The sequence below is a fragment of the Pantoea sp. Mb-10 genome, from assembly GCF_021272205.1.
In the GTDB taxonomy this organism is placed as follows: Bacteria; Pseudomonadota; Gammaproteobacteria; order Enterobacterales; family Enterobacteriaceae; genus Pantoea.
In genome coordinates, this window is the sequence record NZ_JAJSDX010000007.1 from 1 (window position 1) to 57,671 (window position 57,671).

51 protein-coding genes, 1 tRNA gene and 1 other RNA gene (1 of these 53 running past the window's edge) are annotated in these 57,671 nt (G+C 54.9%); 29 read left to right on the plus strand and 24 right to left on the minus strand.

Annotation, left to right across the window (positions count from 1 at the left end; genetic code table 11):
• Nucleotides 1–357 precede the first annotated feature (357 nt).
• Nucleotides 358–4,302 carry a trifunctional transcriptional regulator/proline dehydrogenase/L-glutamate gamma-semialdehyde dehydrogenase gene (gene putA, locus LU196_RS14895; protein WP_232759768.1) on the minus strand — a complete coding sequence of 1,315 codons (3,945 nt, stop codon included), beginning with the start codon at nucleotides 4,300–4,302 and terminating at the stop codon, nucleotides 358–360.
• Between the two features lie 430 nt (nucleotides 4,303–4,732).
• On the opposite strand from putA, the gene putP reads away from it, so the two are divergent.
• The 12 genes from putP to LU196_RS14955 all read left to right on the plus strand — a co-directional run bounded on the left by putP (nucleotide 4,733) and on the right by LU196_RS14955 (nucleotide 17,969).
• Entirely contained in the window at nucleotides 4,733–6,217 is a 1,485-nt protein-coding gene (gene putP, locus LU196_RS14900) for a sodium/proline symporter PutP (RefSeq protein ID WP_232759769.1), read from the plus strand.
• 228 nt (nucleotides 6,218–6,445) lie between these two features.
• On the plus strand, nucleotides 6,446–7,279 hold the full coding sequence (gene efeU, locus LU196_RS14905; RefSeq protein WP_232759770.1) for an iron uptake transporter permease EfeU: 834 nt from the start codon (nucleotides 6,446–6,448) through the stop codon (nucleotides 7,277–7,279).
• 25 nt (nucleotides 7,280–7,304) lie between these two features.
• Entirely contained in the window at nucleotides 7,305–8,423 is a 1,119-nt protein-coding gene (gene efeO / locus LU196_RS14910; protein WP_232759771.1) for an iron uptake system protein EfeO, read from the plus strand.
• A gap of 2 nt (nucleotides 8,424–8,425) precedes the next feature.
• Nucleotides 8,426–9,706 (plus strand): iron uptake transporter deferrochelatase/peroxidase subunit, encoded by a 1,281-nt coding sequence (efeB, locus tag LU196_RS14915; protein ID WP_232759772.1) that lies wholly within the window; start codon nucleotides 8,426–8,428, stop codon nucleotides 9,704–9,706.
• 564 nt (nucleotides 9,707–10,270) lie between these two features.
• Entirely contained in the window at nucleotides 10,271–11,059 is a 789-nt protein-coding gene (gene phoH / locus LU196_RS14920; RefSeq protein ID WP_232759773.1) for a phosphate starvation-inducible protein PhoH, read from the plus strand.
• 660 nt (nucleotides 11,060–11,719) lie between these two features.
• Nucleotides 11,720–12,253: a fimbrial protein gene (locus tag LU196_RS14925; protein ID WP_232759774.1), complete on the plus strand. Its 534-nt coding sequence runs from the start codon at nucleotides 11,720–11,722 to the stop codon at nucleotides 12,251–12,253.
• A 98-nt stretch (nucleotides 12,254–12,351) separates the two neighbouring features.
• The gene (locus LU196_RS14930; RefSeq protein ID WP_232759775.1) at nucleotides 12,352–14,880 is read left to right on the plus strand and encodes a fimbria/pilus outer membrane usher protein; all 2,529 of its coding nucleotides are present in this window, start codon (nucleotides 12,352–12,354) and stop codon (nucleotides 14,878–14,880) included.
• An 11-nt stretch (nucleotides 14,881–14,891) separates the two neighbouring features.
• Nucleotides 14,892–15,656 (plus strand): fimbria/pilus periplasmic chaperone, encoded by a 765-nt coding sequence (locus tag LU196_RS14935; RefSeq protein WP_370641009.1) that lies wholly within the window; start codon nucleotides 14,892–14,894, stop codon nucleotides 15,654–15,656.
• Nucleotides 15,653–16,129, plus strand: coding sequence for a fimbrial protein (locus LU196_RS14940; protein WP_232759776.1), 477 nt, complete (start codon nucleotides 15,653–15,655; stop codon nucleotides 16,127–16,129). Before LU196_RS14935 ends, LU196_RS14940 begins: the two co-directional genes overlap by 4 nt.
• Complete coding sequence (locus LU196_RS14945) at nucleotides 16,126–16,602, plus strand: fimbrial protein (RefSeq protein ID WP_232759777.1); 477 nt, start codon at nucleotides 16,126–16,128, stop codon at nucleotides 16,600–16,602. Before LU196_RS14940 ends, LU196_RS14945 begins: the two co-directional genes overlap by 4 nt.
• Nucleotides 16,603–16,611: 9 nt before the next feature.
• On the plus strand, nucleotides 16,612–17,127 hold the full coding sequence (locus LU196_RS14950) for a fimbrial protein (RefSeq protein ID WP_232759778.1): 516 nt from the start codon (nucleotides 16,612–16,614) through the stop codon (nucleotides 17,125–17,127).
• An 11-nt stretch (nucleotides 17,128–17,138) separates the two neighbouring features.
• Entirely contained in the window at nucleotides 17,139–17,969 is an 831-nt protein-coding gene (locus LU196_RS14955) for a hypothetical protein (RefSeq protein ID WP_232759779.1), read from the plus strand.
• Between the two features lie 286 nt (nucleotides 17,970–18,255).
• Here LU196_RS14955 and LU196_RS14960 read toward each other — a convergent pair.
• Together LU196_RS14960 and LU196_RS14965 are read right to left on the minus strand one after the other, a co-directional pair.
• A non-coding RNA gene (locus tag LU196_RS14960) (RtT sRNA) lies at nucleotides 18,256–18,385 on the minus strand.
• A 46-nt stretch (nucleotides 18,386–18,431) separates the two neighbouring features.
• Nucleotides 18,432–18,519, minus strand: a tRNA-Ser gene (locus tag LU196_RS14965).
• A gap of 245 nt (nucleotides 18,520–18,764) precedes the next feature.
• On the opposite strand from LU196_RS14965, the gene phoA reads away from it, so the two are divergent.
• On the plus strand, nucleotides 18,765–20,171 hold the full coding sequence (phoA, locus tag LU196_RS14970) for an alkaline phosphatase (RefSeq protein WP_232759780.1): 1,407 nt from the start codon (nucleotides 18,765–18,767) through the stop codon (nucleotides 20,169–20,171).
• 79 nt (nucleotides 20,172–20,250) lie between these two features.
• On the opposite strand, the gene gap is transcribed toward phoA, so the two are convergent.
• From gap to pth, 4 genes are all read right to left on the minus strand, one after another.
• A complete protein-coding gene (gap, locus tag LU196_RS14975; RefSeq protein WP_232760084.1) occupies nucleotides 20,251–21,261 on the minus strand; it encodes a type I glyceraldehyde-3-phosphate dehydrogenase in 1,011 nt (336 codons plus the stop codon).
• A gap of 78 nt (nucleotides 21,262–21,339) precedes the next feature.
• A complete protein-coding gene (locus tag LU196_RS14980) occupies nucleotides 21,340–22,320 on the minus strand; it encodes a GlxA family transcriptional regulator (RefSeq protein ID WP_232759781.1) in 981 nt (326 codons plus the stop codon).
• Between the two features lie 297 nt (nucleotides 22,321–22,617).
• Entirely contained in the window at nucleotides 22,618–23,709 is a 1,092-nt protein-coding gene (gene ychF, locus LU196_RS14985; RefSeq protein WP_232759782.1) for a redox-regulated ATPase YchF, read from the minus strand.
• 108 nt (nucleotides 23,710–23,817) lie between these two features.
• On the minus strand, nucleotides 23,818–24,405 hold the full coding sequence (pth, locus tag LU196_RS14990; RefSeq protein WP_232778286.1) for an aminoacyl-tRNA hydrolase: 588 nt from the start codon (nucleotides 24,403–24,405) through the stop codon (nucleotides 23,818–23,820).
• A gap of 257 nt (nucleotides 24,406–24,662) precedes the next feature.
• Between pth and ychH the strand changes: the two genes are divergently transcribed.
• Complete coding sequence (gene ychH, locus LU196_RS14995; protein ID WP_232759784.1) at nucleotides 24,663–24,941, plus strand: stress-induced protein YchH; 279 nt, start codon at nucleotides 24,663–24,665, stop codon at nucleotides 24,939–24,941.
• A gap of 2 nt (nucleotides 24,942–24,943) precedes the next feature.
• Here the strand turns inward: ychH and LU196_RS15000 are convergent, their stop codons facing one another.
• The 4 genes from LU196_RS15000 to lolB all read right to left on the minus strand — a co-directional run bounded on the left by LU196_RS15000 (nucleotide 24,944) and on the right by lolB (nucleotide 28,889).
• Complete coding sequence (locus LU196_RS15000) at nucleotides 24,944–26,113, minus strand: GGDEF domain-containing protein (RefSeq protein ID WP_232759785.1); 1,170 nt, start codon at nucleotides 26,111–26,113, stop codon at nucleotides 24,944–24,946.
• Between the two features lie 216 nt (nucleotides 26,114–26,329).
• Complete coding sequence (prs, locus tag LU196_RS15005) at nucleotides 26,330–27,277, minus strand: ribose-phosphate diphosphokinase (RefSeq protein ID WP_006118899.1); 948 nt, start codon at nucleotides 27,275–27,277, stop codon at nucleotides 26,330–26,332.
• A 134-nt stretch (nucleotides 27,278–27,411) separates the two neighbouring features.
• Nucleotides 27,412–28,269 (minus strand): 4-(cytidine 5'-diphospho)-2-C-methyl-D-erythritol kinase, encoded by an 858-nt coding sequence (gene ispE, locus LU196_RS15010; RefSeq protein WP_232759786.1) that lies wholly within the window; start codon nucleotides 28,267–28,269, stop codon nucleotides 27,412–27,414.
• Entirely contained in the window at nucleotides 28,266–28,889 is a 624-nt protein-coding gene (gene lolB, locus LU196_RS15015) for a lipoprotein insertase outer membrane protein LolB (RefSeq protein ID WP_232760085.1), read from the minus strand. The genes ispE and lolB overlap by 4 nt, the downstream gene beginning before the upstream one ends.
• A gap of 216 nt (nucleotides 28,890–29,105) precedes the next feature.
• Here lolB and hemA point away from each other — a divergent pair, with 216 nt between their 5' ends.
• The 6 genes from hemA to kdsA are packed head-to-tail and all read left to right on the plus strand — an operon-like array spanning nucleotide 29,106 to nucleotide 34,409.
• Nucleotides 29,106–30,362: a glutamyl-tRNA reductase gene (gene hemA, locus LU196_RS15020; protein WP_232760086.1), complete on the plus strand. Its 1,257-nt coding sequence runs from the start codon at nucleotides 29,106–29,108 to the stop codon at nucleotides 30,360–30,362.
• Between the two features lie 41 nt (nucleotides 30,363–30,403).
• Nucleotides 30,404–31,486 carry a peptide chain release factor 1 gene (prfA, locus tag LU196_RS15025; RefSeq protein WP_232759787.1) on the plus strand — a complete coding sequence of 361 codons (1,083 nt, stop codon included), beginning with the start codon at nucleotides 30,404–30,406 and terminating at the stop codon, nucleotides 31,484–31,486.
• Entirely contained in the window at nucleotides 31,486–32,316 is an 831-nt protein-coding gene (gene prmC / locus LU196_RS15030; protein WP_232759788.1) for a peptide chain release factor N(5)-glutamine methyltransferase, read from the plus strand. The genes prfA and prmC overlap by 1 nt, the downstream gene beginning before the upstream one ends.
• Before the next feature lie 9 nt (nucleotides 32,317–32,325).
• Nucleotides 32,326–32,724 (plus strand): SirB2 family protein, encoded by a 399-nt coding sequence (locus tag LU196_RS15035; protein ID WP_232759789.1) that lies wholly within the window; start codon nucleotides 32,326–32,328, stop codon nucleotides 32,722–32,724.
• Nucleotides 32,721–33,530 carry an invasion regulator SirB1 gene (gene sirB1 / locus LU196_RS15040; protein WP_232759790.1) on the plus strand — a complete coding sequence of 270 codons (810 nt, stop codon included), beginning with the start codon at nucleotides 32,721–32,723 and terminating at the stop codon, nucleotides 33,528–33,530. Before LU196_RS15035 ends, sirB1 begins: the two co-directional genes overlap by 4 nt.
• A 24-nt stretch (nucleotides 33,531–33,554) precedes the next feature.
• Nucleotides 33,555–34,409: a 3-deoxy-8-phosphooctulonate synthase gene (gene kdsA / locus LU196_RS15045; protein WP_232759791.1), complete on the plus strand. Its 855-nt coding sequence runs from the start codon at nucleotides 33,555–33,557 to the stop codon at nucleotides 34,407–34,409.
• A 60-nt stretch (nucleotides 34,410–34,469) separates the two neighbouring features.
• Here kdsA and chaA read toward each other — a convergent pair whose 3' ends face one another.
• Entirely contained in the window at nucleotides 34,470–35,555 is a 1,086-nt protein-coding gene (chaA, locus tag LU196_RS15050; RefSeq protein ID WP_232759792.1) for a sodium-potassium/proton antiporter ChaA, read from the minus strand.
• A 357-nt stretch (nucleotides 35,556–35,912) separates the two neighbouring features.
• Between chaA and chaB the strand changes: the two genes are divergently transcribed.
• Nucleotides 35,913–36,143, plus strand: a complete 231-nt coding sequence (chaB, locus tag LU196_RS15055) for a putative cation transport regulator ChaB (protein WP_232759793.1) — start codon at nucleotides 35,913–35,915, stop codon at nucleotides 36,141–36,143.
• Between the two features lie 232 nt (nucleotides 36,144–36,375).
• Nucleotides 36,376–37,053 (plus strand): gamma-glutamylcyclotransferase, encoded by a 678-nt coding sequence (locus tag LU196_RS15060; protein WP_232759794.1) that lies wholly within the window; start codon nucleotides 36,376–36,378, stop codon nucleotides 37,051–37,053.
• 4 nt (nucleotides 37,054–37,057) lie between these two features.
• On the opposite strand, the gene LU196_RS15065 is transcribed toward LU196_RS15060, so the two are convergent.
• The 8 genes from LU196_RS15065 to LU196_RS15100 form a co-directional block, all read right to left on the minus strand.
• Complete coding sequence (locus LU196_RS15065; protein ID WP_232759795.1) at nucleotides 37,058–38,470, minus strand: serine/threonine-protein kinase; 1,413 nt, start codon at nucleotides 38,468–38,470, stop codon at nucleotides 37,058–37,060.
• Between the two features lie 65 nt (nucleotides 38,471–38,535).
• The gene (locus LU196_RS15070; RefSeq protein ID WP_232759796.1) at nucleotides 38,536–39,483 is read right to left on the minus strand and encodes a hypothetical protein; all 948 of its coding nucleotides are present in this window, start codon (nucleotides 39,481–39,483) and stop codon (nucleotides 38,536–38,538) included.
• A 14-nt stretch (nucleotides 39,484–39,497) separates the two neighbouring features.
• Nucleotides 39,498–40,274: a PP2C family serine/threonine-protein phosphatase gene (locus LU196_RS15075; RefSeq protein ID WP_232759797.1), complete on the minus strand. Its 777-nt coding sequence runs from the start codon at nucleotides 40,272–40,274 to the stop codon at nucleotides 39,498–39,500.
• On the minus strand, nucleotides 40,271–41,386 hold the full coding sequence (tagH, locus tag LU196_RS15080) for a type VI secretion system-associated FHA domain protein TagH (RefSeq protein ID WP_232759798.1): 1,116 nt from the start codon (nucleotides 41,384–41,386) through the stop codon (nucleotides 40,271–40,273). Before tagH ends, LU196_RS15075 begins: the two co-directional genes overlap by 4 nt.
• Nucleotides 41,387–41,419: 33 nt before the next feature.
• A complete protein-coding gene (gene tagF, locus LU196_RS15085) occupies nucleotides 41,420–42,118 on the minus strand; it encodes a type VI secretion system-associated protein TagF (RefSeq protein WP_232759799.1) in 699 nt (232 codons plus the stop codon).
• 12 nt (nucleotides 42,119–42,130) lie between these two features.
• Entirely contained in the window at nucleotides 42,131–44,245 is a 2,115-nt protein-coding gene (gene tssM, locus LU196_RS15090) for a type VI secretion system membrane subunit TssM (protein WP_232759800.1), read from the minus strand.
• Nucleotides 44,245–45,456 (minus strand): type IVB secretion system protein IcmH/DotU, encoded by a 1,212-nt coding sequence (gene icmH / locus LU196_RS15095; RefSeq protein WP_232759801.1) that lies wholly within the window; start codon nucleotides 45,454–45,456, stop codon nucleotides 44,245–44,247. Before icmH ends, tssM begins: the two co-directional genes overlap by 1 nt.
• Nucleotides 45,457–45,539: 83 nt before the next feature.
• Nucleotides 45,540–46,031 (minus strand): SH3 domain-containing protein, encoded by a 492-nt coding sequence (locus LU196_RS15100; protein ID WP_232759802.1) that lies wholly within the window; start codon nucleotides 46,029–46,031, stop codon nucleotides 45,540–45,542.
• A 648-nt stretch (nucleotides 46,032–46,679) separates the two neighbouring features.
• Here LU196_RS15100 and flhB point away from each other — a divergent pair.
• From flhB to LU196_RS15115, 3 genes are read left to right on the plus strand one after another with little or no spacing between them, the layout of a single operon-like run.
• Complete coding sequence (gene flhB, locus LU196_RS15105) at nucleotides 46,680–47,831, plus strand: flagellar biosynthesis protein FlhB (protein ID WP_232759803.1); 1,152 nt, start codon at nucleotides 46,680–46,682, stop codon at nucleotides 47,829–47,831.
• Nucleotides 47,824–49,911 carry a flagellar biosynthesis protein FlhA gene (gene flhA / locus LU196_RS15110; protein WP_232759804.1) on the plus strand — a complete coding sequence of 696 codons (2,088 nt, stop codon included), beginning with the start codon at nucleotides 47,824–47,826 and terminating at the stop codon, nucleotides 49,909–49,911. The genes flhB and flhA overlap by 8 nt, the downstream gene beginning before the upstream one ends.
• Nucleotides 49,911–50,318, plus strand: a complete 408-nt coding sequence (locus LU196_RS15115; protein WP_232759805.1) for a flagellar protein FlhE — start codon at nucleotides 49,911–49,913, stop codon at nucleotides 50,316–50,318. The genes flhA and LU196_RS15115 overlap by 1 nt, the downstream gene beginning before the upstream one ends.
• Nucleotides 50,319–50,372: 54 nt before the next feature.
• Here the strand turns inward: LU196_RS15115 and argS are convergent, their stop codons facing one another.
• Together argS and LU196_RS20365 are read right to left on the minus strand one after the other, a co-directional pair.
• Entirely contained in the window at nucleotides 50,373–52,103 is a 1,731-nt protein-coding gene (gene argS / locus LU196_RS15120; protein WP_232759806.1) for an arginine--tRNA ligase, read from the minus strand.
• 168 nt (nucleotides 52,104–52,271) lie between these two features.
• Nucleotides 52,272–52,394 carry a hypothetical protein gene (locus LU196_RS20365; RefSeq protein ID WP_009089698.1) on the minus strand — a complete coding sequence of 41 codons (123 nt, stop codon included), beginning with the start codon at nucleotides 52,392–52,394 and terminating at the stop codon, nucleotides 52,272–52,274.
• A 312-nt stretch (nucleotides 52,395–52,706) separates the two neighbouring features.
• Between LU196_RS20365 and LU196_RS15125 the strand changes: the two genes are divergently transcribed.
• Nucleotides 52,707–53,267: a VOC family protein gene (locus tag LU196_RS15125; protein WP_232759807.1), complete on the plus strand. Its 561-nt coding sequence runs from the start codon at nucleotides 52,707–52,709 to the stop codon at nucleotides 53,265–53,267.
• Here LU196_RS15125 and LU196_RS15130 read toward each other — a convergent pair.
• Nucleotides 53,264–54,403: a MalY/PatB family protein gene (locus LU196_RS15130; RefSeq protein ID WP_232759808.1), complete on the minus strand. Its 1,140-nt coding sequence runs from the start codon at nucleotides 54,401–54,403 to the stop codon at nucleotides 53,264–53,266. The genes LU196_RS15125 and LU196_RS15130 overlap by 4 nt on opposite strands.
• Before the next feature lie 85 nt (nucleotides 54,404–54,488).
• On the opposite strand from LU196_RS15130, the gene cutC reads away from it, so the two are divergent.
• The 3 genes from cutC (at nucleotide 54,489) to LU196_RS15145 (ending at nucleotide 56,938) form a co-directional block, all read left to right on the plus strand.
• Entirely contained in the window at nucleotides 54,489–55,241 is a 753-nt protein-coding gene (gene cutC, locus LU196_RS15135; protein ID WP_232759809.1) for a copper homeostasis protein CutC, read from the plus strand.
• Nucleotides 55,242–55,408: 167 nt separating this feature from the next.
• Entirely contained in the window at nucleotides 55,409–56,257 is an 849-nt protein-coding gene (locus LU196_RS15140; protein WP_232759810.1) for a hypothetical protein, read from the plus strand.
• A 60-nt stretch (nucleotides 56,258–56,317) separates the two neighbouring features.
• Entirely contained in the window at nucleotides 56,318–56,938 is a 621-nt protein-coding gene (locus tag LU196_RS15145; protein WP_232759811.1) for a LysE family translocator, read from the plus strand.
• Between the two features lie 121 nt (nucleotides 56,939–57,059).
• Here LU196_RS15145 and cmoB read toward each other — a convergent pair whose 3' ends face one another.
• Nucleotides 57,060–57,671, minus strand: the 3' portion of a protein-coding gene (gene cmoB / locus LU196_RS15150) for a tRNA 5-methoxyuridine(34)/uridine 5-oxyacetic acid(34) synthase CmoB (protein WP_232759812.1). 357 nt of this gene lie beyond the right edge of the window; 612 of the gene's 969 nt are visible here — the last part of the coding sequence; the start codon falls outside the window, past its right edge — the gene reads right to left on this strand; its stop codon occupies nucleotides 57,060–57,062.

Consider the following 57,671-nt stretch of genomic DNA (forward strand, 5'->3'; position numbering starts at 1 on the left):
GCTGGCGCAGGGCGCGGATTGCAAAGGGCCGCGCCCATCGGCCCTTTGCCCGTACGCCGCAGCGGGGCGGATGAAACTGCCGTGCGGTTAGCGGGCGGAACCCGCTCAGGGTTCAGTAAAGACCGGCATAGCGGGCGGAACCCGCTCATAGCCATACCGGCTGAGCGGCCGGACCCCGCTCAGGGTCAGCCCAGCGCAGCGGCCAACGCGCGAGCCCGCGCAATTAAAAACCGGCATAGCGGGCCGGAACCCGCTCTCCATTTACCGGCTGAGCGGCCGGAACCCGCTCAAGATTCACCGGCTTTGCGGGCCGGAACCCGCAAAAAAAGGGGGGCTTTTCAGCCCCCCACTTAACGTTTATCCGATGGTCATCAGACTTGCATTTCCGCCAGCGGCGGCCGTATTCACACTCAGTGAACGCTCAATCAGCAATCGCTCCAGCAGCAAATTGGTTTCGCCGCGGGCGAAGCCCTGCACGGAAACAATCGCACCGTCGCGGGCGGCAATATGCTCACACAGGCTGCGTAGCTGATCGGCATCACCGTGGTAAATCACGGCGTCGAAGCTCGCCGCCAGCGGATCCTTCACCAGCAGGATCCGCGCTTGAACGTCAGCGGGCAGGGTGGTGTGCAGGCGACGGTGCAATTCATCATCTGCCCACACTGCCTGGCTGCCAACGCTGGTTACAGCGGCAAGCTGCACAAGTGCATCTTGCTCATTATCGCTGATGCACAGCACGTGTTCGCGCGGCAGCAGGGTGAAGGTGTTGCGCTCACCCGTTGGGCCAGGCAGCAAGCGAACGGTGCCCGCTTGTGACATCTCCTCAAAGCGCTGGCAGACCGACTGCAGCGCCGGTGTTGCCTGCGCCCACTGTTGCAACGCCTGATGAGGCACCAGCAGAGCGGCGCGTGCCGCCGCATCCACCGGACGCTCGGCATCCTGGCGGTCAAAGGTAAGGCGTAGCGCCCCCTCCGGCCGATGCGCCAGCAGACGGTAAAGGTAAAGCGGTCCGCCCGCTTTGGGGCCGGTGCCAGACAGGCCTTCCCCGCCGAACGGCTGCACCCCAACCACGGCGCCGACCATATTACGGTTAACGTAGAGATTACCGACCTTGGCCCCGGCGGTAACTTGATGGATGGTTTCATCAATGCGCGTATGGACACCCAGCGTCAGGCCATAGCCCGAGGCGTTAATCTGCTCAATGATCTGTGGCAAACTGTTGCGCGCAAAGCGCACCACGTGCAGCACCGGACCAAAGATCTCTTTATCGAGATCGCTCACCTGATCCAATTCAATCAGCGTCGGTTTGATGAAGGTGCCGCTGCTCCACTCTTTACTGTCTTGTGGGTGTTCCTGTACCGCCTGATACACGGTAAAGCCTTTGTTGCGCATGGCCTGAATGTGGCGTTCGATATTGCTCTTTGCTTCTGCATCAATGACCGGACCGATGTCTGTCGACAGGCGCTCAGGATTACCCATTCGACATTCAGCCATGGCGCCGCGCAGCATTTTGAGCGTATGGTCAGCCACATCTTCCTGAATGCACAGCAAGCGCAGCGCTGAGCAGCGTTGCCCCGCGCTGTCGAACGCGGAGGCAACGATATCGATCACCACCTGTTCAGTCAGCGCCGACGAGTCAACGATCATCGCGTTCATGCCGCCGGTTTCCGCAATCAGCGGGGTGGGGCGTCCTTGGGGATCGAGACGTCCTGCCAGATTGCGCTGCAAAAGTGTCGCCACGGCGGTTGAACCGGTGAACATCACGCCGCGCACGCGCTCATCACCCGTGAGCTGCGCGCCAACCGTTTCCCCTTGGCCTGGCAGCAGCTGAAGCACGCCAGCAGGGACGCCCGCATCCAGCAAAATGCGTACCGCTTGAGCGGCGATCAGCGGCGTCTGCTCTGCGGGTTTTGCCAACACGCTGTTACCCGCAGCCAGGGCGGCCGCGATCTGGCCGGTGAAGATGGCCAGCGGGAAGTTCCATGGGCTAATGCACACCACTGGGCCAAGCGGACGGTGGGTTTCGTTATCGAAATCGTCACGCACCATGCCCGCGTAGTAGTAGAGGAAGTCCACGGCTTCACGCACTTCGGCGATGGCGTTGTTGTAGGTTTTACCGGCTTCGCGCACCAGCAGGCCTATCAGCTGCTGCATCTGACCTTCCATGGCGTCGGCGGCGCGCTCAAGGATCGCCGCACGCTCTTCAGGTGGGGTCGCAAACCAGATGGCACCGGCATTCACCGCCGCGTCCAGGGCGGCAGAGACCTCGCCTGCGGTGGCTTCACGCACGTGTCCCACTACGTCAGCGGGTGCAGCGGGGTTCACTACGGGTTGGCTGCTGCCTTGTTCACGCTCGCCTTCAATAATCGGCTCAGCAACCCATGGCTGGCTGGCGCTATTGAGCAGCGCACTGGAGAGGGAAGCCAGGCGATGTTCGTTCGCCAGATCGAGCCCGGCTGAGTTGACGCGCTTGTCACCGTAAAGATCGCGCGGCAGAGGAATTTTCGGATGCGGCAGGCCAACCGCGCCTTCGCTCACGCCCATACGCTCAACGGCGACCACCGGATCGGCAACCAGCTCATCGATCGGCAAACTGGTATCGGCGATGCGATTGACAAATGACGTATTGGCACCGTTCTCCAGCAGGCGGCGCACCAGGTAGGCCAGCAGGGTTTCATGGGTGCCGACCGGCGCATAGATACGGCAAGGGCGATTGAGTTTGCCGTCTGCCACTTTCCCTACCACCTGCTCATACAGCGGCTCTCCCATGCCGTGCAGGCACTGGAACTCATACTGTCCTGGATAATAATTGTTGCCCGCCATCTGATAAATCGCCGCCAGCGTGTGGGCATTGTGGGTGGCAAACTGCGGATAAATCAGATTAGGCACCGCCAGCAGTTTACGCGCGCAGGCGAGGTATGAGATATCGGTATAGACTTTGCGGGTGTAGACCGGATACCCCTCCAGACCTTCCATTTGAGCACGTTTGATTTCGCTGTCCCAATAGGCGCCTTTCACCAGGCGAATCATCAGGCGGCGACGGCTACGCTGCGCGAGTTCAACCAGCGAATCGATCACCAACGGGCAGCGTTTTTGATAGGCCTGAATCACAAAACCGATACCGTTCCAGCCCTCTAATTCAGGCTCGAAGCAGAGTTTTTCCAGCAGATCGAGCGAGAGCTCAAGGCGGTCGGCCTCCTCGGCATCAATATTAATGCCGATGTCGTAGCTGCGCGCCAGCAGAGTCAGTGATTTCAGAATAGGATAAAGTTCTTCCATGACGCGCTCATACTGAGCACGGCTGTAGCGCGGGTGCAGCGCCGACAGCTTGATAGAGATCCCCGGCCCTTCATAGATACCGCGCCCGTTGGAGGCTTTACCGATGGCGTGAATCGCTTGCTGATACGAGACAAGATAAGCTTTGGCATCGCTGGCGGTGAGTGCGGCTTCTCCCAGCATGTCATACGAATAACGGAAACCTTTCTCTTCCAGCTTGCGCGCATTTGCCAACGCCTCGGCAATGGTTTCGCCCGTCACGAACTGCTCGCCCATCAGGCGCATGGCCATGTCCACGCCTTTGCGGATCAGCGGCTCACCGCTTTTGCCAATGATGCGATTCAGCGAGCGCGACAGGTTGGCTTCGTTATGGGTGGACACCAAACGTCCAGTGAACAGCAAGCCCCACGTGGCGGCATTCACGAATAAGGATGGGCTGCGCCCCAGGTGAGATTGCCAGTTGCCGTTGCTGATTTTATCGCGGATCAGTGCATCACGCGTGGGCTTGTCGGGAATACGCAGCAGTGCCTCTGCCAAACACATCAGTGCGACCCCTTCCTGAGAAGAGAGTGAGAACTCCTGCAGCAGGCTTTGCACCATGCCAGCGCGTCCGGTTGCACCTTTTTGGTGCCGCAGCTTCTCCGCCAGGGTATAAGCCAGCTGGTGGGTTTTCTCCGCCAGCGGTGCGGGCAAACGCGCCTGCTCCAGCATCATCGCCACGGCGTCCGGTTCGGGCCGACGCCATGCGGCGGTGATGGCGGCGCGGGTTACCGACTGCGGCAGAATATGTTCGGCGAACTCAAGGAAGGGCTGAAGCGTCTCTTCAGGCAGGGTGTCGGGTTGACCCGCATCCGCCGCTGACAACGGCACTTCCGGCACGAATTCTCCCGCTTCCAGCTGGGAAAGATAGTTAAAAATCGCCTGCTTGATCAGCCAGTGCGGCGTGCGGTCAATGTGCTGCGCAGCCAGTTTGATGCGCTCGCGGGTGACCTCATCCAGCTTCACCCCCATGGTAGTCGTTCCCATGTTTTCCTCGTTCTCAGCGTGTTTCCATGTTCAATGTGGCTGCACTATTACGTATGTTGCAACTTTGTGCAACCTTGTTAAATGTGACGCTGGTAGCACCTTTGATGACCCGTGTGGGACAAGACGGCACGAAAATTGCTGCAAGAAACTCGCCAATGTTGCAACCCGCGCTAAACAAGACTTGTCTTGGATTGATGGAGTGCAACTCAAGCTGTGATCGGGCGCAACCTGTTGACACGTAAATTGCGAACGCAGGTGAAACCCATGTAACAGATGTGTTAAATGCATTGTGCGCTTCGCACCTTTGGGGCAGGATACCGCGCCTTAAAGACATCGCTTTCTCTGGATGCGGTAATAAAACGCTGTGTCATAACGTTCCAATGGCCAGCCAAAGATTTCTCTGGGGAATCACAGAATAAGTGGAGAGACTATGAGTGTAAGTACACCGATGGTGGTGACCTTTTGTATCTATATCCTTGGGATGGTACTCATCGGCTTTATCGCCTACCGTTCAACCAAAAACTTCGACGACTATATCCTTGGTGGACGCAGTTTAGGCAGCGTAGTGACCGCGCTTTCAGCGGGCGCCTCTGATATGAGCGGCTGGCTGCTGATGGGCTTGCCGGGCGCGATTTTCTTGTCAGGGATTTCAGAAAGCTGGATTGCCATTGGCCTGACCATTGGCGCGTGGCTTAACTGGAAGATTGTGGCGGGTCGCCTGCGCGTGCAAACCGAACATCACGACAACGCATTGACCTTACCTGATTTCTTCTCCAGTCGCTTTGAAGATAAAAGTAAGCTGCTTCGCGTCATCTCTGCCGTGGTTATCCTGATCTTTTTCACCATCTATTGCGCGTCTGGCGTGGTAGCCGGTGCGCGCCTCTTTGAGAGCACCTTTGGGATGGATTATCAAACTGCCCTGTGGGCCGGTGCGGCGGCAACCATTCTTTATACGTTGGTCGGTGGCTTCCTGGCGGTCAGCTGGACCGATACCGTTCAGGCAACGCTGATGATTTTTGCCCTGATCCTGACGCCAATTATCGTGATTGTCGCCGTGGGTGGATTGGACGATTCGCTGGCGGTGATTAGGGCGAAAAGCCTCGAAAATCTCGACATGCTTAAAGGCCTCAACCTTGTAGCGGTACTGTCGTTGCTGGGCTGGGGGCTAGGCTACTTCGGTCAGCCTCACATTCTGGCGCGCTTTATGGCGGCGGAATCGCACCATTCCATTCGCACCGCGCGTCGCATCGGTATGACCTGGATGATCCTGTGCCTCGGTGGCGCAGTGGCGGTGGGCTTCTTTGGCATCGCCTATTTTGAAAATCATCCGGCTGAGGCCGCGGGCGTGAGCCAAAACGGAGAGCGCATCTTTATTGAACTGGCGCGTATCCTGTTTAACCCGTGGGTAGCCGGTATTCTGCTTTCGGCGATTTTAGCCGCGGTGATGTCGACCCTGAGCTGTCAGCTGCTGGTGTGCTCCAGCGCATTAACCGAAGACCTCTATAAGGGCTTCCTGCGCAAAAATGCCAGCCAGAAAGAGCTGGTATGGGTAGGGCGCCTGATGGTACTGCTGATTGCACTGATTGCCATTGCGCTGGCCGCTAATCCGGAGAACCGCGTTCTGGGTCTGGTGAGTTACGCGTGGGCAGGCTTTGGCGCGGCGTTCGGTCCGGTTGTGCTGTTTGGTGTGTGCTGGAAACGCATGACGCGTAACGGCGCGCTGGCGGGCATGATTGTCGGTGCCATGACGGTGCTGCTGTGGAAGCACTACGGCTACGTCGCGCTGTATGAGATCATCCCTGGCTTTATCTTTGCGAGCATTGCCATTGTGGTGTCCAGCCTGACGGGCAAAGCCCCTTCTGCCGAAGCGCAGCAACGCTTTGCGGCGGCTGAAGCGGAATACCTCGGTAAATAATCCTCCTTTCAGGCGCACGCATGTGCGCCTTTTTTATGCCCTCCGCTGCCACATTAGCGTCATTTCATCGCCTCGCTTTTCGGCCGTTTTATCAGCATCGCCCTCTCTCAGGTGAATTAATTTCGCAGGGTGACTTGTATTTTTTCATCCGATAATGATAATCGATATCGTTTCACTTTACGTGTTTTTACATTGACCTTACAGACCCTAACATTCACGAGGTGGGTGATGTTCGTTCCCTTTCTCATCATGCTGCGCGAAGGACTCGAAGCCGCGCTGATCGTCAGCCTGATTGCCAGCTATCTCAAGCGTACTCACCGCAGCCAGTGGTTCCCCGCGATGTGGGGCGGGGTGTTTAGCGCTGTCGTGCTCTGTCTGGCATTGGGTGTGGTCATTAACGCCACTACCGGTGAGTTTCCGCAAAAACAGCAGGAGCTGTTTGAAGGCATAGTGGCTACCGTTGCCGTGGTGATTCTGACATCCATGGTGTTTTGGATGAGAAAGGTGTCGCGCAGTATTAAAGCCACCCTGGAACGCTCCGTGGATCAGGCGTTAGAGAAACGCGGCGGCAGCGGTCTGGCGCTGGTTGTCATGGTTTTCCTCGCCGTCGCGCGCGAAGGCCTGGAGTCGGTATTTTTCCTGCTTGCCGCTTTTACGCAGGACGTCGGTTACGCGCCTCCCGTCGGCGCGATCCTTGGGCTACTTAGCGCCGTACTGCTGGGCATGCTGCTCTATTACGGCGGCATCCGGTTGGATTTAGCGCGTTTTTTCCGCTGGACCAGCCTGTTTATTTTGTTCGTTGCTGCGGGTCTGGCCGCCGGCGCAGTGCGGGCCTTCCATGAGGCTGGGCTGTGGAATCACTTTCAGCAGACGGCGTTCGATCTCAGCGCGATTCTCTCCACGCATTCGCTCATGGGCACCTTGTTAGAAGGCTTATTAGGCTATCAAGAAGCACCGAGCATCAGTGAAGTCGCGGCATGGCTGATTTATCTGGTGCCCGCGCTACTGCTGTTCTTTATCCCGGCACGCCTTATGCCCAAGGCTGCCTCCACCGCACGTTAATACCGACTTTTTCAGGGAAATGACTATGACGATTCGTTCGCGCCGCCAGGCACTGCTGGTTTCGATGCTGGCGCTTTCCGGGGTGGCTGCCGCCGCCGATGTTCCTCAGGTTACCGTGACGGTCAACGACAAACAGTGCGAGCCGATGACGCTCAATGTGCCTGCCGGTAAAACGCAGTTTATTATCAAAAACAACAGCCAGAAGGCGCTGGAGTGGGAAATCCTCAAAGGCGTGATGGTGGTTGAAGAACGCGAGAATATCGCGCCCGGCTTTAGTCAAAAGCTTACGGCAAATTTAGAAGCCGGTCAGTATGAAATGACCTGCGGCCTGCTCACCAACGCGAAAGGTACGCTGGTGGTGACGGGGAAAACAGCGGCACCAGAAGCGGGCAAGACCGATATCACCTCGTTAGCCGGGCCGATCGCTGACTATAAGCGCTACGTTATGGAGGAGGTGAGCGCATTGGTCGCCAGTACCCAACGTTTTACCGATGCGGTCAAAGCGGGGGATGTCGACAAGGCAAAAGCGCTGTACGCCCCTACGCGCGTGCACTATGAGCGCATCGAACCGATTGCGGAACTGTTTTCCGATCTGGATGGCAGTATCGATGCACGCGAAGATGACTTTGAGAAAAAGGCCGAAGATCCGAAATTCACCGGCTTTCATCGCCTTGAGAAAATCCTGTTTGCTGACAATACCACGCAAGGGGCGGAGCCGGTTGCGACGCAGTTGAATCAGGATGTGCAGGCACTCCAGAAGCGCGTCAGCGCATTGGCTTTTGCCCCGGCAAAAGTGGTGGGTGGCGCGGCAGGCCTGATTGAAGAAGTGGCGGCGAGCAAAATCTCGGGTGAAGAAGATCGCTACAGTCGTACCGATCTGTCTGATTTCCAGGCCAACGTGGACGGCGCGAAAAAAATCGTTGATCTGCTGCGTCCGGCGCTGCAAAAAGCGAATCCACAGCTGCTGGCAAAAGTGGATACCAACTTCCGCAAGGTGGACGACGTGCTGGGCAAATACCGTACCCCAACCGGCTTTGCCTCTTATGAGAAGCTCACGACCCCGGATCGCAATGCGCTGAAAGGCCCGATTACGGCGCTGGCGGAAGATCTCGCTTTGCTGCGTGGCACACTGGGCGTGGATTGATCATGAGTAAAAAATCGGATACGGCACAGCCTGCGCGCCGCCGTTTATTAAAAGGATTGGGGCTGGTTGGCGGAGCCGCCGCGCTCGGTGGGGGCTGCCCGTTTCACGCCGCCACAGCGGCTGACAGCTTTTCACCGGGTACCGTTGCGCCCGACGCACGCCAGCAGGCGCAGCCATTCTATGGTGCGCACCAGTCGGGGATTCTTACGCCGCAGCAGGCGTCCATGATGCTGGTGGCTTTTGACGTGCTGGCCAGTGACAAACAAGAGCTTGAGCGCCTGTTTCGATTGCTCACTCAGCGTTTTGCGTTGCTGACACGCGGCGGCCCGGCACCCGCAGTGACCAATCCCCAGTTGCCGCCGATGGACTCCGGTATCTTGGGCGCTCGCATTTCGCCCGATAATCTGACCATGACGCTGTCGGTGGGGCATTCGCTGTTTGATGAGCGCTTTGGACTGAGCAGCCTAAAACCTGCGCAGCTGCAAGCCATGACGCGTTTTCCCAATGATTCGTTGGATGCTGCACAGTGCCACGGCGATCTGCTGCTGCAGATCTGTGCGAATTCGCAAGACACGGTGATTCACGCGCTGCGCGACGTCATCAAGCACGCTCCCGATCTGCTTGCGGTGCGCTGGCGACGCGAGGGATTTATTCCGGATCATGCTGCGCGCAGCAACGGAAAAGAGACCCCCATTAACCTGCTGGGTTTCAAAGACGGAACGGCCAACCCTGACGCACATAATGCCGCGCTCATGGACCATATCGTCTGGGTCACCGACGACCAAGCGGAACCCGCGTGGACGCGCGGCGGTAGCTACCAGGCGGTACGCATCATTCGTTTTCATGTGGAAATGTGGGACCGCACGCCACTGCGCGAGCAGCAAACCATTTTTGGGCGGGATAAACTATCCGGTGCGCCCTTGGGCAAGCTTCATGAGCATGACGATCCCGATTACGCGAGCGACCCGTCCGGTCAGCGTATTGCACTTGATGCGCACATTCGTCTGGCAAACCCGCGCACGCCTGAAACCGCTGACAGCCTAATGCTGCGTCGCGGTTACAGTTATTCCGCTGGCATCACCGGTGCAGGGCAGCTAGATATGGGCTTGCTGTTCGTGTGTTATCAGCATGATTTAAGCAAAGGGTTTATTACGGTACAGAAGCGGTTAAATGGCGAAGCGCTCGAAGAATATATTCGTCCAATTGGCGGCGGATACTTTTTCGCTTTACCGGGCATACAGGATGAAAACCATTATCTTGGGCAATCCTTGTTGCAGGCTTGATTAATATTTGAGCAGTGCTTGTGCGATCTCTTTTTGCATAAGCACGCCATTTACCGCAGCGCGATTTCAACGCTTGCGACAAAAGAGTGGCGAATAAACTGAAAAAGTGGTGCGGCGAGCAAATATCATAAGTCATTAAATTTAAATAAAAATTTCATTTAAGTATCCTGGCTTACGCAACGACGCTATCCCTTTTTTTACGGTGAAAGTAAAAACGATGTTGCAAAGTTTCGCCAATATGATTCACTTAAGACATGAGCGTTTTCAGTTGTGTGGCACGGGCCACTGGAGTTAGCGCATGAAGAGTTCCTGTAACGAACAGGGTCATTTTCCTCTCTTACGCAGTCTACTGCGGGACCTTTTTTCCCGCTCGCCAAACCACTTCGCTTTACCCGTTTTCTTCATCTCAATTCTCTTTACCGGTGCGCCTTTGCGTCTCGGCGTAATAGCGCACCATTTCAATGGCTGAAAAGGCTTACAAGGAAGCCAAACAAACCTCTAAAGCGTTCAAGTCATCGCCGTGCTCGTTGCCGCGATAAACGAAACCAACTGTAAGGTGCCACTATGGGAAGACAGAAAGCAGTGATCAAAGCGCGTCGTGAAGCCCGTCGAGTGCTTCGTAATGACTCCCGCAGTCATCGTCAGCGTGAAGAAGAATCGGTCACTTCGCTGGTGCAGATGGGTGGGTTGGATGCCATTGGCATGGCGCGTGATGTACGCGACCGTCGGCCAATTGAAGCCAGAAATGAAGCTCAGGCGCACTATCTTAACGCCATAGAATCTAAACAGCTCATTTTCGCAACCGGTGAAGCCGGCTGTGGGAAGACATGGATCAGCGCAGCGAAAGCGGCTGAAGCCCTCATCAACAAGGATATCGAAAGGATCATTGTCACGCGTCCGGTTCTCCAGGCAGACGAAGATCTTGGCTTCCTACCCGGCGACATTTCAGAAAAATTTGCGCCGTACTTCCGTCCGGTTTATGACGTTCTGGTTAAACGTCTGGGTGCTTCCTTCATGCAGTACTGCCTGCGGCCTGAAATTGCTAAGGTAGAGATCGCTCCCTTTGCCTATATGCGAGGGCGCACCTTTGAAAATGCGGTCGTGATTCTGGATGAGGCGCAAAACGTCACGGCTGCCCAGATGAAAATGTTTCTGACGCGCTTGGGTGAAAATGTCACCGTCATCGTTAATGGCGATATTACCCAATGCGATCTGCCCGGCAATGTGAAATCCGGCCTTGCAGACGCGTTAGCCCGTTTCGAAGAAGACGAAATGATTGGTGTAGTGCGTTTTGGTAAAGAGGACTGTGTGCGTTCGGCATTATGTCAGCGTACGCTGCAGGCTTATGATTAAGCTGGATCTATACCGTATCCATCTCGCCAATCTGGACGTATCAGAAGAAAAGGGGAAGTGACCTTTACTTCAAAAAGGCCCGTTAAACGGGCCTTTTTAACACCCCTTGAAAGCTGGGTATGATTAGTACGCCATGGTTTTTTATTTTTATCATCAACTTTCCCTTCCCGACTTACTGCTCTAACCGGATAGTCGGCGTCTTCATTAAGGCTATTTTTTTTGCTCAGCTGATATTTATGGGTTATTTTCCTGTCAGTGAGGTCGCTATTTGAGACAACGCCGATGCAGGGGTTATTTATTTCAGGACGATTCTCGATAAAAATTTATAAAAAACTAATGGGATTGCCCTTATGTGTTTTTTGTTTTTAGTTTTTATCCTTGCTTGGGTTTTCTCTCGGAAATTAAGGGGTTTTTAAATTAATAGAAGAAATATGTACTGTATTGTTATTCTTTAAAAGAAACTCTTTTCATTAACTTATTTTTTTTGCAAAAATCCGCATGCAGTATTGGATGGCAGGAAGCGTGGTGCAGTGTGATTATTAGTAACTGCTCGCGTTTATCTCTGTTCTCAATATTTGATGCAATTATAGATTTGTCATTGAGAGATGGTTTTAGCCATTTTCTGAATCTTGTCATTTGTCACGAAAAGGAATCAAATCAGTGAAGCTGAATAAAATCATGTGTGGCGCCCTGTTGGCGATGGGCTTTATTTCTGCCGCTCAGGCGAATCAAGGAAGTGGCACGGTAAATTTCACCGGTGCCATTATTGATGCACCGTGTTCCATTAAACCTGAGTCGCTGGATCAGACTGTTGAACTGGGACAAATTGCTAACGCTGCTCTGAGCGCGGGCTCCAATACCGGGGCGTCCGTGCCGCGTGCGTTTGACATCAAACTTGAAAACTGCGCCTTTACCGGAGACAAGACGGTTGAAGTCACGTTTAAAGGTCCACATTCTCAGTTTGATACCGACAGCCTGGCTTTACTGGGCAACACCAGTAGCGCAAGCATTGTTCTGACAGATTTCTCAAATAATAAGGTGGTATTAGACACACCAACTGCCGTTCAGAAACTCACGACCGGTAATAACACGCTGCGATTCTACGCCTATGTACAAGCAAGCAGCGGCCCTGCGAGTGCTATCGTCCCGGGTTCGTTTCAGAGTGCAGCACAGTTTGAGTTGAATTACTTGTAATCTCCAGAGCATGCCGCGCAGAGCGGCATGCTCTTTTAAAAATGGAATTTATTCAGCAGTGACGGATGCGTTAGAGAATAATTTTTCAGGAAGCAGTGATGAAAATATGCAACTTACTTTTGGTTAAAAGCCGGTTCGCAAGCAGGATAATTGTGGCCGAGTTTTTTATGTTATTTTTCTCAACTGCCCTGGCTAATGATGTCCAATTTAATACCGATATTTTGGACGTCAACGATCGCGAAAATATTAATCTGAGCAATTTTTCCAAGCCGGGTTACGTCGTGCCGGGCAGCTATCCTCTGATTATCAAACTCAATCGGCGAGATCTGCCTGAGCAGAACATTACTTTTTATTCCCAAGACTCAAACGGTGAGACAAGTGAAGCCTGTCTCACGCCGCAGATCGTTGCGCAATTTGCCATTAAATCGGGACGGCGCGAGGAATTACAATGGCATCGTCAGGGGCAGTGTTTAGATACGCGCTCAATACCGGGCATGAGTGTTGCTGCGCAGATGCGCAATCAAATGTTAGTTATTGGCATCCCCACAGAGTGGCTTGAGTATCAATCAGACACCTGGGAGCCGCCCTCTCGCTGGGACAACGGTATTCCGGGCGTTATTGCTGATTATAATCTCAACCTCCAGGCGCAGCGTACGCAAAAAGTTGGCAAACAGTACGCGGCAAGCGCTAACGGCTTGGTCGGCGGCAATGTGGGGCCGTGGCGTTTACGGGCTAATTGGCAGGGCAGGTATCAGCAAGCATCCAAAAACCAAGCGAAGTCGCAACAATTTGACTGGACGAGTTTTTATGCCACGCGCGCGCTGCCTGAGCAGCGTGCAAAACTCACCGTGGGGGAAACGGTTTCCAACTCTTCTCTAATCGATAATTTCCGTTTTACCGGGGCCAGTTTGGCCAGCGACACAGCTATGCTTCCGCCGGGCCTGCGAGGTTACGCGCCAGAAATTACGGGAGTAGCGCGCAGCAATGCGAAAGTCACGATCAGCCAACAGGGGCGCGTGTTATATGAAACCCAAGTCCCCCCAGGGCCGTTCCGGATTCAAAACCTGAGCGATGCCGTGGCGGGAAAATTGGATGTTCGCATCGAAGAGCAGGGCGGGTCAATTCAGCAATATCAAGTTGATACAGCCTCAATTCCCTATTTAACGCGCCCAGGGCAAGTGCGCTACATGCTCTCTGCGGGCAGGCCTTCTTCGCTTGAACATCATACTAACGGTCCCGCATTTTCCGCCGGTGAGTTTTCATGGGGCATCACTAATGGTTGGTCATTATTGGGAGGGGCGCTATTGAGTGAACCTTACCAATCTCTTACGGCGGGTATAGGGCGAGATTTATTGGCGCTGGGAGCATTGGCGCTCGATACCACGGTGACGCGCGCTCAGTTTAGCAATATAAAAGACCAGAAGGGTGCTTCGGTGAGACTAAGTTACGCCAAGCGATTTGAGGAAAGTAACAGTCAGATCACGTTCGCAGGCTACCGTTTTTCCGATCAAGGTTATCTCTCGATGAACGATTTCCTTAGCGCGGCGGAGTCAGGGCGCATTATTAACAACAGCAAGCAACTTTATACCTTGAGCTTGAGCAAAGCTTTATCAGAGTGGCAAACCACTGCGTTGGTTAGGTGGTCACATCAAACTTGGTGGGACAAGCCTTCCGAAGATCGTTATGAAGCCAGTCTCTCTCGTTACATGGACATTGGCCGTTTTAAAAACCTCAGCATGCAGCTGGGTGCCAATCATAATGCCTCTGATAAAGTGCGTGATAGCAGCGTCTTTTTCTCTCTTTCAATGCCATGGGGTACAAACTCCACCCTTAATTACAATACGTCAGTTGTGAATGATAAGGTTGAAAATCGTGTGGGATATTTCCAACGGCTCAATGAGCGTGATAACTGGCAATTAAGTACAGCATATTCAGATAAAAAACCCAGCCTCAGTAGCTACTTTACCCATGCGGCAGACAGCGCGGATTTATCGGCCAATATCAGTACCCAGCGTGGAGGAGATACCTCAATAGGCTTTGCTGCCCAAGGTGGCATAACTGCGACTGCGGAAGGTGGCGCGCTGCACCGCATCTCTACCCCTGGCGCAACCCGACTGTTGGTCGACACAGATGGTGTGGCAAATGTGCCGGTCCGTGGTGCAGGTACTTCTGTTCGCAGCAATGCGTGGGGCAAAGCGGTCATTACCGAGGTCAGCAGTTTCTTGCCGTCGCGAGCGAGTATTGACGTGGACAAGCTTGATGACAAAACCGAGGCCATTCGCTCAGTGGTACATGCCACGCTCACCGAAGGGGCCATTGGTTTCCGCAAGTTTGGCGTGTTAGCTGGCGATCAAAGTATGGCAAAAATAACGCTGCCTGATGGCGCGCCACTGCCTTTCGGTGCAGAAGTTCGTAATCACAGGCACCAACAAACAGGGCTCGTTGGGGACAGTGGGGAAGTGTATTTAAGCGGATTAATGCCTAAAGGGGAACTGCTCGTTGAATGGGGTGAAAATGACGCCTGCAAAATTACTCTGCCTGAAACATTACCTTTTACCCACGAAGCCATGCTGGATTTAATTTGCACGCCCACGAATAAAAATAAGCAGAATGCTATTACATCATAAAGGAGATAATCGTGAAAAAGATTACCTATGCATCGCTTGCGCTGGTCACTATTTTGGCGCCGTTAGCGAATACATTGGCAGCTGTGGCGTTGGACCGCACGCGTATTATATATAACGAAGGCGAGAAAGCCGTTAGCCTCAATGTGAGTAATCAGAACAAGGAATTACCCTATTTAGCTCAAGGATGGATCGAGAACGAGCAGGGGAAAAAGATTGCCACGCCGTTTACGGTGCTGCCGCCTATACAGCGTATTGAACCCGGTGAAAGCAGCCAAATACGCGTTCAGGCATTGCCTGCGGTCAACGGTTTAGCAAAAGATAGAGAAAGCCTCTTTTATTTTAACTTGCGTGAAATACCTCCGCGCAGCGATCAGCCCAATACGCTACAAATTGCGCTGCAAACGCGCATCAAAGTATTTTATCGTCCAAAGTCACTTGTCGTAGAGCGACCGCATCTCTCTACAGCATGGCAAAATAAATTGGTTTTAGAACGAAACGGTGAACGTTATACGGCCTATAATCCGACAGGTTATTTCATCACGCTGGTTGATGCGTCGCGCCGTAAAGGCGAAAAAGGGATCAGCGATTTTGAACCTGTCATGATCGCGCCAAAAAGCCGTTCCGTGCTTAATGTTACGGCGACAAAGCTAGGTAATGCGCCTGCACTTACCTATATCGATGATTACGGTGGCCGCCCGGTGTTGCAATTTCAATGCAAAGAAAACAATTGCACTCCAGTGGAAGATGCAAAATATAATAGCGAGAAAATAAAATGATGCGCTGGATCGTCGCATTACTTCTATTAAACGCGATAAAAGGTTATGCAGAACCCTCCAAAACGGTTCGGCTAACGGTAACTATTATCAACCCAACCTGCGATCTTAACGGAGGTCGGCCAATAAGTGTGAATTTCGGCAATCAACTCTATACAACACAGATCGATGGCATACAATATAAAAAGACTATCCCGTTTACGTTGAGTTGTGCCAACGCCACAGCGACAGCGTTGCGTCTTAAGCTCTCGGGATCAGGCAGCAGCTTTGATAGCACGCTTTTAAGCACTAACAACAGTAATTTGGGCATTCGTCTTATTAAAGATACGAATACCTCCGTTCCAATTAATGCGTGGATTAATTTTATTTATCCTCATTCGCCCAATTTATATGCAGTGCCCGTAAAAAAGTCGGGCAGCACTCTGCAACCTGGCGGCTTTAATGGAAACGCTACGCTAATAGTTGAGTTTGTATGAAAAGGAATCTATTTTTCTTAATCGCTATTTGGACACCGAGTAGTTTTGCCGTATCTGTGCCAGTGAGCTTCACAGGAACCTTAATCGAACCACCCGCTTGTACGATTAATGGCGGCGGCGTTATTGACGTTAATTTTGGGGAGCAGCTAGCCACCCACCGTATTGACGGGGAGAATTACCGACAAACTATCGCGTGGCAACTGAATTGTCCCGTTGCACCGGCGCCACTGGTGTTGAAATTAATCATAAAAGGCAATGCGACAAGCTTTGAAAATACCGCACTGCAAACCAGTCAGGCTGATTTAGGCATAAGACTTCTAAGTAATGGGAAGCGTTTTGAACTGAATAAATTTGTTCCGCTAAGCGTTAGCGCTCCGCCTGTCCTCGAAGCTGTTCCGGTTTCACGCCCGGCATCAACGTTAACTGAAGGGAAATTTACTGCATCAGCTACCCTTCTGGCACAGTATTTATAAAGGGTCGAAATGAAGAACTCTATTATTGCATTCCTATTAATGGTGTTTTCGCTTGCCACCCCTGCTCAAGATAACCTTCAATTTAGAGGTGCGCTTGTGAAACAACCTTGCACCATTGCGCCTGGCGATGAAGTGGTTAACCTTAATTTTGGTTCAATTATCGATAGTTTCTTGTATCAGTATCAACGGACGCCCGCGCGGGAATTTTTACTTCGTTTGACACAATGTGAACCGATAGTGGGCAGAGACACTAAAATCACGTTCAGCGGGCAAGCCAATACCGCCTTGCCAGGCTACCTGGCGCTAAGCGCGGGTAGTCAGGCAAAGGGCGTCGCGCTGGGGATTGAGAGCGTCCAGGGCGTGCTTCTGCCCATTAATGATAAAAGTATTGTGAACGTCGTATCGGGTGACAATATCCTCACTTTTAAAACTTTTATCCAGGGAGAGCCGCTGGCGCTGCAAAATAGAACTATCGGCTTAGGCGCTTTTCAGGCTAACGCGACTTTCACCCTTGAATACGAATAACAGGGACAATAATGAAAAAATTTTTTTTGTTATCAAGGGCTATGATGTTGGCGATATTTTTAGCCCCGCTAAAAACGGCTTACGCCGGCGCCTTTGTTGAACCAATCTCCTATGTTTCTATTGGGGGAGGTTACGGTAAGGTGACGCAAAAAATACAACAATGGGAGGAAAGTAATAACACGCCAAATCCGTGTTACGGCTGGCTAACGTGTTCTTTAGGGCCGGATGTCCTGTATCCACGAAACGCACCCTCACTCAGCGGGTCATGTGGCGCAGGTCATTGCATTCGCATTGAGCAATACCGAACACTCAAACAAGTTAGTGATGCATGGAAAGCGCAAAAAGGAGTGCCTTATACCGCAACCTTCGGAGTTGATAGTTTAGACGCAAGTTGCGTAGGCCTTTTTTACATTGATAAACCCACACCGAATAGGCTACAAGCCCGTCAGGTGCCCGGTTCCGTCTGTGGTGTGTTACCCCCCGTTAACCAATCTTGTCATGTGGAATTACCTGCCCAGATTCCATTTGGCACTTTACCAGCGAATGCGGTTAACGGCGTGTTTAAACAAGTGACTGGTCAGGTTTGGTGTACACTTCGCGGTTCAATCAAGGTTTTTGGACAATCAACACTTCAGAGAGAAAGAATTTACTTTGATAGCAAAGAAACCTTTTTTGCGACGTTAACAATAAATGAACAAAATGCTTTCTCAGGTGTGAGATTTACGCTTCCGGGAAACAGCCAACGGCAAAGCTTTACTCTCAAGGCAACGCTTAATTCATCCTCTCCTCCTGATGCGGGAAATTACAGCGCGAACGCAATAGTTTTCCTTGCTTATCTTTAAGTGATTTATTTTCATTTAAATCATATTATCGATGCAGTGAATTAATATCCCTTCCCGATATGCCGTAAATAAAAAGAGGCACAGAAGTGCCTCTTTTTATTCTTTTATTTAAAATATAGCGGGGGGATTGACTCGCGATGCTCGCCCTGCGGGCAGCGTCGCAGGCGCCGCTGTCCAACCGGCTGTCGCCGGTTGTCGAACCCGGTCGGGGCTTCTCATCCCCCTCGCAGCGGTGCCGCAGGCAAAAAAAAAGTCTGAACGTAAGTTCAGACTCTTCTTCAAAATATGGCGGTGAGAGGGGGATTGACTCGCGATGCTCGCCCTGCGGGCAGCGTCGCAGGCGCCGCTGTCCAACCGGCTGTCGCCGGTTGTCGAACCCGGTCGGGGCTTCTCATCCCCCTCGCAGCGGTGCCGCAGGCAAAAAAAAAGTCTGAACGTAAGTTCAGACTCTTCTTCAAAATATGGCGGTGAGAGGGGGATTCGAACCCCCGATACGTTGCCGTATACACACTTTCCAGGCGTGCTCCTTCAGCCACTCGGACACCTCACCACATTTTTCTTGCCGACCTCACTGGGTCAACGGGGCGCTACTATAGGGAGTAACCTCAAAAGGGTCAAGCGCTATTTTCTCCTTTTTTTCTATTCGCTTAACCTCTGTCCAGCTTGATGCAAGTCTCATCAAACTGAACGTAATGTCATCAAACCACCTTCTGTTTGTCACAAAAGTGAAACCCCATTGTCGCAGACTTGCCCGCGGAAACATTTAGTCAAATTTATTAATAAGGATGGTTATAAATGAAACGTTTACCTCTTTGTACGGTTTCACTTCTGGCTTCACTCCTGGCGGCGTCGGCGATTGCCGAAGAGACGCCTTATTCTCGCGCGGCAAGCGGCGATATCACTGAACACGGTGGCGCCCGTCGTTTAAGCCACGATCAAACCGAGGCGCTAAAAGCCTCATTAATAAATACGCCAGCGAAAAACGTGATTTTGCTGATTGGTGACGGGATGGGAGATTCGGAAATTACCGCAGCGCGTAATCTGGCCATGGGTGCAGGCGGCTTTTTTCCGGGTATTGATGCGCTGCCGTTGACAGGCCAATACACCCACTATTCACTGGATAAGAAAACGCATAAACCCACGTACGTCACGGATTCTGCGGCATCGGCTACTGCGTGGGCCACGGGGACCAAATCGTATAATGGTGCCATCGGTGTGGATGTGAATGGCCGAGATCAGCGCACAATCCTGGAGCTGGCAAAAGCGGCAGGCAAAGCCACTGGCAACGTTTCTACCGCTGAATTGCAGGATGCGACGCCCGCCGCGCTGATGGCACACGTTACCTCGCGCAAATGCTATGGGCCTGAAAAAACCACTGAACTTTGTCCCAGCAACGCGCTGGAGCAGGGCGGTAAAGGCTCAATCAGCGAGCAAATCTTAAAAACCCGCCCCGATGTCACGCTTGGCGGCGGCGCAACGTCTTTCAGTGAAAAGGCGAAAGCAGGGGAATATCAGGGCAAAACATTACGTGAACAGGCTCAGGCGTTGGGTTATCAACTGGTGACTAACCTTGACGAAATGAATGCGCTACAGCAGGCTGACCAACGCAAACCGGTACTTGGCCTGTTTGCTGATGGCAATATGCCGGTACGCTGGCGGGGGCCGAAAGCGAGCTATCATGGCAACATCGATAAGCCCGTTGTGACGTGTGAAGTGAATAACGATCGTCCTGCTTCGGTGCCGACACTGGCGCAAATGACCAAAAAAGCACTCGATCTGCTGAGCACCAATGAGAAGGGCTTCTTCCTGCAGGTGGAAGGCGCGTCGATAGATAAGCAAGATCACGCGGCAAATCCCTGTGGCCAAATTGGCGAAACCGTGGATCTTGATGAAGCCGTACAGCAGGCGCTTGCCTTTGCCCGTGAGCATGGTGACACGCTAGTGGTCGTTACCGCCGATCACGCCCACAGCAGCCAGATTGTTGAAAATGGCACGAAAGCACCGGGTCTTACTCAGGCGCTTAATACGAAGGATGGCGCTGTGATGACCCTGAGCTATGGGAATTCCGAAGCGGAGTCGCAAGAGCATACCGGTTCGCAGTTGCGCATTGCTGCCTATGGCCCTTATGCGGCAAACGTGGTTGGTCTAACCGATCAAACCGATCTGTTTTTCACGTTGAAAGAAGCGATGGGTATTAAATAGCTTTTCTCAAGGCAATGAGGCGTTTTGCGAACGTCTGCCCTGCGCCAGCACAGTGTGTGCTGGCGCGAGGGAGCATACGTTAAATGCCCTTTTGATCCATCAGGCACGCCAAATCCACCAAGCGATGGGAAAATCCCCATTCGTTGTCATACCAGGCAAGAATCTTCACTAAATTACCGCCAATCACCAATGTGGAGAGTCCATCAATGATCGATGAACGCGAATCACCCTGATAATCAGCTGACACCAGCGGTTCATCGCTGTATCCCAAGATACCTTTCAGCGCACCGGTCGCTGCAGCGGCTCTGAAGGCGTCGTTAACCTGTTCCGCCGTAACGTCGCAGTTAAGCGTCACGGTTAAGTCGACGATCGAGACCAGGGGCACCGGCACGCGCAGCGAATAACCGGTTAATCTGCCTTCTAACGCAGGAATGACGCGTCCCAGCGCTTTCGCCGCCCCGCTGGAATAGGGGACAATGGAGAGAGCAGCGGCGCGCGCCCCGCGCAAATCTTTTTCGGGCTGGTCGTGCAGCGCCTGGCTGTTGGTATAAGCGTGCGTGGTGTTCATTAAGCCATGATCAATACCAAATGCCTGATGCAGGACATGCGCAGCCGGTGCCAATGCGTTGGTGGTGCAGCTGCCGTTGCTCACAACGGTATGCAGCGTGGGATCGTATCGGTGGTCGTTGACGCCCATCACAATAGTGAGGTCATCGTTTTTACCTGGCGCAGAGATGATGACCCGTTTCGCGCCCCCGTGAGAAATGTGTAACGCAGCCTTATCACGATCCGTAAACAGGCCTGTGGCTTCAATCACGATATCCACGTCCACCTCACGCCAAGGGATATCTGCGGGATCGCGTTCGCTAAACACGCGAACTGCATTGCCATTGATGCGCAGCTCACCGTTATGGGACGTGACTTCACCGGGAAAACGCCCCAACAACGAATCGTGCTTCAACAGGTGGGCGAGGGTGCTGCTGTCAGTGAGGTCGTTAATGGCGACGATTTGTACCGCGTCGTTGTCTAAAGCAGCGCGTAAAACGTTACGTCCAATGCGGCCAAAGCCGTTAATGCCAAGTTTGATCATCATACTCTCCAGTCACTAAGCGATGATCACTACACTAAGCCCACCGTCATTTGGCGTAAATGACATAAAACGATCACTTTAGGCCAATTTTCGGCGCGTGAAGCGCTGGCGATATTCGCCCGGCGTAAGATGCAACTGACGTTCAAAACAGCGTCGCAGATTAATGCTGGTGGCAAAGCCGGTTTCGCGTGCAATACGCGCCACGGAATCACGCGTCTGTTCCAAACGTTCACGTGCGGCATTAAGCCTGATCTCTGCCACGTACCGAGCCGGCGAGGTGCCCACTTCGCGGGTGAAAACGCGGGTGAAATTACGCGGGCTCATCGCCACCCGCGCGGCCAGGGCTTCCACGCTAAGGTCTTCTGCGAGCTGGGCGTAAATCCAGCGCTGCAGATCGCCCAGCGGGCCTTCGGACACGGGTGCCTGCGGGGTATAACGACTGAACTGCATTTGCCCGCCAGGGCGATGCAAATACATCACCATATCCTGAGCCACGTCGCGGGCGATGCTGTAGCCGCAATCTGCCTCAATCAGCGCCAGCGTTAAGTCAAAACCTGAACTTACCCCGCCTGACGTCCAGACGGAACCATCCTGAACAAACAGCGGGCCGCGCTCAACGCGAACGTCTGGAAAGCGCGTTTGCATCGTATCCAGCAATTGCCAGTGTGAGGTTGCGCGTCGGCCGTTTAAGAGGCCCGCTTCAGCGAGCAGCATGGCGCCGGCACAGATCGAGACCACTCGACGCGCACGCGGCGCCGCGAGCCGAAGGAAATCCACCACGAGCGCCGTTTCATCGGCATCACGACTGCGCCCTACGATCACAACGGTGTCCCAAACGGTACGCGGGTCAAGTTCGGCCAGTTTGAGGTCAGCGAGAAGATTCAAGCCTGATTGCCCATGGATCACGGCATGAGACTGCGTCGTGGCGAGTTTGACTTGATAACGCGGCACCCTGTCTTGGGCGCAAAGATACGTGTTGGCACGCATGATAATGTCGGCGATGCCCGCGGCTTCAAACAGCATGCCGCCTTCAGGAACAATCAGTAAAAACGATCGCATGGCGTAAACTGTGCCTGTAGTCAAAAAGTGCCACTATTGTTGCACAACAAGATGACTTTCACGATCGCGCGGCGTCAAGAAAATAAACATGCAGATTTACCAGACAACAGTGCAGGAACAAAAAAATCGCCGCGCGGTAACATACGGGTAAGAGAGGGGCGACGTTGACCCTCTTTCATTCGCGACGATTCGAACGGTGACGCAGTGGCGGTATGATGAGCGCATAAAAAAATCCACGCCTCAGCGTGGATTTATCGACATCACAGTGAATGCGCGAGCGTGCGCACTAAACAAGCACTAGACGTTGAACAAGAAGTTCATCACATCGCCATCTTTAACGATGTAGTCTTTGCCTTCTGAGCGCATTTTGCCGGCTTCTTTCGCGCCTTGCTCGCCTTTATAAGCGATGAAATCATCAAAGGCGATGGTTTGCGCGCGGATAAAGCCTTTTTCAAAATCGGTATGGATTTTACCGGCGGCCTGCGGGGCGGTCGCGCCTACAGGAATGGTCCACGCGCGTACTTCTTTTACGCCGGCGGTGAAATAGGTCTGCAGATTAAGCAGCGCGTAACCCGCGCGGATCACGCGGTTAAGACCGGGCTCTTCCAGCCCCAGTTCCGCCATGAACTCATCACGCTCTTCATCATCCAGCTCAGCGATATCAGACTCAACCGCCGCACACACCGGTACCACAACAGAACCTTCTGCTTCGGCAATCGCGCGGACCTGATCCAGATACGGATTGTTTTCGAAGCCATCTTCATTGACGTTCGCAATGTACATGGTGGGCTTGAGCGTTAAGAAGCTCAGGTAGCGGATAGCGGCCTTCTCGTCAGCGTCCAGCTTCAGCGCACGGAGCATGCCCGCGTTTTCAAGGTGCGGCAGGCACTTCTCCAATGCCGCCAGCTCGGCTTTGGCATCTTTGTCGCCGCCTTTGGCTTTCTTCTGGCAGCGCTGGATGGCGCGCTCGCAGGTGTCGAGATCAGAAAGGGCCAATTCAGTATTGATAATGTCAATATCTTCCGCAGGATTAACCTTGCCTGAGACATGAATGATATTGTCATTTTCAAAGCAGCGCACCACGTGACCGATGGCTTCGGTTTCACGGATGTTGGTCAAAAACTGGTTGCCCAGGCCTTCGCCTTTCGACGCGCCCTTCACCAGACCCGCGATATCCACAAACTCCATGGTGGTAGGCACCACGCGCTGCGGCTTAACGATTTCGCTCAGCTGATCGAGACGCAAATCGGGCATGGGCACCACGCCGGTGTTGGGTTCGATGGTGCAGAACGGAAAGTTGGCTGCTTCGATACCCGCTTTGGTCAGCGCGTTGAACAGGGTGGATTTACCGACGTTCGGCAGGCCCACAATACCGCATTTAAATCCCATGTCTGATTACCTTTCTCACTGAGTGTGTGACGCGTTAAATGAGCGCGCACTGATTCAAAAAGTTCGCGCATTATACACAGAATTGCTTTCTGCGGCGCGGGAATTGCCTTAGCCCGCCTTGAACGCGTGCAGGCGATTCATGGCCTTGAGTTTGTCCTCTTTCAGCCACAGCTCGGTGCAGCGTACGGCTTCATCCACGGCCTCATCAATCAACTTTTGTTCGCTGGCTGGCGGTTTACCCAGCACAAAACCCGTGACTTTATTGCGATCGCCCGGATGGCCAATCCCCACGCGCAAGCGATGGAAATTATTGTTATTGGCCAACTTATTGATGATGTCTTTTAAGCCGTTATGGCCGCCGTGTCCGCCGCCCTGTTTAAGTTTTGCTACGCCAGGCGGCAAATCCATTTCATCATGCGCCACCAAAATCTCTTCCGGGGTAATGCGATAAAAAGTCGCCATCGCCGCCACGGCTTTGCCGCTGAGATTCATAAAGGTGGTCGGGACCAGCAGGCGGACATCATTGCCAGCCAGCGAGAGGCGGGCAGTGTAGCCAAAGAATTTTGGCTCCTCTTTTAATGGCTGATTATAACGACCGGCCAGCATGTCAACGTACCATGCGCCCGCGTTGTGGCGCGTGGCGGCGTACTCAGCGCCTGGATTGGCCAACCCGACAATCAGTTTAATGCTGCTCACCATCTCTATCCTGCGTTGCTGTGAAAGGGCGTTAGTTTACTGCCTGCGTGCAGGGATGACAAAGGGCGGTGAAATAACTGATGGCGGAGCGTGATTACTCATTTTCTATTGAAATCAAGCTCGTAAGCGTAAATTTCGGCAAAGATTGTCCACGATGTGTGATCCATTACGCATCTTAACCGGCAGCCATTGCCTAAACTTATGAAAAGTTAACATTACGTGCTGTTTAAGAGATGGGTTAAAGACGGGGGTGCAAGATGAAACATCAACAGTGTCGCCTACTGGGCAATGGACTGATGTGTGTCGGATTAATGGTCATGGTATCTGGCGTGGGATATTCCATAATCAATCAGCTTCCTGCGGTGAACTGGCCGCAATTTTTGGCGCAAGGCGCCATGTTCGCGATTTTCATTGGCGCACTAATGTGGCTGGTGGGCGCGCGCGTCAGCGGGCGCGAGCGAGTAGAAGACCGTTATTATTGGCTACGGCACTATGGTGATAAACGCTGCCGTCGCCACCATCACGGTAGCCATTAAATTCACGTTGCGGTTTCGCCCGGGCGAGTAGGCGCAGCATGGCGTTCAGTGCGATTGCGACCGCTAGCTTTGGCACGGTAAAGCGCCTCATCTGCCCAAGCCAGCAGCACCGTAAAACGCTGCTCAGTGGCGTGTGCGGTGGCGAATCCAATGCTCACCGTATAAAGAATGTTGTCTGGCTCAGAGCGCTGTGTCTCCTCGCGAATGCGCTCACATACGCGCAGTGCGTCTTCACCGTCTCCTGGCAATAGCGCGGCAAACTCCTCGCCGCCCAGCCGCGCAAAATGTCCACCGCTAGGAATCAATCGGTTCACGACCGCGCAGAAATCAATCAGCACGCGGTCACCCTGCTGGTGCCCGTAGCGGTCATTGATGCTCTTGAAATGGTCGAGATCGAAAAGAACAGCGGTGTAGATGAAGGGTGGCGTACGACGCGCATGGCGTAGTATCAGTTGGTCAGCCTGCTCAAACAGCGCGCGGCGGTTCCACACTAAAGTGAGTGGATCGTGCAGCGAGGCGTTCTTATGGGCAATTTGCGCGCGTTCGTTGACAATAGCCAGCAGCGTAAAGGACAAACCAATAACAAAGAAAATGGATTCCAGAATCACATAACCCGAAAAATTTGATCCGCCAATGGCACCGGGCGTTGTGATAGGCACCGCGTTATCCAGCCAGACGCGCGCGACGTGGAACAACAGATGAATACACAGCAGCACTTGCGCAGGCCAAAACGTCGCCCGCAGCGCGACGCGGCCACGGTGTAGCAGTTGAATAATGGCGCCTGTATACAAGATGCAGAGCAGGCACATCACCAATACGCGCACCGGCGGATGATAATAGAACGCGGGGATCACGCAGAGCAGCGCCCAAAGCAGGGCACCCATGCACCAACCATATCCGAGCGGTTTGGCAAAAAACATGCGAAATGCATTCAGTAAACAGCCGTAGGCAAGCAGCATCGTGACGTTGCCCACGGCAATCGGCATAAATTGAAGCCCGCTGCTGCGTAAGCTGCTCAGCAGCACAGAGAGAAAGGCCAATATCAGGGTCAGAGTCGTGAAGCCCAATACCGGATGGTACTGCGCCCCTATCCAGGCGAACACCATAATGATGCTCAAAAATCCCAGCACAAAAAGCTCACAAACAAACAGCGTGTAAATGTCGAGAGTCATCGTGATGGCGCTCTGGAAAAAGGTGCTGAAAAATACCACTAATTGCTTAAGGGCTAAAGTGCCACGCCGCACAGAAACGAAAACAAGATAAGGTCAGCGCGTCGCAGTAGATACACAGGCGTTTATCGTGAGAAAAGTGGAGAAATGCGTGAAATAGAAGGCAGTATGGCGCTGCAGGCGGAAAAAAACCGGGCGTTTAGCCCGGTTAGTGAAGAATTAATGCTCGAACATCGCAGAAATGGATTCTTCGTTGCTGATGCGGCGAATGGCTTCCGCCAGCATGCCAGACAGCGTCAGCGTGCGCACGTTCGGCAGCGACTTCATCTCTTCAGAGAGCGGGATGGTATCGCAAACAATCACCTGATCAATCACTGATTTACGCAGATTTTCCACGGCGTTGCCTGAGAAGATCGGGTGCGTGGCATAGGCGAATACGCGCTTGGCACCGCGCTCCTTAAGGGCTTCTGCTGCTTTGCAGAGCGTTCCGCCCGTATCGATCATATCGTCAACCAGAACGCAGTCACGGCCGGCCACGTCACCGATGATGTGCATCACCTGTGATACGTTGGCGCGCGGACGACGCTTGTCGATGATGGCCATATCCGTATCGTTTAACAGTTTGGCGATAGCGCGGGCGCGCACCACGCCACCGATGTCGGGGGAGACCACAATCGGATTTTCGAGACCAATTTGCAGCATGTCTTCCAGCAAAATTGGGCTACCAAATACGTTATCAACCGGGACATCAAAGAAGCCCTGGATCTGCTCGGCATGTAAATCAACCGTCAAAACACGGTCAACGCCCACGCTGGACAGAAAATCGGCAACCACTTTGGCGGTGATCGGCACGCGCGCAGAACGAACGCGACGATCCTGGCGAGCGTAGCCAAAGTAAGGAATAACCGCGGTAATACGACCAGCAGAAGCCCGACGCAGCGCGTCGACCATCACAACCAGCTCCATCAAGTTATCGTTGGTGGGGGCACAGGTGGACTGGATGATGAAAATATCACCACCACGTACATTTTCATTAATTTGTACGCTGACTTCACCGTCACTGAAACGGCCTACGGCGGCGTCTCCGAGACTGGTGTAAAGGCGGTTGGCAATACGTTGTGCTAGTTCCGGGGTGGCGTTACCAGCAAATAGCTTCATATCAGGCACGAGAGGAACCTCAGGCTTGGCGTCCAGAGAATGAACAGTTCAAAAGTCACCGGCGCAGACTTTAGGGCTGTTCATACGGGTGTGTTAATGCGTTCGTGCAGCGTCTGGAACAGGGTGACGTTGTCACAAAACGCTTAGAGCCCGGAAAGGGTATGCTGCAGCGGCGAGACATTTAGCCCGCGCGCTACAAATCCACTACACCATTTCGGGGCAAGCTCCAGCACCTCACGGGCTTCGGATTCGGTGTTAAATTCAGCAAACACACAAGCTCCGGTACCTGTCAGGCGCGACGGCGCGTATTCTAGCAGCCAGGAAAGCAGCGCATCAACCTCGCGAAAACGTTTTCTTGCTACCGCTTCGCAATCATTGTGAAAAGGGCGCTGCAGCAGTTCATCAAGTGTGCGTATTGGTGAATTACGCGTCAAATCGGCGTCGCGGAACAGATCCGGTGTGGCGATACTGACGCCGGGATGCGCCACCAAATACCACTTCTCTGCGGGATCGGCCGGCTGCAGCTGCTCGCCAACGCCTTCGGCAAAAGCCGCATGGCCACAAACAAACACGGGCACGTCGGCACCCAGCGTCACGCCAATCTCGGCGAGTTGATCCACGCTAAGCTGGCACGCCCAAAGGTGATTGAGCGCCACCAGCACGGTTGCGGCATCAGACGAACCGCCGCCCAGCCCGCCGCCCATTGGCAAGCGTTTGGTTAGGGCGATCTGCGCCCCGGCCTGCGCCGGCAGCGTGCCTTGCAGGGCCGCCGCACGCTTGAGCGCCTCGGCGGCGCGCACGATCAAATTATCGTCGGGCTTCACGCCCGGTAGCGCCGTCGTGAGCGTCACGCTACCGCGCCTGTCTGGCACAATCGTGAGCGTGTCGCCGTAATCCAGAAACTGAAACAGCGTCTGCAGATTGTGGTAGCCGTCGGGACGACGGCCAGTGATGTAAAGAAACAGGTTCAGTTTCGCAGGAGCAGGCCACGTGGTGATCATTGGGTGGTCCAGCTATCCATGCGCAGCTTGATACGCTGATCGCCTTCAGTAAGCTCAAGGTTGGCAGGCAGCGGTGGGGTGGTCTTGTTATCGTAATCAGCGATCTTCACTTTCCACTGCTGGCCATCGCGGCTGTAATTCAAGCTTTGCAGCTGATATTGGCTATTGAGCTGATAATCTGTCGCGTCGCCGGGCAGCCCCATCATCCACTGACGCAAGTTTGCCAGCGGAATATCCATGCCCGTCAGCTGAGAAATCATTTTCTCTGCGTCATTGCTGACGTAACGTTTCCCTTTGTTGTCGACGATCTGAACCACAGAGCCTTGGGCATCGAGTTGGAGCTCGGTGCTGCCCAGCGGATTGGTCAGCAACAGGCGATAGCGATCGTTTGCGGTCTGCTGCCAGTTGAAGCGGGCATAGACTTTTTGCTTATCGGAGAGGTAGGCAAAGGCGCCGCGCGTCTGGTAGTGGGTAATTTTCGCAACGGCCTGCTGATGCTGCTGCCACTGCGGTGCGTTGGTGCTGGGACCCGGACCTTGCGGTTTGTTGATGCTACAGGCAACCAGCAGAACGCTGGCAAGCGGTAAAAGGCGCAATAGGTTGCGCGGGGGCAGATGCATCACGTGGTCGTCTCCTCAGACACGTTTTTAATTCGTAACCGATAACGCTAACCACAGCGGGCGTTATCGTCAATGTGCATATCAGTAAAATTGCGCACGATCAGTTTAATCTTATTACAGTCATAGCCTTTGTATGGCTTTTCATGATCTGTGGCATCTTGTAGAATGCGCATCACAAAACCTGACAAACACTGGGACATCCCCACCCGAATCGCCATGACCTTGCTTGCACTTGGAATCAACCACAAAACTGCCCCTGTTGCGCTGCGTGAACGTGTGTCGTTTGCGCCAGATACGCTTACGCAGGCGCTGGAGAGTCTGCTTGCCCAGCCAATGGTGCAGAGCGGCGTGGTGCTTTCCACCTGTAATCGCACGGAACTTTATCTGAGCGTCGAGCAGCAGGCTGATTTGCAAGAAAAGCTGGTGCGCTGGTTGTGCGATTACCACGGTTTACGCGAAGACGATGTGCGTAATAGCCTGTATTGGCATCAGGACAATGCGGCGGTGAGTCATTTGATGCGTGTGGCCAGCGGGCTTGACTCGCTGGTGCTGGGCGAACCCCAGATTTTAGGGCAAGTTAAGAAAGCGTTTGCCGACTCGTCGCGCGATCAGGCGCTGAGCAGCGAGCTGGAGCGGATGTTCCAGAAGACTTTCTCCGTGGCGAAACGCGTGCGTACCGAAACAGAAATCGGCAGCAGCGCCGTCTCTGTGGCCTTTGCAGCCTGCTCGCTGGCCCGCCAGATATTTGAATCTCTCAGTAGCGTGAACGTGCTGCTGGTGGGCGCTGGCGAAACCATTGAGCTGGTGGCGCGCCATTTACGCGAGCATCAGGTGCAAAAGCTGATGATTGCCAACCGCACGCGCGAGCGCGCGCAGCTGCTCGGCGATGAAGTGGGCGCTGAGGTGATTGGCCTCGCGGAAATTGAAACCCGCCTCGCGGATGCGGACATTATTATCTCTTCTACCGCCAGCCCGCTGCCGATCATTGGCAAAGGGATGGTGGAACGCGCCTTAAAAGCGCGTCGTAATAAGCCCATGCTGCTGGTTGACATCGCCGTGCCGCGCGATGTCGAGCCGGAAGTGAGTAAGCTGGCAAACGCCTACCTCTACAGCGTGGACGATCTGCAAGCCATCATTGAGCAGAATATGGCGCAGCGCAAAGCGGCCGCGGTGCAGGCAGAAAGCATTGTTGTGCAGGAGAGCGGCGAATTTATGGCTTGGCTGCGCGCCCAAAGCGCGGGCGAGTCAATACGAGAATACCGTGCACAGGCAGACGATGTGCGCGCAGAATTACAGGCGCGGGCGCTCGCCGCCTTGCGTCAGGGCGCGGACGCCGAAAAAGTACTGCAAGAGTTCGCGCATAAGCTGACGAATCGTTTAATTCACGCACCCACCAAATCACTTCAGCAGGCCGCGCGCGATGGCGACAGCGAACGCCTGCAGATCTTACGTGACAGTCTCGGTTTAGAGTAATCTCGTCTGTCACGATCTATCACTGGGATACCCGCTATTACATGAAGAGCTCTATTATTGCCAAGCTGGAAGCGCTCCAGGAACGCCATGAAGAAGTCGAAGCGTTATTGGGCGATGCCGGCGTGATTGGCGATCAGGACCGTTTCCGCGCGTTGTCACGCGAATATGCTCAGCTCAGCGACGTTACCCGTTGCTTCCGCGAATGGCAGCAGGTGCAGGAGGATGTGGAGACCGCTGAGATGCTGCTCGACGATCCTGAAATGCGCGATATGGCGCAGGAAGAGCTGAAGCTGTCACGCGAAAAGCGTGAGGGGCTGGAGCAGCAGCTGCAAGTGCTGCTGTTACCCAAAGATCCCGACGATGAGCGGCCCTGTTTTGTGGAAGTGCGCGCCGGTACCGGCGGCGATGAAGCGGCAATCTTTGCTGGCGATCTGTTCCGCATGTATAGCCGGTATGCCGAAGGCCGCCGCTGGCAGGTGGAGATCATGAGCGCCAACGAGGGCGAGCATGGCGGTTACAAAGAAGTGATTGCGCGCATCACCGGTGAAGGCGTATATGGGCGCATGAAGTTCGAGTCGGGCGGGCATCGCGTGCAGCGCGTGCCGGAAACGGAGTCGCAGGGGCGTATTCATACGTCCGCCTGCACGGTGGCCGTGATGCCCGAGTTGCCGGAAGCCGAGCTCCCGGATATCAACGCGGGCGATTTAAAAATTGACACCTTCCGCTCTTCAGGCGCCGGCGGGCAGCACGTTAACACCACCGACTCGGCGATCCGCATTACACACTTACCCACCGGCATTGTGGTGGAGTGTCAGGATGAGCGTTCGCAACACAAAAACAAAGCCAAAGCCTTGGCGGTGCTGGGCGCGCGCATTCGCGCCGCTGAAATGGCCAAGCGACAGGCCGCCGAAGCATCAACGCGCCGGAATCTGCTCGGCAGTGGCGATCGCTCCGACCGCATTCGAACCTACAATTTTCCGCAGGGTCGCGTGACGGATCACCGTATTAACCTCACGCTTTATCGCTTAGACGAAACCATGGAAGGCAAGCTGGATACGCTGATTGAGCCGATCGTGCAGGAGTATCAAGCCGATCAGCTTGCCGCGCTGGCTGGTCAGGAATAATGCAAATTCGGCAGGGGTTACAACAGGCCATTACGCGGCTGGCGGGCGGTGAAAGCCCCAAGCGGGATGCCGAAATTTTACTGAGTTTTGTCACGGGCAAATCGCGCAGTTGGCTGGTGGCATTCGATGACGCAGAACTGCGTGCTGACCAGGCCGAAGAGCTTACCCAGCTGGTGGAGCGGCGCGCATGCGGCGAGCCTATCGCCCATCTGGTGGGGGAGCGTGAATTTTGGTCGCTGCCGCTGCGGGTTAGCGATGCAACCCTGATCCCCCGTCCCGACACCGAAGTGCTGGTGGAGCAGGCGCTTCAGCATTTGCCCGCGTCATCCGCGCGCATACTGGATTTGGGCACCGGTACCGGCGCCATTGCGCTGGCCATCGCCAGCGAGCGTCCCGACTGTTGGGTGACGGGATGCGATCGCATCGCCGCCGCCGTGCAGCTGGCACAGGACAACGCCGAACGCCTGCATATCTCAAACGTTGCCTTTCATCTTAGCCACTGGTTTGCGGCGCTGCCCGCGCAGCGTTTCGATATGATCGTCAGTAACCCTCCCTATATTGATGCCGCAGATAGCCATCTGCAGCAGGGCGACGTGCGCTTTGAGCCGCTGAGCGCACTGGTCGCTGATGATGCGGGCCTGGCTGACTTGCGTTTTATTATCCAGCACGCTTCTCAGTGGCTGGCGCCGGGCGGATGGCTGTTGCTTGAACACGGCTGGCAGCAAGAGGACGCCGTACGCGAGCTCATGGCAGTGCAGGGCTTGCAACAGGTAAACAGCATCAAGGATTACGGCGGTAACCCGCGAGTGACGCTGGGACAACACATTTAGGAAAGAGAAATGGCAAGCTGGTATCCGCTGATTAAGGACGTTCATCTGATAACGGTGGCCTTCACTCTGAGTTTTTTTCTGCTGCGTTTTTATTGGGTAATCGCGGGTTCAGCCATGCTGCATCGTCGCTGGGTGCGTAGCGTACCGCACATCAATGACAGCGTGCTTTTGTTGAGTGGCGTGCTGTTGATGGTGATTACGCACTTTTATCCTTTCTCCGTGCAAGGAAGCTGGCTGACTGAGAAGCTGTTAGGCGTTATCATCTACATCGCCTTAGGTTCCATGGCATTAAGCCGTCGCCCGCGTAAGATGGGGACCCGTTGGATCGCCACGCTCACCGCGCTGATTATCGCGTTGATAGTGATTAAGCTGGCGATAACCAAAATGCCGATATTGGGGATTGTATGACCTCGCCAGAGCAAATTGACTACAGTACGACGCCGCTCAGTGAAGCGGTAATTGGTGCAACCTGCGCCATACGCCATGATTTTTCTGCGCCTTCTGTACAGCAACAGTTGGCCGATATGGTTGAACAAGCGCGTGAATATGTAAGCAGCGAGCAGGATGCCGATCGGCAGTTGGAAAAACTGCTTGAGCTGTTTTATCGCGAATGGGGATTTGGCGGCGCCAGCGGCGTCTACAATTTGTCCGATGCGTTATGGATTGATAAGGTTTTAAGCACGCGTCAGGGCACTGCGGTGTCGCTGGGCGTCATCCTGCTCCACATTGCCGAAGAGCTGGCGCTGCCGCTGATGCCGGTGATTTTTCCCACGCAGCTGATTCTGCGTGCAGACTGGATGGATGGCGAAATGTGGCTGATCAATCCGTTTAACGGTGAAACGCTGGATACCCACACCCTGGAAGTGTGGCTAAAAGGCAACATCAGCCCCACGGCCAAGCTTTACAATGACGATCTGGATGAAGCGCAAACGGTCCACGTAATGCGTAAGCTGCTGGACACGTTGAAAGCGGCTCTGATGGAAGAGAAGCAAATGGAGCTGGCGCTCAATGTTAGCCAGGTGCTGTTGCAGATTGACCCGGACGATCCCTATGAAATCCGCGATCGCGGGCTGATTTATGCCCAGCTTGAGTGCGAGCATATCGCGCTAACCGATCTCACTTACTTCGTTGAGCAGTGTCCCGAAGACCCGGTCAGCGAAATGATTAAAGTGCAAATTCACGCAATTGAACAAAAACAGGTGACGCTGCATTAAGCGTCCACCGCAAAAGGAAAGGGCATGACACAGAAAGTAGTCAACATTGGCGATATCAAGGTCGCAAACGATTTGCCATTTGTTCTCTTTGGCGGCATGAACGTGCTGGAGTCGTACGATCTGGCAATGCGCATTTGCGAACACTATGTAAAAGTCACCGACAAACTCGGTATTCCGTACGTGTTCAAGGCCTCTTTTGATAAAGCGAACCGCTCATCAATCAAATCCTATCGGGGTCCAGGCCTTGAAGAAGGCATGAAAATTTTCCAGGCGCTCAAACAGGCGTTTGGCGTGAAAATCATCACGGATGTTCACGAAGCCGCACAGGCACAGCCTGTGGCCGACGTGGTTGATGTGATCCAGCTGCCCGCCTTCCTGGCGCGTCAAACCGATCTGGTTGAAGCCATGGCGAAAACCGGCGCGGTTATCAACGTCAAGAAGCCGCAGTTTGTCAGCCCGAGTCAGATGGGCAACATCGTGGATAAATTTGCCGAGGGCGGCAACCACAACGTGATCCTGTGCGATCGCGGCAGTAACTTCGGCTACGATAATCTTGTGGTGGATATGTTGGGCTTTAACGTGATGAAGAAAGTCACCAACAACAGCCCGGTGATTTTCGACGTGACGCACGCGCTGCAAACCCGCGATCCGTTTGGTGCAGCATCGGGCGGTCGCCGTGCCCAAGTCGCTGAACTGGCGCGCGCCGGTATGGCCGTGGGCATCGCCGGCCTGTTCATCGAAGCGCATCCAGAACCTAACAGTGCCAAGTGCGATGGGCCTTCCGCGCTGCCGCTGGATAAGCTTGAGCCGTTCCTGGTCCAGATGAAAGCGATTGACGATCTGGTCAAAAGCTTCCCCGAGCTGGACACCAGCAACTAAGGGCGTAACGCCCTAATAAAAAGGCGCCTGCACGGCGCCTTTTTTATGTGCGGTACGCGGCTAAAGCATAATGGTCATCAGGTAGCCGACAAACAGCGCCAGATGCGCGGCACCGTTGAGCACATTGGTTCTGCCGGTGGAAAATGAGATGTGGCATAAAATCAGCGCCGCCGCCATGATCACCATTTGCGGCGGCTCCAGGCCAAATATCAGCTCTTGATGCGTCAGCGTGGCGATGATCGAAACTGCGGGCACCGTCAGCGAAATCGTGGCCAGCACGGAACCAAAAAACAGGTTCATGGCGCGTTGTACTTGGTTCATCAGTACCGCTTTAATCGCCCCCAGCCCCTCGGGTGACAGGATCAGCAGCGCCACCAGGAAACCGGTAAACTGCTGTGGCGCGTTGAGTTGCGTCAGCAAAAACTCCAACGGATTCGCGTTCATTTTGGTCACACTGATCACCGCAACCAAATGCACAATCAGCCAGGCGGTATGCCACAGTGAGCTATGCGCTGAGGGTTTGCCGTGGTGAGGATCGTCGCCATCATCTTCATGTTCATACACGAACAAACTTTGATGGGTCTTGGTTTGGATCAGCAGGAATACCCCGTACATTGCAGCGGAGAGCGCGGCAATCATTAACGCCTGAGTCGTGGAAAAATTCCCGCCGGGTAACGCATTTGGGAACACCAATACCAGAATGGCGAGCGGAAAAATGGCGATCATATACTGCTTTACGCCTGCCAGATTCACGTACTGGGTAGCAAATTTACGGCCGCCCAGCAGCAGCGCAAAACCGACCAAACCGCCGGTAACAATCATAATGATGGAGTAGAGCGTATCGCGCATCAGGGCAGGCGCGGCGTCGCCGGTTGCCATGAGCGCGGAGATGAGACTCACTTCCAAAATCACCACGGACAGGCTCAGGATCAGCGAACCGTAGGGTTCACCCAGCCGATGCGCCAGCACGTCCGCGTGGCGCACCACGCTAAACGCGCTGCTCAGAATAGCCACTAAGGCCAACGCATTAATGCCAATAACGGGCAGCAGCGAGGTTTGATCACCAAAAAAATAGAGAATGGCCAGGGCAATAACGGGAAAAATCAGCGAGAACTCGGTGTGTCGGGTTTTCTCATGTGTAGGCATTCACCCTCCTCTCGGGAAAAATGTCAAATTCAGGCACCTGTGGCTGTCCAAAGGAATCACGTTAATCAGTGTAACTTTTCAACATATTTCCCGCTGACTTTTTACGATTTTTTACTCGGTCACGTTTTGCATGTGAGATTGCCGAATTCACAAGATATTAGAAACTAACTTATATTTTTCAGTAAATTGCTATTTTTTAATTTTATTGAATTGCATTTTTTAACCGCTTTAACGCTGAGATAATTGTGTGTGGCCATGCTTTTCACCTTATTACGGGTCAAGTGACATAAAAGACGCTATTTGCATTCTTGCTCAGCTTTACCACACTTAAACTGTATTATCGCAAACGGAGGAAATATGCCTTATTCTTCAACGCACGACCTGCCAGATAGCGTACGTCACGTTCTGCCTGCCCATGCGCAGACCATTTATCAAAGTGCGTTCAACAGCGCCTGGAATGAGTATAAAGACGCTGAAGATCGCCGCGGTAATGAATCGCGCGAGCAGGTGGCGCATAAAGTCGCTTGGGCCGCGGTAAAACACGAGTATGAAAAGGGTGACGACGATAAATGGCACCCTAAACGCTAACCTCACGGCGGGCCGGTGTGGCCCGCTTCGCAAATTCGCAGCGCAGTATTCAAGATCCCCGCCTAACCGCCGATGCTGCTTACAGAATATTTGCTTTCTGTGAGCAGGCTCAATGTTGAAATTTTTGTTAAAAATGCATTAATGTCTGCATTGGGCGGCGAAAGTCGCGCTTATTTCACCCTACACACTGAAATCTGACCGAGAGGATGCTGGCGCAGTTGAGGAGGTCGCATTGTTAACCCGTGAATTTCTGCTCAAAGCAGATTGTAAAACCTCATTTGGCGATATCGACGATGCCCTGCTTTGGAGCTGTGAGCAGCGTGCTGCGTCGTTAGCCGCCACGCTGGCTTGTCGTCCCGATCAAAGTCCGGTATGGATTTTTGGCTATGGGTCACTGATGTGGAATCCGGTGTTTGAAGCAGAAGAAGTGGCATCCGGTCGACTAGAGGGATGGCACCGTGCATTTTGCCTGCGACTGACCGCCGGGCGCGGCACCGCGGCTACGCCCGGCCGCATGCTGGCGCTGAAAGAGGGCGGATCGACCAGCGGTCTGGCGTTCCGTCTGCCCGAAGCGCGTCTGCACGACGAACTGGCGCTGCTCTGGAAACGTGAAATGATCACCGGTTGTTATCTGCCCACCTGGTGTGAGCTGGCGCTGGAAGATGGGCGCAACGTGACGGCCTTGGTGTTTATTATGGATCCGCGCCATCCGCTATATGAAACCGACTCGTGCCGGCAGACCATTGCACCGCTGATTGCGCAGGCCAGCGGCCCGCTTGGCACTAATGCGCAATATCTTTTCTCGCTGGAGCAGGAGCTGGGCAAGCGGGGGATGCAGGAAGAGGCCCTCACGCGCCTGGCGGCAGAAGTCAGGGCGCTGCAGCAACAATCTCAGTCTGCAGCGCGCTGAACGTTTAATTGCCGGGGTTAATCAGCCAGGTGCCAGGGCGGTCAATGATTAAGGACTGACTGCGTACTTGGTTACCCTGATGGACTTCAATGCGGTAGCTGCCTGCCGCCAGATTGAGCGATGCAAAGCCGCTGCTGGCGGGCTTCACGTCTTTCGCTACACCGTTCAGGACCACATTATCGCCCCCCTGCAGGCGCAGATAAACTGTCGCCACAGTGGGCGCAGCCGCTGCACCAGCGGGCGCTTCTGCGGGCACACTCGAGGTGGGAGCGATGGCTACGGGCGGCGCGTTGGCAGGACGATGGCTCTTCCATACCACCACCACGACGGCCAGCAGGGCAATGGCGGCGGCGGCGAGCAGCGGCGGGGACATACGTCGCACAGGGCGCGCCGTGACCGGCTCTGGCACGGCCGCAGCGTGGTTAACCGCAATGACTTGAGGTTCTGGTGCCGGCATTGCCGGTTCCGCCATGGCTGAAGGCGACTCAACGGAAGGGATTTGCGTCACCAGCGCTTCGACATCGCTCACCGGCAAATCAATCAGCTGAGCAAACGCATCAATGCTCTGCGGACGATCGCCTGGCGACATGGCTAATGCCGAATCAATGGCGTGCAGCAGCGGCAGCGAATAACCTTCCGGCTTACGTTCAACCAGCGGCTGGTAATTATCTTCAATACAGCGCACTACGCTTACCGGCGGTGCGTGTCCGACAATCAGGCTGTGCAGCACTGCGCCTAAGGCGTAAATGTCTGTCCACGGGCCTTGTTCAATCTCGCCTTCTTCGCTGTATTGCTCAATGGGTGCAAAGCCCGGCTTCAGCATAATTTCGGTTTCATCCGACAGGTTACCGATCTCCTTGCGGGCCGAGCCAAAGTCGAGTAAAACCGGCAGCTGATTATCTTGAATCTGAATGTTGTCGAGCGAGATATCGCGGTGGAGATAGCCTGCCGCGTGAATCGTATTGATGGCACCAAACAGCGGGGGGAGCAGGCGGCGAATCCACGCTTCCTCAATACTGCCAGGTTGGGTGGCTTGCCACTCTTTCAGCGTCATGCCGCTGTAGTAAAGCGTTCCCATGTAGGCGGTACCGTTCTCTTCCCAGAAGCGCAGTACATGTAACAGACCGGGATGGTTGAAGCGGGCCAGCAAGCGCGCTTCCTGAATAAAGCTGTTACGCCCGGCGTTAAATAGCTTTTGAAAACGGTCACCGCGCAGTTCCAGGGATAAATCCTCGCCGCGCACCGCCAGCGAAACGGGCATGTACTCTTTGATAGCAATGGTGCGTTCGAGCTGGTGATCCCACGCGCGGTAGACGATGCCAAAGCCGCCGCCGCCGATCACTTCCTCGATTTCAAATTCATTAAACCGGTAGCCCGCTGGAAGGGCGTGAGGTATATGGTTTTCGTTTGCCGACATAGTGAACTCTCTGAACACGTCCTGTAACGCCGCGTCACGGGGTGACGGCAGGCAACGACCGCTAATTAATTAATGTTACGCAACGCACCCGCTGTGGGATCGGCGCGATCCGCATGCAGCGTGTCAATCAGTAACACTGTCACTTTTTGCTGTGGCATAAACAGCGGCGACCATGCACCGCGTAAGGTATCAATACGTTTTTGTACGGATTGCAGGTCTTGAGCCGCACCTTTATCCATACTGATCAGTAACGTGCCGTCAAAGCGCCATACGTGCTGCTGGGTATCAAAAGGCAGCACTAGCCAGCTGCCTGCGGCCTCTGCACGTGCAAGGATCATGCGCTGGTTGTTGACCGAGACGACCTCCAGCGCAGTACTACCGAGGGCTAATCCCGTCAGCGGATAGCCCTGGTAGAAAATGACATCAAGCGCGTGCGAACCCTTGGCGCCGGTCAGCGTCATGCTGCTTGCCCCTTCGAGCCAGCCTTCGGTAGAACAATGCTGCTGAGGCGCATCGGGAATGAACAGCGACTCGCCCTTATCATCCCACCAGGTGCGGAAGTGACAGCCCGCAGGCAGCGCAAAATGGGGGAGTGGCGTGCTGTCCGCAGGCGCGGATTGGGCTCCAGCAGCGTTGTCGGCGCGCACGAGATTTTTGTCATCGTTCAGGATGATCGGGCGCCAATTTTGCAGCTTTGCCGCGCTACCATTGGCCAGGACAGCACCGTCTTTGTTCGTCATCTGCCAGGGAATTTCATCCAGCAGGCCGCACTGATTGGCCAGCAGGGTGCCCACGCGCGGCAGAAAACTGGTGAGTATGGATGAGTCGGTACTTTTACCTGAAACAATGCGCAGCGGCAGCGTCTCTTTACACCATGCATCCGGCGCGTTGCTCGCGACGTCGTCGATATACACCTCCAGTGAGAGGCTGGGTGAGTAGACAACGCGATAATCATCAGCCTGCGCATTCAGAGCCAGCAGTAAGATTGCTAAGCCCGACAACCACACTTTCATAGGGATCCTTGGAATCAATAACGGGTCGGCAGGAAACGCGCCACATCCGCCTGAGAATAAAACAGCGTTGCTTCCTGCGGTTCGCCAATCCACACCGCCAACGCGCTGAGATTGTCACTTTTCACGCTGCGATTAATGGCCTGCTCCATAAGGGTAAGCCACTCTTCGCAAGCGTTGACCATGCGCAGAGCGTGTTCCATTTCTTGCGTGGTCAGATTAAGCCAGAATCCGTCGGTACAGACCAAAAAAGCATCGCCGTCAGTCAGGGCAATGACATCGCTAAAAGTGACCGGCTGCGTCGGTTCTACGCCGAGAGCATTATAAAGTAAATTACTGTTAATTCCGGCATTTTCATAGCCTGCTTCCTGTAACTGCTGTGCCAGACTGTGGTCGCGAGTCACCTGGTAAAGTACCCCGTGCCGGAAGTGATAAACCCTGCTGTCGCCTGCATGCGCCCACCATGCCCGCTGCTGATTTCGGTCAATAAAGAGGGCCGCGAGCGTCGTGCTCATACGGGCATATTTCGGATTTGTTCCCTGTGCCGCCAGTAGCGTCTGCTGACACTGTTCAATCGCCGCCCGGGTCGTCTCTGGCGTGAGCCCTTCGCAGCCGCGTAGCTGCTCAAGCAGCGAGTCGCGGACGATTTGCGCGGCTAACTCTCCACCGGGTAAGCCTGCGACGCCATCACAGACCAGAAAGCAGGCGGTATGGTCATTTAACTCAATGCCGGTACGATCCTGATTTTCGTCGCGCATGCCCTGCTGACACCGGCTAGAAAACATCATTTTCATGCGTCTTCGGTCCGCGTTTGTGAATCTTTGTACTGATTAACTTCCATGTCATAGGCATGCAGGAAAGCTTCGCCAAACAGCGTATGGAAATCATCTTCAATTTCGCCAGCGGTGCGCTGGTAATGCCGTGAAAAATAGTCCCACAGCGCCGCTTTACGTCCGCTGCTGAACTGCAGCTTGGGCAGCACGCCTTCTTCCCGAGCCGACTCTTCCAGGCGTTGTGGATTAAAGGATTGCAACATCGCGGCGATGATGGCGCGGATCCCGGCAATCATTCCCAGCTGATGCGCCTGAAGATCAACCAGCGCATCGCGCACGGCGGCCTCGGGCGGCATAAAGCCCGGCATTTGGCTTTGATAAATTTGCATCAGCACGGTTTTGCCCGAAGGCAAAATTTTAAAGGGATTGTTGGCTTCATTGAGGATCATGGTCATATCGGCTTTCACACCGCGCTTGAGAATCGAGCGTGACGAAAGCAGAGCGACCGTACCCTGAGAAAAGAGGCTAAGCATGCGGCCCGTAACACGCATCTGCTCTTCGGTAATGGCGGCGGACTGGCGATTGTTTAACCCCATGCCTTCAAACAGGGCGGCAATTAACTTGTCACGATCGGCGTCTGCGAGCGGTGCGAGCGCAGCAGTGACCTCCTCGGCAGGATCGATGTCCAGACGCGGATCGCTACGTTTATCTGCACGGGGGGCTATTACCTCTGGTCCCTGCTCAAGGGGGAGCGCAAGGCCTAATGGATCGCTACTGCTGTCGGCGAAAAAGGCCAGCGGATCGTCGTGCCGACTGTCATGATGCGTTGGATCTCGCACTTCCAAACCATACTCACCAATGGCAATCGTGTCTCCATGCTGGAGCCTGACCTGCGCGCCACGCGGCAGCGCCTCGCCGTTCACCACCACTGCGGTAACGCTGCCTTGGTTGGTCAGTCGGCACTCGCCCTCTTGGGAAAGATGCACCAGTGCCTGCAAACGCGAAATCGCGCGTGACGTGTCGGGTAACACCAGATCATTGTCTGGGCTGCGGCCGATACGTCCTCCCGGCGGTTTAAACGTGACGGTTGTGGCAGGCACATCCGTATTGCTTTGGACAATGGTAAATTGCATGAGTCATCCCGTTAACAAGGAAAACGCGGCGGCCTACTCAAACATCGGTGGGTAGAGGCCGTTGCGTCCCGGCTGTGCACCTGCCGCCGGGTTAAACAATAACGAAAAAAGTTGCGCGGTAAGCGGCCCACTGTGTTTGTGGGTTGCGTGTGTAAACCCGTCGCTGCGATTGCTCCACCAGTAGCTAATGTGCTGCTGGGGATCGAAACCTTCCGCGACCTCGCGCCAGCTCAAGGTACAGGGCAAATCATCGAATCCAATGATCTCCATGATGTCGCTGCCGCGCGGTTCAGGCACCATCAGCGGTGAAAGCGCCTGTATCTGCTGCTCCAGTTGATCCGGTGAAACACGACCTCGCACTGCGTGCAGCATCACTGCACCCAGATCCTGAAACCAATCACCTGAAATCGCCAGCTGCGCATGATGCCATTGGCTCAGGTGGAAACTGCGCAGCGCCAGTAGCGGCCAACAGCGGCCCACGCGATCGCAGGAGGGCAGTAAACAGCCCATTTGTATCTGCTGCCGCAGTGGCGAAAGCGGTAGAACAAAGTTCCATACCGGCGCGCGCAGAAACAGCGGCGTTGTCGCATCGGGCTGCTGCTGCCACTGTAGCAGTCCCAGTTGAAACCAGTGGCTCCAGGGCGTCACGATTTGCTCACTCAGGCGCTGGCGGAGAAAATCACCGGTTGCCGGTAACTTGCCGTACCAACCCGGCGTGGTCTGTGTCGCCATGGTTACCTCACTTTACTTACTTTGTCCGATCAAACGCTGCGGAACAGTTTGCGGCGCCACGCCGAATACATCTCTATCGTTGCCGGCATTTTTCAGGTTTTCTGCAAGCTTGCGCATCATTAATGCATTGTCACGCGCATAGGGCGAAGACTGAATTTGCTGGTCCAGCAGCTGGCTGAGATGCCAGTCAAGCTGTTGTAAATCCCGCACGCTGACGTTATCGGGCAGTTTGCGCTGCAAATTTTGCATCAGCCAGCTGCGTAAAAACTCACCGTCATAGTTGCGCGGCTGATAGAGCATTTGATAAGCGCGCAACGCGTTACGGCTATATTCATTGTCTGTGCCAGGGTCGTCACGCAAAAAATTGGTGATCTGCTGCGCAACGCGCGGAAGCAACAGAGACTTAAGCGCATTTTGATAAAGCACCCAAGCTGCATCACTCACCTGGCTGCCGCGGTATAACCCTGCTCGCATGGTAAACGGCGGATTGTCGAGGGAAAAACGCTCTGACAACGGCAATTTCACCAGGTTATTTAAGAAGGGTAGCAGATCAAAGATATTATCGGCTGGCTGATGAATGACCTGCTGACTTTGTTGCGTCAGTGGCGCAATCCGCGCCTCAACGTGATTGAGATAGCGCTGATTCTGGTAATAGCTGGTGATCCACAAGCCTGTTAGCAGCAGCAGGGCGCCGGTCAACATGCCGTAACCAATCCAGTGGAACAGTCGGTTGCGGTATTCCCAAAGGCGATTGCTTCCGGCCAACCCGCTTTCGCGGAACACCAGATCGCTGAGAAAATCACGAATGAAATAGCTCTGGCCTTTGCTGCCGGGGATGGGGTTATTGCGATTGACGCTGTCCCACGCCGCAAGACTGTTTTCGCCGGTATGAGGCAATTGTAATTTTCGGTTTAGCTCACCCATGATGCGGTCAAACGGCAAACCTTCTTGGGTACCGCTGGTAAAGAACAGACCGCGCGCCGCCCAGGCGATATCGTCGTCGCGGCGTGAGAACACGACATCCAGATATTCACTCAACAACGGACGCAGCGAACCAAACTCTTGCGGAAACAGAAAGCTGTCGGCGCGGCGAGTCAGATCGCGATCCGCTGCCATGATGCCGGTAAGCTGCTGATACAACTGTTGCTCCAGGCGGTGATAGCGCTGACGAAAGCTCTGGTGCCAGTCCTCTTTATGGGGTTTACCGGGCTCCCAGGGAAACGTGAAGCCCCAAATCGCATCGCGCTGCGTTTTGTTTAAACCGGCATGAAAACTCATAAAGCCTTTTAGCAGATCGGTTTTTGTCACCATCACATACACCGGGAAATGAATGCCGGTCTGCTGGTGTAACTCCAGCATACGCTGGCGCAGCGCGCTCGCTTGTGCGTGGCGCGCTTCAGCGGAGTCGGTGAGCAGATCGGCCACGCTGATGGTCATGATCACGCCATTGATTGGCTGGCGGGTACGGTAGCGCTTGAGCAAGTTGATAAAGCCTTGCCACTCCGCACCGTCTCGTGCGCGCTGGCTCTCCTGCAATGCATAGCGCCCGGCGGTATCAATCAGCACAGCATTGTCGGTAAACCACCAGTCACAGTGGCGCGTACCGCCGACGCCGCGAATCGCCGCGTTACCCGCGCTGTCGGTCACCGGGAAAGAGAGGCCCGCATTAAGCAGCGCCGTGGTTTTTCCCGCGCCCGGTGCGCCAATGATCACATACCACGGAAGTTGATACAGGTAGTGGCTTTGAAAGCGGGCCAGCCAGCTTTTTTGGTGCCGCCGCCCAAATTGGGTACGCTTGAGTCGCAGCGCGGCTTCACTAAAACGCTGGGCTAACAGGGTTTCTGTGGCTTGACGATCGGAGAACTCATCGCTGCCGGACGCTTGCAGCTGGGTCAACATTTTGCTGTTAAACCAGCCGCGCCACAGGGCAGGGAGAAACTGGAAAAGCACCCAGCAAAAGAACAGCAGTCCCACCAGCAATTGGCGCGGCAGCGTCGGTTCAAGCGGACGGGTATCGCCCCACGTCCAGAGTGGACCCAGCATCCATAGCACGCAGCTCAGCGCGCTGACGCCAATAAAGCTCCAGAGAAGACGATGAGTTAAGGCATGTTGCAGCGATGCGCGCATCACTGACCTCCCGGATGATTGCTGAGGGTTTCGGGGGCCGCAAATAAGGTGATTTCGACCCGGCGATTGCGGGCGCGGTTCTCATTGCTGTCGTTCGGCAGTAAAGGATTGCTGTCGCCGCGGCCTTCAGCTTTTACGCTATGGCCGTCAGAGAGCTGCGGATTCAGCAGCTGGGTCACCGCCCGCGCCCGCGCCAGCGAGAACTCATAGCTGGAGGCGAAGCGACCGTCTACCGGGCTGTTGTCGGTGTAGACGGACACCAGCACCGTGCCTTTGACGGTTTTCATCGCGCTGGCGACGTGCGCCAACAGCGCGCGGCCCACCTGATTGACCACGGTGCCATCGGCGGCGAAGAGCTTATCGGCGGGAATAATCACTTTGCTGCCAAACGCACCGTCGCTGACTTCCAGCTGACCCGCCGCAATCACATCGTTCAGGCGCTGGTGCATATCCAGCAGCGCCTGCGGCGAGGTGGGACGGCGACCAGGCATGATTTGTGGCAGCGGCATTTCATAGATATCGCGCAGCAGCGGTTCGGCAGCATTGCCGAGCCGCCAGTTGAGCCCGCTGTACACCAGACAGGCAAGCAGGGTCGCGAGGGTCATGCACGCCCACAGCGGCACCATCGGGCGGGTCAGGCTGCTCACCAGCGGATGCACCTCCACCAACGGTGTGCCGGTTGGCTGCGCGGGCCGCGTTTCGGCAATCAGCTGGGCCAGGCGTTTGCGAATGCCCTCACACTGCGCGCGACCGCTCTCACTGCCGCGATAGCGGCCTTCGTAGCCCAGCAGCAAGCAGTAATGGATGATTTCCAGCAGCCAAAGATGCTGCTGTGGGCTCTGCGAGACGCGAGAAAGCAGCTGAAACACTTTTTCGCCGCCCCAGCTTTCATTATGGAAAGTGACCAGCATCCCATTGCCAGACCAAACGCCGCGTGTGCCCCAAGGGGTTTGTGCGGCGGCCTCATCCAGCACGCTGCACAGGCAATAGCGGGCGCCGATGATCATTTCAAACGGCAAACCCGCCTGCTTGCAGCGTTGCTCAAATTGACGAATCTCTTCAATAAGGGAGTGGCGCAGCCCGGCGGGATCGTCGTGCGTGCCTGCCTGCCGGATGCGAACAACGGCATTCAGAATAGGCGCGGCGGCATTAAGCAAGAGATTATCGTTGCTCGCGACAATGCCTTCGCGAACAACCGTATCCGGTGTCATTGAATCTAACTATTCCTTGCAACGGCATTGTGCGTGGTCTGCAGCGTCACGCAGCTGCAGACAAGCGATGCCGAATTGCATCTTTAATCCAGAATCCAGGTCGCCGTGTCGTTGGCACGGCAGGCTTTGCTGGCGCCTCCAACGGCGACACAAACCTGTTTAGAGCGGCGCGGGCGCGGGCGGTCGCTGCGAAGGGTGGCATCGTAGCGCGTGCTCTCAACGCCGGCTTTAGGAGGAATATAGCCAATAAGCTGGCCATCTGGCTCGTCCGCAATGGCTAGCCAGCTGTGCTCGACGCGGCCTAATACCTGAAACGATTGGGCATTATCCAGATAGCGCACAACTTTACCGCCGTAATCCGGTGTAGTCATGACGGAGGCAGCATACAGTGCGCGATAGCTGGCATTGATCGGCGTGAACTCGCCCGGTGCTGCCACCGCATGACGGTGAACCAGCTTGACGCCATTCACTTCACTGGTTACCAGCGTGTCATCAGTAACCGACGGCGGAGGCGTTTTACAACCCGCCAACGTTAACACTGCGAACAGCGTTAGCACGAGACTCTTATTCACCATGTTCCTCAAATTTCATCAGATTAGCTGCAGGGTAATTTACCCGACACGCGGTATTGCGAGCGGGCAGGGCAGCGAGAAAGCCATCAAAAAAACAGACAGATTACAGAAAGATAGTGCTGTACTCAGTCTACCTAAGACTTTTGAGAATTCAATCCATTGCATCAAAGGAAAAGCCATGCTAGAGGGCGAAAAAAGCGTAGATGACGAGCCTGTAAATAAAGGCTTAATTACAAAACATAAGGCAAATTGATTTATAAAAAACAGGTCTTATGAGCAAGGCCTAAAAGGTCCATCATCCGCCGCGCAGAGCGTGAATTAATCGTTAGCAATGTTAATCTATTTAGCAGCGTAAAAAAAGTATCTGCAATGAAACAAATTTATTAATTTAAGACTTTCCCAGCGGCTTTTCCGCCCGTAAACGCGATGTCGGCACGCCTTTTGCTAAACGCGCCACCTTCTCAGCCGACGCGATGGTCAGCGTGACCCTTTGCCTCAAATGGCGCGGTAACCGCGCGATTAAGGTGGCCTGTAAGGAAATTAATTTCACTTATGGCTAAATAAACTCGCTTTTAATGCGCTTAATCCACGCTTTATCGCCCCACGCTTTTGGCATGCTATGCACAAGATTCCTGCCGGCTGAGGTATGTCGTGTCAGAAGAGAGTGATGAGGACAAAACAGAATCGCCCTCGCCCCACCGATTGCAAAAAGCACGGGAGGACGGGCAGATTCCGCGATCGCGCGAGCTGACATCGGTATTGATGTTACTGGCGGGCTTGCTGATTTTGTGGCTCGGAGGCAGCAACATGGCCGATCGGCTTGCGGGCATGCTCGCCACCGGCTTTCGCTTTGATCACAGCATGGTTTCAGACGACAAACTGATTGTTGGGCATATCGGTAACCTGATTGGTCAAGCGGTCCTGGCGCTGCTGCCATTAATGGCAGGGCTGGTCATCGTCGCGATTGCCGCGCCAATGCTGCTGGGAGGCATCAACTTCAGCAGCAAGTCACTGAAAGTCGATTTTAACAAACTCAATCCGCTGCCCGGTATTAAGCGCATGGTCTCAGCACAAACCTGGGTTGAGCTGCTGAAAGCGGTGATTAAAGCGGCGATGGTCGGGCTGGTGGGTGGCTGGTACATCTGGTCACACTGGCAGGAGATGCTGCGCCTGATCAGCGAATCGCCGGTGACGGCGCTGCACCACGGATTAACGCTCATCGCGGTAAGCTGCGCATTGATCATGATGAGCTTGATACCCATGGTCGGCTTTGACGTGTTCTGGCAGCTTTATAGCCATTTTAAAAAGCTGCGCATGACGCGTCAGGAAGTGCGTGACGAGCATAAACAGAACGAAGGCGATCCCCACGTAAAAGGGCGTATTCGTCAGGCGATGCGTGCAGCTGCCCGCCGCCGCATGATGGCGGATGTCCCGAAAGCCGATGTGATTGTCACCAACCCAACGCACTACTCGGTCGCGCTGCAGTATCAGGAAGGCAAAATGAGCGCGCCAAAAGTGATTGCCAAAGGTGCCGGGGATATTGCCCTGAAGATACGTGAATTAGCGAAAGAGCACCGCATTCCGATTCTTGAAGCCCCACCGCTGGCGCGTGCGCTTTATCGTCATACAGAAATTGGCCAGTTTATTCCGGGCGCGCTCTATTCGGCGGTCGCGGAAGTGCTGGCGTGGGTTTGGCAGCTGCGTCGCTGGAAACGCGAAGGCGGTCTGATCCCAACCAAACCAAAACAGCTGCCGGTCCCGGCAGACATGGACTTTGCAGGAGAGAACAGAAACGATGGCTAATTTGGCCGAAAAGCTGCGTTTACCGGGCAATTTTAAAGATACGCAGTGGCAGGTGCTGGCCGGGCCTGTCCTGATCATGCTCATTCTGTCGATGATGGTGTTGCCGTTACCCGCTTTCATCCTCGACCTGCTGTTTACCTTTAATATTGCACTGTCCATCATGGTGCTGCTCGTCGCGATGTTTACCCAGCGCACGCTGGAGTTTGCCGCTTTCCCGACGATTCTGCTGTTCTCAACCTTGCTGCGCCTGGCGCTTAACGTTGCCTCGACGCGTATTATCTTACTGGAAGGTCATACCGGGGCCGATGCCGCAGGGCGCGTGGTTGAAGCCTTTGGTCACTTTCTGGTCGGCGGTAACTTCGCCATCGGTATCGTGGTGTTTATCATCCTTGTAATCATCAACTTTATGGTTATCACCAAGGGTGCTGGACGTATCGCTGAGGTGGGCGCGCGCTTTGTGCTGGACGGCATGCCCGGCAAGCAGATGGCTATCGATGCTGACTTAAACGCCGGTCTCATTGGCGAAGAGGAAGCCAAGAAACGCCGCAGCGAAGTGACGCAAGAGGCTGATTTCTATGGTTCCATGGACGGTGCCAGTAAGTTTGTGCGCGGTGATGCGGTAGCCGGGATCCTGATCATGGTAATTAACGTCATCGGTGGCCTGTTGGTCGGCGTGGTACAGCATGGGATGGATCTCGGCCACGCCGGTGAAACCTACACGCTGTTGACCATTGGTGACGGGCTGGTGGCGCAGATCCCCGCGCTGGTGATCTCCACCGCGGCCGGTGTGATTGTAACGCGTGTAGCCACCGACCAGGATGTCGGTGAGCAGATGGTGGGTCAGCTGTTCAACAATCCGCGCGTCCTGATGTTAAGCGGCGGGGTTATCGGCTTGCTGGGTCTGGTGCCGGGCATGCCAAACTTGGTATTCCTGCTGTTTACTGCCGCCTTATTGGGACTGGCCTGGTGGCTGCGCGGGCGCGAAATGAAGCCGAAAGCGGCGGTGCCGAGCGCAAGCATGGTCAAAACCCAGGAAACGCCTGCCAACACGGAAGCATCGTGGACCGATGTTCAGCTGGAAGACTCGCTGGGTATGGAGGTGGGCTATCGGCTCATCCCCATGGTTGACCATATGCAAAACGGCGAACTGCTGGGCCGTATTCGTAGTATTCGTAAGAAAGTGGCCCAGGAGGTCGGTTTCCTGCCACCGGTGGTACACATTCGCGACAATATGGAGCTGCCGCCTGCGCGCTACCGCATTCTCATGAAAGGGGTGGAGATTGGCAGCGGTGATGCTTATCCGGGACGCTGGATGGCCATTAACCCGGGCACGGCAGCGGGATCGTTGCCAGGTGAGCCAACGGTCGATCCCGCCTTTGGCCTCGCGGCGATCTGGATTGACAGCGCGTTGAAAGAGCAGGCGCAGATTCAGGGCTTTACGGTAGTGGAAGCCAGTACCGTGGTCGCCACGCATCTCAATCACCTGATTGGTCAATACGCCAGCGAACTGTTTGGGCGCCAGGAGGCGCAGCAGCTGCTGGATCGCGTGACCCAAGAGATGCCGAAGCTCACCGAAGATTTGGTGCCGGGGGTTATCACGCTGACCACCCTGCACAAAGTGCTGCAAAACCTGCTGGTGGAGCGCGTGTCGATTCGCGATATGCGTACCATCATCGAAACGCTGGCGGAACATGCGCCGGTGCAAAGCGATCCGCAGGAGCTGACCAGCGTCGTGCGCGTGGCGCTGGGCCGGGCGATTACCCAACAGTGGTTCCCGGGCAACGGCGAAGTGCAGGTGATTGGCCTGGATGCCACCCTCGAACGCCTGCTGCTGCAGGCGCTGCAGGGCGGCGGCGGGTTGGAGCCTGGCTTGGCCGATCGCCTGCTGGTACAAACGCAATCCGCCCTGCAACAGCAAGAGATGAGCGGTGCGCCGCCGGTGCTGCTGGTGAACCATCCGCTGCGGGCGCTGCTGGCGCGCTTCCTGCGCCGTAACCTGCCGCAGCTGGTGGTGCTGTCGAATATGGAGCTGTCAGATAACCGGCAGATCCGCATGACCGCCACCATCGGAGGTAAATAATGCGCCGCGCATGGCAGAGACGTCTCTTGGGAGTGCTGCTGGCGTTACCGCTGCTGGCTAACGCCGGGGGCGGCGCCTGGACAGCGCAGGTCAGCGGCCCAACGCTTGGCGTGCGCGGCAACTGGTTGATCACGCCTGCGCTGAAAGCGCCATCAGCCGCTGCGGGTACCATCAGTGAGATTTACTGGCGCTATGAGCTTAGCCGTCCCGCCCCTTCAGGGCTGGTCGTGCGTCTCTGCGCGACCACGCGCTGCGTAGAGATTGAGGGCGAAAGCGGCAGTACGCGCGGATTGGCAAATATCACGGCGGAAGACACGCTGCATCTGGCGTTTGGTTTTCAGGGCCGGGGGGCTTTACCGCCTGGCCTGCGGGTGATCAGCAGCACCGTCACGGTGAATTATCAGTAGCCATAAAAAAACCCGCCGCGGCGGGTTTTTTGCTAAGGGCGCCTTTCGCTCAGCTTACATGCGCTGCACGGTTTTAATGCCCAACGTATCCAGCCCTTGTTTCAGGGTCTTCGCCGTCAGCGCGGCCAACTGCAGTCGGCTGTTGCGGATCTGCTCATCGTCGGCAGACAGAATAGGGCAGTGTTCATAGAAGCCTGAGAACAGTCCCGCCAGGTCGTAAAGGTAGGCGCACATCACGTGCGGCGTGCCGTCACGCGCCACCAGAGTGATGGTCTCTTCAAACTGCAGCAGGCGTGCGGCTAGCTGCGCCTCACGCGCCTCCGTCAACACAATATCACCCTGAAGACTTTCAGGTTCGATACCGGCTTTACGGAACACCGAGAGCACACGCGTGTAGGCGTACTGCATGTACGGCGCGGTGTTGCCTTCAAAGGCCAGCATATTATCCCAGTCGAACACATAGTCGGTGGTGCGGCTCTTCGAGAGATCGGCGTACTTCACTGCACCGATGCCGACCACTTCCGCCAGGTCTTTCAGCTCTTGAGCGGACATCTCCGGGTTCTTTTCACTGACCAGCGTATGCGCGCGCTCAACCGCTTCATCGAGCAGATCGGCCAGCTTGATGGTGCCGCCGCTCCGCGTTTTGAACGGGCGGCCATCTTTGCCCAGCATCATGCCAAAGGCGTGATGCTCTAACGGCACCGATTCTGGCACGTAACCCGCTTTACGCACGATGGTCCAGGCTTGCTGCAAGTGCTGATGCTGGCGCGAGTCAATATAATAGAGCACGCGATCGGCACCCAGCGTCTCATAACGGTACTTGGCGCAAGCAATGTCTGTGGTGGTGTAAAGATAGCCGCCATCCTTTTTCTGGATGATAACGCCCATCGGTTCGCCTTCCTTGTTTTTAAACTCATCAAGGAAGACCACAGTGGCGCCTTCGCTGGTGACGGCCAAGCCCTTTTCACGCAGATCGGCCACGATGCCCGGCAGCATGTCGTTATACAGGCTTTCGCCCATGACATCGTGACGCGTTAGCGTAACGTTCAGGCGATCGTAAACCAGCTGGTTCTGACTCATGGTGATGTCGACCAGCTTTTTCCACATGTCACGGCAATAGGCATCGCCGCCCTGCAGTTTGACGACGTAGCTGCGCGCGCGCTCGGCAAAGGCTTCGTCCTCATCGTAAGTCCGCTTGGCCTCACGATAGAACGCTTCAAGATCGGCCAGCGCGATCTCTTCGTGGTGTTCATTTTGCTGTTTTTCCAGAAATGCAATCAGCATACCGAACTGTGTGCCCCAATCTCCCACGTGGTTAGCGCGAATCACGTTGTGACCGAGAAACTCAAGGGTGCGGACTGCCGCATCACCGATGATGGTAGAGCGCACGTGACCCACGTGCATCTCTTTCGCGACGTTAGGTGCCGAGTAATCCACCACAATCGTTTGCGGCGTGAGCGTGCCGACGCCGAGGCGCGGCAGGCGCAGCGCTTCGGCAGCTTGCGCGGCAAGCCAGGCGCTATCGAGGAATATATTGATAAAGCCGGGACCGGCAATTTCCACTTGGCTGGCGATACCGGTGAGATCCAGGTGTTGAATCACCTGCTCAGCCAACTGACGGGGCGCCAGACCCAGCTTTTTCGCTGCGGCCATGATGCCGTTCGCCTGATAGTCACCAAACTGGACTTTGGCAGATTGGCGAACCTGAGGTTCGCATTCAGCAGGCGCGCCCGCTGCTACCATCGCCTGACCGATTTTATCGGTAAGAAGAGCCTGAATATTCACCGCTTTACCTTCATATGCTGAAAAGGCCCGTCAAAAGCGTCGAGCCGATGTCACTGTCCCGCCACTGCCGGGCGGGACGAAAAAAATAAGACGGGAAGTATACGTGAAATGATAAGGTGCGTCAGCACTTCGCGCAGAGGCAATAGGTGCACCACCTTAGGTCGCCGACTAACGGCGACGCAAGTGACGGCGTGGATTTTTAACGCTTTTGTCTTCACGCACCTTCCAATGGCGGGAAATAGCAAATCCCATTAAGGCAATCAGGACCGCGACAACAATGAGCATAGACATAAGGCCGTTCCTTGTAGTTGTGAATCACAAATTTATAAGAAAGGGTTTCAGGCTGCAATTGTTTGGAAGGGAAATGAGATTTATCTTATTGTATTAATTTTAACCAAATAAATCATTTATTTATGCTACTTTCATAAAGTAAAAGGTGGTACTGGTAAGGCGATTAATCCGAAATGATTAAGCGATTTATGCGGTTTTCAGCGTTTTTTTAGGCTAAATAGGATGAATCTGACGCTTTGATGAGAGAATGCGCAGCTTCTTCCGCTGCTTTACATCTCAAAATGAATGGATTTTTCCAGAGGTAGGCCCACAATGAAAAAAAATTTTCCCACTGAACTGAGTGACTTAGAACAAGATCTGTCTCGTTTTGATAGCGCATTAAGCGCATTCGCTGCGCGGTTAGGGATTGAAATCACCCAGCATGAAATTGATCACATTGCGGTACGCTGTCATCAATTTACCACTGCGGAGCGCTGGAAAAGCGGCTTGCTGCAGATAGGAACCGCCTTTTCCGAAGCGATCATCAACGGACGACCCATTTATTTGTTTAAGCTGCATGAACCGCTACAGTTTGCCGGCTGGCAGGTTGATGTGATTGAGCTGCCGTGGCCTGGCGAGAAAAGATACCGCCACGAAGGGTGGGAGCATATTGAAATCGTTCTGCGCGGTGAGCCTGAGACGCTTGGCGTGCGCGCGATGGCCCTGCTGTCAGATGAAGCCCTTACGCAGCCGGGCATCTCCTTCAAAACCAGCACGCCTAAGGGTGAACAAGAGCGTTTGCCCAATCCTACGCTGGCGGTCACGGACGGCCAGACCACCGTCAAATTTCATCCGTGGTCATTAGAAGAGATTGTGGCCAGCGAACGCGCTTAACGGCGCGCCTCCACCGCCTGACGCAGGCGTGCCAGCGCCGTGTCCAGCGTGGAGCGGGTACAGCCAAAATTGAAACGCACAAACTGGTCGTTGCCAAAGTCACGCCCCGGCGAAAAACCGAGTCCGTGCGTTTCGAAATAGTGCGTCGGGTTGGCGACGTCGAGTCCGCTGGCATCGATCCAGCCGAGGTAGGTCGCTTCCGGACACATCATCTTTACGCCGGGCAGGCTCTCAATGGTGGCGCACAGCGCATCACGGTTCGCGCGCAGATACGCCAACTGCGCGTCCAACCACGGATCGCCATCGCGCCAGGCGGCTTCCGCGGCCACCAGCGCCAGAATATCGACGCTCGGTACAATGCCTTCACGCACCTGACTAAATCGCTTGCGAAGCGCGGGATTTGGAATAATCGCAACCGATGCGCCTAATCCGGCAATATTGAACGTTTTAGAGGGCGAGAGCAGCGTGAGGCTGCGCTGGGCCGCATCCTCGTTAAGGCTGGCAAACGGAATGTGGCGGGTGCCGGGCGTGAGCAATAAATCACAGTGGATCTCATCCGAGCACACCAGCAAGCCATGTTGCTGCGCAAAGGCCAGCTGTGCCTCGAGTTCGGCGCGCGTGTAAACGGTGCCACCGGGGTTGTGCGGGTTGCACAGCATCAACAAGCGTTCATTCCCCGTGAGGTAAGCGGCGTCAAGGCTCGGCACCCAGCGGTTCTCTACAAGCTGCATCGGCAAATTAACCTGCGTTCGGTTCGCCAGTCGTGCTGCGGAGCGGAAAGGGGGATAAATAGGGCTGGGCGCCACCGTGCCTTGCCCCTGCTCGGTAAAGGCGCGCACGGCCAGATTCAGGCCACTGACGACGCCAGGCAGCAGCACGATCCAGTCAGGTTGGATGTGCCATTGATAACGTTCAGCTAAACGCGAAACAATAACATTGATAAGCCCAGCGGGCGGGGCGCCATAACCAAAAACGCCGTGTGCAACACGCTTTTGAATGGCCTCAATGACGCAGGGCGGTGAGCGAAAATCGGTGTCTGCCACCCACAGCGGCAGGACATCGCTATCGCGATATTTGTGCCATTTCAAACTATCGCTGTGACGACGGTCTATCCCTTGATCAAAATCGAATGTCATTGTGCGGTTTCCACGTAAACTGATCCATTAAGCAGACTAACTTATGTAACCTCTCCGAGCCAGAAGTCGTGAAAAGGAGTCGAGGATGACGAAACTGGAAATTTGTTGTTATGGCATTGACTGTGCGCTGGCGGCAGAGCAGGCCGGAGCGGATCGTGTGGAACTCTGTAGCGCACCGCGTGAGGGAGGCTTAACGCCTTCGCCGGGCGTGCTGGAGGCCGCACAGCGCCAGCTAACGATTCCGGTACACCCCATCGTGCGTCCTCGCGGCGGTGATTTTTGTTATACCGCCCATGAATTCGAAGTGATGAAATCTGACGTCGCCTTTATCCGCGACATGGGGTTTCCGGGCGTTGTGATTGGCATGCTGGATGAGGACGCACACGTCGATGTCGCACGCATGCAGCAAATCATGGCGCTGTGCGGCGACATGGCGGTGACGTTTCACCGCGCCTTTGATCTCTGCCACAGCCCCAACAGAGCGCTGCACATTCTGACCGATCTTGGCATCCATCGTATCCTCACCTCGGGTCAGCAGCAGAACGCTGAAGCAGGAATTGCATTATTGCGGGAACTAAATGAACAGAGCACGGGTCCAATCATTATGGCCGGTGCGGGTGTGAGATTAAGTAACCTGCAAAAGTTTATCGAATGCGGTCTGCAGGAAGTTCACAGCTCCGCTAGCCGCCTGATTGCTTCTCCAATGCGTTATCGCAAAGCGGGCGTCTCAATGTGTGGTGAACCCGAGACCGACGAATTTAGCCGCTACTGTGTGGATGGTGATGTGGTTGAAGCCATGAAAACCATGATGGAAATGAGCGCCGTTCGCGTCGCCTGATACTACCGATTTTGCCGCGCAGCGCGTCGAGCCTAGCGACGCGATGCTTGCAAGTACCAAACCCCAGTCTCTTGCTGGGGTTCTTTTTGCCTGTTATTCAGCGGGACATGGCAGAAGATCTTAAACGGTGCTTTGATTAATGCATGATTGAGTGCGGAAATCCCGATATGAAAAGCCTTTCTTTGATTTGCGCGCTTCTGCTTCCCGCTGCGAGCGGCGCGTTGGCCGCTGGCACCGCCTGTCCCCCGCAAAGTGCCGCCATCGCCAGCAGTAACAACTGGATCATTCTGGGCGGCGATGCCAAAGGCGCAGTGCGCCAGGTGGTGGCCGGCGAGTTTGGCAAAGACGTTGATTCCCAGAAGCGCGTGTTGGGGCAGTTTGACCGCTGCGGGAGATTGCTGGTGGCGGATATCACCTACGACAAGAACGAAGGCAGCGTCATCTTGAGCATGGAGCAGCACATTGCGCGCGTGCAGCGCGGGTGGGTTGCGGAGTACGCATGGTTGGTCAAAGTGCTCAAAGATGGCCAGGCGCAGGTTATCGATAATCGGCAGGGTACCATCAGTTGGCATATCGGCCCGCAGGGTAACATCCTCAGCGCATCTGACACCTTTACCAGTATGGGCAAAGCGGGCGCCACGGAAACCACGTTTCACTACGACAGGCACTTTCAGGTTGAGAAGAGCGTAGCGCGCGGCAGTGATGAAACCAGCAATGGTGTAAGCAGCTGGCGCTGGAATCAGCAGGGACAGGTCACCACAGCCAGCACCGTGCGCGGGAAAGATACGTATACCTATGACGCGCAGTGGCGTGAACGGCGTCTTGATGGGACGTCTACCACGCCGGTCAGTACGCTGCGCTCAGTGGATGAGTGCCAGCTCTGGGATGAGGTGGGAAACTGTACCCTTAGCTATCTGCACGAAACGGAAACCTTTGCCAAAGGCACGCTGGAACGGCATCTTACCACGGCTTATAAATATCAATATTGGGATCGACCCGCTGACGCCGAGAATTAACCGGCACGGGGGGCCCCTGAACAGGACGACCTTTATTAAACGGCATGAATGGGGCAGGCCATGACACTCATTTTATCCTTTCTTTTCGCCATCACCGTGTTAACGCTAACGCCAGGGTTTGATACTGCGCTGGTGTTGCGTTCCGCTGCTGCACAGGGCTGGAAGCGTGCGTCCGCCACGGCGCTCGGCGTCACGCTGGGCTGCCTGGTATGGGGTATTGCGGTGGGATTCGGGCTCGGTGCGTTGCTGCTCGCCTCTGAAGTGGCCTACAACACGCTGAAATGGCTGGGTGCCGCATATCTACTCTGGCTTGGGGCCAAATTACTGTTCAAGCCGCGCACGGCTGCCGCGGACGCGCCTGAGGCTGTCCGCGCTGAACAGCGCTATGTTGCCTGCTTTAGTCGCGGACTGATGGGTAATATGCTGAATCCCAAAGTGGGCGTCTTTTACGTGACTTTTCTGCCGCAGTTTATCCCCGCCGGCGCATCTGTGCCGCTGTGGTGCACGCTGATGGCGTTGACACATATGGCGATCGGTCTGTTATGGAATGCGATATTGATCGGCGGCAGCCACTATTTTGCCGCGCAGCTGCGTCAGCCTGGCGTGCTGAAAATCATGGATCGGCTCACGGGCTGCGTATTTATTGGTTTTGCCGCGAAGCTGGCGCTGTCACGGCGATAGGCCTCGGGGCTTGCGCGCCACCAATATTGCGCGCAGCCGCGTGCTGAAAATCCTGAATCGGCTCACGGGGTGCGTGTTAATTGGTTTTGCCGCGAAGCTGGCGCTGTCGCGGCGATAGCACTCAGGGCTTGCGCGCCACCAGTACGGCGCGCAGCGGCGCCGGATACCCTTCAACGGTTTTGCTATTGTCGTTGGGGTCGAGAAACTCCGCCAGTGATTCACTGGTCATCCAGCTGGTGCGGCGCTGCTCTTCTATAGAGGTCACCGCGTGATCGGCGATACGCACATCCACAAATCCGCATTTTTCGAGCCAGCTTTTCAGTGCGGCGGCCGAAGGAATAAAGTAGACATTACGCATTTGCGCGTAGCGTTCACCCGGCACCAGCACCGCATTTTCATCGCCCTCGATCACCAGCGTTTCCAGCACCAGTTCGCCGTCACTCACCAACTGATTTTTGAGTTGATAGAGATGATCCAGCGGCGAGCGGCGATGATAGAGCACGCCCATTGAGAACACCGTATCAAACGCCTGCAGCGCGGGAAGCTGCTCAATGCCCAGCGGCAGCAGATGGGCACGGCGATCGTCACCCAGCAGCTTGCGCACCGCTTCAAACTGGCACAGGAAGAGCTGCATCGGATCGATGCCCACGACCAGGCGCGCCCCGGCGCCAATCATGCGCCACATGTGATAGCCGCTGCCGCAGCCGACGTCCAGCACCGTGCGGCCAGCCAG

What these genes read in the sequence shown, in the direction of transcription:
- prfA (WP_232759787.1), top strand. Translation starts at nt 30,404, where the DNA reads ATGAAGAGCTCTATTATTGCCAAGCTGGAAGCGCTCCAGGAACGCCAT.
- LU196_RS14945 (WP_232759777.1), top strand. Translation starts at nt 16,126, where the DNA reads ATGAAAAGGAATCTATTTTTCTTAATCGCTATTTGGACACCGAGTAGT.
- LU196_RS15100 (WP_232759802.1), bottom strand. Translation starts at nt 46,031, where the DNA reads ATGGTGAATAAGAGTCTCGTGCTAACGCTGTTCGCAGTGTTAACGTTG.
- ychH (WP_232759784.1), top strand. Translation starts at nt 24,663, where the DNA reads ATGAAACATCAACAGTGTCGCCTACTGGGCAATGGACTGATGTGTGTC.
- LU196_RS15075 (WP_232759797.1), bottom strand. Translation starts at nt 40,274, where the DNA reads ATGAAAATGATGTTTTCTAGCCGGTGTCAGCAGGGCATGCGCGACGAA.
- LU196_RS15130 (WP_232759808.1), bottom strand. Translation starts at nt 54,403, where the DNA reads ATGACATTCGATTTTGATCAAGGGATAGACCGTCGTCACAGCGATAGT.
- ychF (WP_232759782.1), bottom strand. Translation starts at nt 23,709, where the DNA reads ATGGGATTTAAATGCGGTATTGTGGGCCTGCCGAACGTCGGTAAATCC.
- LU196_RS15125 (WP_232759807.1), top strand. Translation starts at nt 52,707, where the DNA reads ATGAAAAAAAATTTTCCCACTGAACTGAGTGACTTAGAACAAGATCTG.
- LU196_RS14940 (WP_232759776.1), top strand. Translation starts at nt 15,653, where the DNA reads ATGATGCGCTGGATCGTCGCATTACTTCTATTAAACGCGATAAAAGGT.
- efeB (WP_232759772.1), top strand. Translation starts at nt 8,426, where the DNA reads ATGAGTAAAAAATCGGATACGGCACAGCCTGCGCGCCGCCGTTTATTA.
- LU196_RS14950 (WP_232759778.1), top strand. Translation starts at nt 16,612, where the DNA reads ATGAAGAACTCTATTATTGCATTCCTATTAATGGTGTTTTCGCTTGCC.
- chaB (WP_232759793.1), top strand. Translation starts at nt 35,913, where the DNA reads ATGCCTTATTCTTCAACGCACGACCTGCCAGATAGCGTACGTCACGTT.
- flhA (WP_232759804.1), top strand. Translation starts at nt 47,824, where the DNA reads ATGGCTAATTTGGCCGAAAAGCTGCGTTTACCGGGCAATTTTAAAGAT.
- cutC (WP_232759809.1), top strand. Translation starts at nt 54,489, where the DNA reads ATGACGAAACTGGAAATTTGTTGTTATGGCATTGACTGTGCGCTGGCG.
- efeU (WP_232759770.1), top strand. Translation starts at nt 6,446, where the DNA reads ATGTTCGTTCCCTTTCTCATCATGCTGCGCGAAGGACTCGAAGCCGCG.
- phoH (WP_232759773.1), top strand. Translation starts at nt 10,271, where the DNA reads ATGGGAAGACAGAAAGCAGTGATCAAAGCGCGTCGTGAAGCCCGTCGA.
- LU196_RS14955 (WP_232759779.1), top strand. Translation starts at nt 17,139, where the DNA reads ATGAAAAAATTTTTTTTGTTATCAAGGGCTATGATGTTGGCGATATTT.
- LU196_RS15140 (WP_232759810.1), top strand. Translation starts at nt 55,409, where the DNA reads ATGAAAAGCCTTTCTTTGATTTGCGCGCTTCTGCTTCCCGCTGCGAGC.
- LU196_RS14930 (WP_232759775.1), top strand. Translation starts at nt 12,352, where the DNA reads ATGAAAATATGCAACTTACTTTTGGTTAAAAGCCGGTTCGCAAGCAGG.
- tssM (WP_232759800.1), bottom strand. Translation starts at nt 44,245, where the DNA reads ATGCGCGCATCGCTGCAACATGCCTTAACTCATCGTCTTCTCTGGAGC.
- tagF (WP_232759799.1), bottom strand. Translation starts at nt 42,118, where the DNA reads ATGGCGACACAGACCACGCCGGGTTGGTACGGCAAGTTACCGGCAACC.
- prmC (WP_232759788.1), top strand. Translation starts at nt 31,486, where the DNA reads ATGCAAATTCGGCAGGGGTTACAACAGGCCATTACGCGGCTGGCGGGC.
- putP (WP_232759769.1), top strand. Translation starts at nt 4,733, where the DNA reads ATGAGTGTAAGTACACCGATGGTGGTGACCTTTTGTATCTATATCCTT.
- LU196_RS15070 (WP_232759796.1), bottom strand. Translation starts at nt 39,483, where the DNA reads ATGAAAGTGTGGTTGTCGGGCTTAGCAATCTTACTGCTGGCTCTGAAT.
- chaA (WP_232759792.1), bottom strand. Translation starts at nt 35,555, where the DNA reads ATGCCTACACATGAGAAAACCCGACACACCGAGTTCTCGCTGATTTTT.
- LU196_RS15065 (WP_232759795.1), bottom strand. Translation starts at nt 38,470, where the DNA reads ATGTCGGCAAACGAAAACCATATACCTCACGCCCTTCCAGCGGGCTAC.
- icmH (WP_232759801.1), bottom strand. Translation starts at nt 45,456, where the DNA reads ATGACACCGGATACGGTTGTTCGCGAAGGCATTGTCGCGAGCAACGAT.
- gap (WP_232760084.1), bottom strand. Translation starts at nt 21,261, where the DNA reads ATGATCAAACTTGGCATTAACGGCTTTGGCCGCATTGGACGTAACGTT.
- sirB1 (WP_232759790.1), top strand. Translation starts at nt 32,721, where the DNA reads ATGACCTCGCCAGAGCAAATTGACTACAGTACGACGCCGCTCAGTGAA.
- LU196_RS15000 (WP_232759785.1), bottom strand. Translation starts at nt 26,113, where the DNA reads ATGACTCTCGACATTTACACGCTGTTTGTTTGTGAGCTTTTTGTGCTG.
- phoA (WP_232759780.1), top strand. Translation starts at nt 18,765, where the DNA reads ATGAAACGTTTACCTCTTTGTACGGTTTCACTTCTGGCTTCACTCCTG.
- putA (WP_232759768.1), bottom strand. Translation starts at nt 4,302, where the DNA reads ATGGGAACGACTACCATGGGGGTGAAGCTGGATGAGGTCACCCGCGAG.
- LU196_RS15115 (WP_232759805.1), top strand. Translation starts at nt 49,911, where the DNA reads ATGCGCCGCGCATGGCAGAGACGTCTCTTGGGAGTGCTGCTGGCGTTA.
- LU196_RS20365 (WP_009089698.1), bottom strand. Translation starts at nt 52,394, where the DNA reads ATGTCTATGCTCATTGTTGTCGCGGTCCTGATTGCCTTAATGGGATTT.
- LU196_RS15145 (WP_232759811.1), top strand. Translation starts at nt 56,318, where the DNA reads ATGACACTCATTTTATCCTTTCTTTTCGCCATCACCGTGTTAACGCTA.
- lolB (WP_232760085.1), bottom strand. Translation starts at nt 28,889, where the DNA reads ATGCATCTGCCCCCGCGCAACCTATTGCGCCTTTTACCGCTTGCCAGC.
- hemA (WP_232760086.1), top strand. Translation starts at nt 29,106, where the DNA reads ATGACCTTGCTTGCACTTGGAATCAACCACAAAACTGCCCCTGTTGCG.
- ispE (WP_232759786.1), bottom strand. Translation starts at nt 28,269, where the DNA reads ATGATCACCACGTGGCCTGCTCCTGCGAAACTGAACCTGTTTCTTTAC.
- LU196_RS14980 (WP_232759781.1), bottom strand. Translation starts at nt 22,320, where the DNA reads ATGCGATCGTTTTTACTGATTGTTCCTGAAGGCGGCATGCTGTTTGAA.
- efeO (WP_232759771.1), top strand. Translation starts at nt 7,305, where the DNA reads ATGACGATTCGTTCGCGCCGCCAGGCACTGCTGGTTTCGATGCTGGCG.
- tagH (WP_232759798.1), bottom strand. Translation starts at nt 41,386, where the DNA reads ATGCAATTTACCATTGTCCAAAGCAATACGGATGTGCCTGCCACAACC.
- kdsA (WP_232759791.1), top strand. Translation starts at nt 33,555, where the DNA reads ATGACACAGAAAGTAGTCAACATTGGCGATATCAAGGTCGCAAACGAT.
- LU196_RS15035 (WP_232759789.1), top strand. Translation starts at nt 32,326, where the DNA reads ATGGCAAGCTGGTATCCGCTGATTAAGGACGTTCATCTGATAACGGTG.